General features: G+C 71.9%; 35 protein-coding genes and 2 pseudogenes (1 of these 37 running past the window's edge). 9 read left to right on the forward strand and 28 right to left on the reverse strand.

Annotated elements, in window-relative coordinates:
- The 15 genes and pseudogenes from KDK95_RS14130 to KDK95_RS14200 all read right to left on the reverse strand — a co-directional run.
- Positions 1 to 1844, reverse strand: a 1844-nt coding sequence (locus KDK95_RS14130) for an IucA/IucC family protein (RefSeq protein WP_212518628.1), incomplete at its 3' end; no start/stop codon positions are given.
- The gene (locus tag KDK95_RS14135) at positions 1810 to 3426 is read right to left on the reverse strand and encodes a lysine N(6)-hydroxylase/L-ornithine N(5)-oxygenase family protein (RefSeq protein ID WP_212518601.1); all 1617 of its coding nucleotides are present in this window, start codon (positions 3424 to 3426) and stop codon (positions 1810 to 1812) included. The genes KDK95_RS14130 and KDK95_RS14135, both read right to left, overlap by 35 nt.
- Positions 3423 to 3959, reverse strand: coding sequence for a GNAT family N-acetyltransferase (locus KDK95_RS14140; protein ID WP_212518602.1), 537 nt, complete (start codon positions 3957 to 3959; stop codon positions 3423 to 3425). The genes KDK95_RS14135 and KDK95_RS14140 overlap by 4 nt, the downstream gene beginning before the upstream one ends.
- The gene (locus KDK95_RS14145) at positions 3959 to 5665 is read right to left on the reverse strand and encodes an IucA/IucC family protein (protein WP_212518603.1); all 1707 of its coding nucleotides are present in this window, start codon (positions 5663 to 5665) and stop codon (positions 3959 to 3961) included. Before KDK95_RS14145 ends, KDK95_RS14140 begins: the two co-directional genes overlap by 1 nt.
- A gap of 34 nt (positions 5666 to 5699) precedes the next feature.
- Positions 5700 to 7085: a pyridoxal phosphate-dependent decarboxylase family protein gene (locus tag KDK95_RS14150; RefSeq protein ID WP_212518604.1), complete on the reverse strand. Its 1386-nt coding sequence runs from the start codon at positions 7083 to 7085 to the stop codon at positions 5700 to 5702.
- A complete protein-coding gene (locus KDK95_RS14155; RefSeq protein ID WP_212518605.1) occupies positions 7082 to 8440 on the reverse strand; it encodes a diaminobutyrate--2-oxoglutarate transaminase family protein in 1359 nt (452 codons plus the stop codon). Before KDK95_RS14155 ends, KDK95_RS14150 begins: the two co-directional genes overlap by 4 nt.
- A 157-nt stretch (positions 8441 to 8597) precedes the next feature.
- The gene (gene hflX / locus KDK95_RS14160) at positions 8598 to 10034 is read right to left on the reverse strand and encodes a GTPase HflX (RefSeq protein WP_212518606.1); all 1437 of its coding nucleotides are present in this window, start codon (positions 10032 to 10034) and stop codon (positions 8598 to 8600) included.
- 463 nt (positions 10035 to 10497) lie between these two features.
- A pseudogene (locus tag KDK95_RS38215) lies at positions 10498 to 10824 on the reverse strand (helix-turn-helix domain-containing protein); the annotation flags it as partial.
- A 413-nt stretch (positions 10825 to 11237) separates the two neighbouring features.
- Positions 11238 to 11786 (reverse strand): CinA family protein, encoded by a 549-nt coding sequence (locus tag KDK95_RS14170; RefSeq protein WP_212518608.1) that lies wholly within the window; start codon positions 11784 to 11786, stop codon positions 11238 to 11240.
- Positions 11787 to 11799: 13 nt separating this feature from the next.
- A complete protein-coding gene (gene pgsA, locus KDK95_RS14175) occupies positions 11800 to 12414 on the reverse strand; it encodes a CDP-diacylglycerol--glycerol-3-phosphate 3-phosphatidyltransferase (protein WP_307844354.1) in 615 nt (204 codons plus the stop codon).
- A complete protein-coding gene (rimO, locus tag KDK95_RS14180) occupies positions 12411 to 13928 on the reverse strand; it encodes a 30S ribosomal protein S12 methylthiotransferase RimO (RefSeq protein WP_249161218.1) in 1518 nt (505 codons plus the stop codon). Before rimO ends, pgsA begins: the two co-directional genes overlap by 4 nt.
- 50 nt (positions 13929 to 13978) lie before the next feature.
- Positions 13979 to 15238 carry a helix-turn-helix domain-containing protein gene (locus KDK95_RS14185; protein WP_212518609.1) on the reverse strand — a complete coding sequence of 420 codons (1260 nt, stop codon included), beginning with the start codon at positions 15236 to 15238 and terminating at the stop codon, positions 13979 to 13981.
- Between the two features lie 282 nt (positions 15239 to 15520).
- A complete protein-coding gene (locus KDK95_RS14190; RefSeq protein WP_212518610.1) occupies positions 15521 to 18106 on the reverse strand; it encodes an FtsK/SpoIIIE family DNA translocase in 2586 nt (861 codons plus the stop codon).
- Positions 18107 to 18316: 210 nt separating this feature from the next.
- The gene (locus KDK95_RS14195) at positions 18317 to 18979 is read right to left on the reverse strand and encodes a response regulator (protein ID WP_212518611.1); all 663 of its coding nucleotides are present in this window, start codon (positions 18977 to 18979) and stop codon (positions 18317 to 18319) included.
- A gap of 68 nt (positions 18980 to 19047) precedes the next feature.
- On the reverse strand, positions 19048 to 23553 hold the full coding sequence (locus KDK95_RS14200) for a HAMP domain-containing protein (RefSeq protein ID WP_249161220.1): 4506 nt from the start codon (positions 23551 to 23553) through the stop codon (positions 19048 to 19050).
- A gap of 175 nt (positions 23554 to 23728) precedes the next feature.
- Here KDK95_RS14200 and KDK95_RS14205 point away from each other — a divergent pair, with 175 nt between their 5' ends.
- Positions 23729 to 25927: a SpoIIE family protein phosphatase gene (locus tag KDK95_RS14205; protein WP_212518612.1), complete on the forward strand. Its 2199-nt coding sequence runs from the start codon at positions 23729 to 23731 to the stop codon at positions 25925 to 25927.
- A 17-nt stretch (positions 25928 to 25944) separates the two neighbouring features.
- A complete protein-coding gene (valS, locus tag KDK95_RS14210) occupies positions 25945 to 28437 on the forward strand; it encodes a valine--tRNA ligase (RefSeq protein WP_212518613.1) in 2493 nt (830 codons plus the stop codon).
- On the opposite strand, the gene KDK95_RS14215 is transcribed toward valS, so the two are convergent.
- The 5 genes and pseudogenes from KDK95_RS14215 to KDK95_RS14235 form a co-directional block, all read right to left on the reverse strand.
- Positions 28438 to 29850, reverse strand: a complete 1413-nt coding sequence (locus tag KDK95_RS14215) for a sugar porter family MFS transporter (protein ID WP_212518614.1) — start codon at positions 29848 to 29850, stop codon at positions 28438 to 28440.
- Positions 29851 to 29989: 139 nt separating this feature from the next.
- Complete coding sequence (locus KDK95_RS14220) at positions 29990 to 30592, reverse strand: GTP-binding protein (protein ID WP_212518615.1); 603 nt, start codon at positions 30590 to 30592, stop codon at positions 29990 to 29992.
- Positions 30573 to 30956: pseudogene (locus KDK95_RS14225) on the reverse strand (DUF742 domain-containing protein); the annotation flags it as partial. The gene KDK95_RS14220 and the pseudogene KDK95_RS14225, both read right to left, overlap by 20 nt.
- A 6-nt stretch (positions 30957 to 30962) precedes the next feature.
- Entirely contained in the window at positions 30963 to 31385 is a 423-nt protein-coding gene (locus tag KDK95_RS14230) for a roadblock/LC7 domain-containing protein (protein ID WP_349259512.1), read from the reverse strand.
- Between the two features lie 145 nt (positions 31386 to 31530).
- Positions 31531 to 35430 carry a nitrate- and nitrite sensing domain-containing protein gene (locus KDK95_RS14235; RefSeq protein ID WP_212518617.1) on the reverse strand — a complete coding sequence of 1300 codons (3900 nt, stop codon included), beginning with the start codon at positions 35428 to 35430 and terminating at the stop codon, positions 31531 to 31533.
- A 549-nt stretch (positions 35431 to 35979) separates the two neighbouring features.
- On the opposite strand from KDK95_RS14235, the gene KDK95_RS14240 reads away from it, so the two are divergent.
- From KDK95_RS14240 to KDK95_RS14255, 4 genes are all read left to right on the forward strand, one after another.
- The gene (locus KDK95_RS14240) at positions 35980 to 37041 is read left to right on the forward strand and encodes an ABC transporter substrate-binding protein (RefSeq protein ID WP_212518618.1); all 1062 of its coding nucleotides are present in this window, start codon (positions 35980 to 35982) and stop codon (positions 37039 to 37041) included.
- Between the two features lie 106 nt (positions 37042 to 37147).
- Positions 37148 to 37912 carry an FAD-dependent thymidylate synthase gene (gene thyX, locus KDK95_RS14245; RefSeq protein WP_372463323.1) on the forward strand — a complete coding sequence of 255 codons (765 nt, stop codon included), beginning with the start codon at positions 37148 to 37150 and terminating at the stop codon, positions 37910 to 37912.
- A 407-nt stretch (positions 37913 to 38319) separates the two neighbouring features.
- On the forward strand, positions 38320 to 39219 hold the full coding sequence (gene dapA / locus KDK95_RS14250; RefSeq protein ID WP_212518619.1) for a 4-hydroxy-tetrahydrodipicolinate synthase: 900 nt from the start codon (positions 38320 to 38322) through the stop codon (positions 39217 to 39219).
- Between the two features lie 182 nt (positions 39220 to 39401).
- Positions 39402 to 41087 (forward strand): ribonuclease J, encoded by a 1686-nt coding sequence (locus KDK95_RS14255; protein ID WP_212518620.1) that lies wholly within the window; start codon positions 39402 to 39404, stop codon positions 41085 to 41087.
- 122 nt (positions 41088 to 41209) lie between these two features.
- On the opposite strand, the gene KDK95_RS14260 is transcribed toward KDK95_RS14255, so the two are convergent.
- The 6 genes from KDK95_RS14260 to eccD all read right to left on the reverse strand — a co-directional run bounded on the left by KDK95_RS14260 (position 41210) and on the right by eccD (position 48274).
- Positions 41210 to 41695, reverse strand: coding sequence for a hypothetical protein (locus tag KDK95_RS14260; protein ID WP_212518621.1), 486 nt, complete (start codon positions 41693 to 41695; stop codon positions 41210 to 41212).
- Between the two features lie 41 nt (positions 41696 to 41736).
- A complete protein-coding gene (dapB, locus tag KDK95_RS14265) occupies positions 41737 to 42486 on the reverse strand; it encodes a 4-hydroxy-tetrahydrodipicolinate reductase (RefSeq protein WP_307844355.1) in 750 nt (249 codons plus the stop codon).
- A complete protein-coding gene (locus tag KDK95_RS14270; protein ID WP_307844356.1) occupies positions 42483 to 43883 on the reverse strand; it encodes a M16 family metallopeptidase in 1401 nt (466 codons plus the stop codon). The genes dapB and KDK95_RS14270 overlap by 4 nt, the downstream gene beginning before the upstream one ends.
- Before the next feature lie 37 nt (positions 43884 to 43920).
- The gene (locus tag KDK95_RS14275; RefSeq protein ID WP_212518622.1) at positions 43921 to 46143 is read right to left on the reverse strand and encodes a polyribonucleotide nucleotidyltransferase; all 2223 of its coding nucleotides are present in this window, start codon (positions 46141 to 46143) and stop codon (positions 43921 to 43923) included.
- A gap of 311 nt (positions 46144 to 46454) precedes the next feature.
- Entirely contained in the window at positions 46455 to 46724 is a 270-nt protein-coding gene (gene rpsO / locus KDK95_RS14280; RefSeq protein ID WP_307844357.1) for a 30S ribosomal protein S15, read from the reverse strand.
- A gap of 122 nt (positions 46725 to 46846) precedes the next feature.
- Positions 46847 to 48274 carry a type VII secretion integral membrane protein EccD gene (gene eccD, locus KDK95_RS14285; RefSeq protein WP_249161241.1) on the reverse strand — a complete coding sequence of 476 codons (1428 nt, stop codon included), beginning with the start codon at positions 48272 to 48274 and terminating at the stop codon, positions 46847 to 46849.
- 193 nt (positions 48275 to 48467) lie between these two features.
- On the opposite strand from eccD, the gene eccCa reads away from it, so the two are divergent.
- On the forward strand, positions 48468 to 52454 hold the full coding sequence (gene eccCa / locus KDK95_RS14290) for a type VII secretion protein EccCa (RefSeq protein ID WP_249161224.1): 3987 nt from the start codon (positions 48468 to 48470) through the stop codon (positions 52452 to 52454).
- Between the two features lie 421 nt (positions 52455 to 52875).
- On the opposite strand, the gene KDK95_RS14295 is transcribed toward eccCa, so the two are convergent.
- Both KDK95_RS14295 and KDK95_RS14300 read right to left on the reverse strand, forming a co-directional pair.
- Positions 52876 to 54246: a S8 family serine peptidase gene (locus tag KDK95_RS14295; protein WP_212518624.1), complete on the reverse strand. Its 1371-nt coding sequence runs from the start codon at positions 54244 to 54246 to the stop codon at positions 52876 to 52878.
- 23 nt (positions 54247 to 54269) lie between these two features.
- Entirely contained in the window at positions 54270 to 55850 is a 1581-nt protein-coding gene (locus KDK95_RS14300) for a type VII secretion protein EccB (RefSeq protein WP_212518625.1), read from the reverse strand.
- A gap of 296 nt (positions 55851 to 56146) precedes the next feature.
- On the opposite strand from KDK95_RS14300, the gene eccE reads away from it, so the two are divergent.
- Together eccE and KDK95_RS14310 are read left to right on the forward strand one after the other, a co-directional pair.
- Positions 56147 to 57331, forward strand: a complete 1185-nt coding sequence (gene eccE / locus KDK95_RS14305; RefSeq protein WP_212518626.1) for a type VII secretion protein EccE — start codon at positions 56147 to 56149, stop codon at positions 57329 to 57331.
- Positions 57332 to 57334: 3 nt separating this feature from the next.
- On the forward strand, positions 57335 to 57671 hold the start of the coding sequence (locus KDK95_RS14310; protein ID WP_212518627.1) for a hypothetical protein. The gene runs 467 nt beyond the window's last position; only the first 337 of its 804 coding nucleotides appear in the window; the start codon lies at positions 57335 to 57337; the stop codon falls past the right edge of the window.

The raw sequence follows: 57671 nt of genomic DNA on the forward strand, positions 1-57671 counted from the left end.
GGGTTGGGGACGGTGCCGTGCGGTTCCACGTGGGGGCGGGTGGCGCGGTCGCGGTAGCCGTCGAGCAGCAGGCGGTTGCGGTTGAGGCAGAGGCGGTCGATGCGGGGGGTGGCCAGGTCGAACAGCTCGAAGCGGTCGGCGAGGTCCGGGAAGCGGGCCTGGTAGGCGGCGATCTCGGCGCGCACCTGCTCCCAGAAGCGGTCCGCGGGCAGGTCGAGGCGCTGCTCCAGCAGGTCCGCGAGGTAGCGGAAGTGGCCGACGAACAGGGCGCCGTGCAGGAATTGGCACAGGTACTCCGGGTGCTCGCGCAGCAGCACCGCGGCGGCCTCCTCCGGCATCTCGGCGAGCGCGGGGATGTCGGCGTCGGCGACGTTGACGTCGTCGACGAAGTCCTTGACGGCCAGGCGGACGGGGACGTCGTGCTCGTCAAAGATCACTACCGCGTTCTCGCCATGCGGCGAGAAGGCGGTGCCGTAGGCGTAGAGGTAGTGCAGCAGCGGAGGCAGGACCGCCGCGAGCAGCTTGCCGAGCCATTCCTCCGGCCTCAGGCCGGAGCGCGCGATGAGTTCGGCGATCAGCGGCCTGTCGTCGGCGCCGAGGGAGAGCAGCGCCGCGAGGGTGCGGGCGCGTTCGCCTGGCTCTAGCGCCGCGGGCAGGGATTCGCGCCAGATCGCGCCGAGCAGTTCGCGGTACTGGTACGGGATGCGCGGCATGCGGTCCAGCACGTCGTGCCGCACGGTCACGGAGGCGATCTCGCCGAGCAGCACGACGCGGCACTCCCCCGTCAGGAACGCGTCGGCGCCCGTGATGCCCTTCAGCCAGCTGGTGACGGCCGGAGCCGCGACGGTCCGGTCGGTCGGCAGGCCGCGCCAGACCATCGTGTTCAGGATGGACAGCGGCAGTTTCACGTGCCGCCGCTCCGGGTGGTCCACGTTACTGAAGGTGCGGATCGATTGCTGCGGCAGGTATGTGTCGTCGCACTCGCCGAGGTAGACCATCCGCGCGTCGGCGATCTCCGCGCCGTACAGCGTCTGGATCATCTCGTCCCACTGCCACGGGTGCACCGGCAGCCACCAGTAGCGCGCGGGGTTGCAGCCGCGGCGGATCAGCTCGGCGCCGAAGCGGACGCGCTCAGCGGGCGAGAGCTCCTCGGTGTACAGCCGACGGGCCGTCAGCCCGGCCACGGCGCGGTACTCGGCGAGGTCGTCGCGCACGGCGATCCAGGCCAGGCGGCCGGGCTCGCGGCTCTCCGGGGCGTAGCGCGCGGTGTCCGAGACCGAGAAGCCCAGCCGTCCCTTGTTGAACGCGATCCACGGGTGGCCGGTCTGGTGCCCCTCGAGCTCCGCGTATCCGAGGTCCGCCAGCTCGGCGGCGGTGGCCTGGGCCCGGGTGGCGATGCGCACGTCGGCGGCGAGGGTGGCGGCGAACTCGCGCACGAGGTGGCCGGCGGTGTCCCCGGCCAGGCCGAGGGTGCCCTGCGCGTCGGCCAGGAAGACGAGCGGGTCCGCGGCCTGGTGCCCGTCGCGGCGGATGGAGCCGGGCTCGACGAACCAGCAGTCGTACGCGCCGCGCCGCGCCCGGAACGCGTACTCCGTCTCGCCGCCGTCGGGCTTGCGCGCGGCCGGGCCGTACATGCTCTCGATGACGGGCGCGGGCGTGTCCGGCGCCGCGGCGCGCACCGTCAGCCGGTACCAGCCGTCCTGCTCGTGCACCGGCTGCGGCTCCAGCAGCTCCTCGTACGCGAACTCGCCGATCGTCTTCGCCAGCAGCCGCCGTCCGGCCGCGCGCCAGAGCAGCGCGGGGTCCGCCTCAGTCGAGGCCCTCGGGCGCGGCGGCGGGGTCATCGACTCCCGCGGGCGGGGGCTCTGGGTCTCCGCCTGCGACGGCGGCTGCGGGGCCGGCGAGGCGATCGGGATCTCCACCTGCTGCGGCAGCTGATCCGGCGCGGAAATGGGCTGAGCTGGGGCGTCGGTCACGGCGTTCCTCCGGCTGGCTCGGGATCTGGCGTTGCTCGTCGACGGTTCGCTGGGCGTGCCTGGCCCGTCCGATCTGGGCGGGCAGCGCGGTCACCCGGGTGATCGCCGGGTCGGCGGTGGCGGCGGCGGCCGGCGAGAAACTGGTGTGCGCGGTGCGCTCGGGCAGCCGGTAGACCTCGCGGCCGGCGACGGCGTTGATGATCGACGCCGCGCGGTACGCGGCGAGGCCCAGGTCGGGCGTGCCGACGCCGTGCGTGTGCAGTTCGGCGTTCTGGACGTAGAGCCCGGCGTCCGTTCCGTCCAGCACGACGCGGTGGTCGCGCCGGATCAGCGGCCTGCCGCGCGCATCGCGCCGGACCTGCGCGTCGATCGGGCCGAGCAGCCTGGGCTGACGCTGCGCGTAACCGGTCGCGAGCACAAGGCGCTGGGTGCGGACGACGCACGCGGTGCTCGTGCGGGCGTGCACGAATTCGAGCTCGACCTCCTCGCCGTCCGGCACTTCGACCAGGCGGCCGCCGACCGCCTCCATGCCGGGCAGCAGCGTGACGCCGGTGGACGCGGGTCCGTGCGGGAAGGCGCGTCGGTCCAGCTCGGTGCGGATCTCGGCGAGGGTGTCGCAGGACACGGCCTTGTAGAGCCTGCCCTGCGTCGCGAGCAGCTGGTCGCGGACGGCCTCAGGCAGCGCGTGGAAGTAGTCCGCGTAGTCGGGCGTGAAGTGCTCGAGCCCGATCTTCGAGTACTCCATCGGCTCGAACGCGGCCGACCTGGTGAGCCAGCGCAGCCGGCGGCCCGGCTGGTGCCAGCCGCGCAGCAGGTCGAGGACGATCTCGGCGCCGGACTGGCCGGAGCCGAGCACGGTCACGTCGTCGGCCGCGCGGATCCAGTCGGTGCGGTTCAGGTAGTGCGCGCTGTGCGAGACCAGCGCGCCGCCCGCCTCGCACACCGCGCGCAGCGAGCCGGGAACGACCGGCTCGGTGCCGATGCCGAGGACGACGTTCGCCGCGAGCGCGGTGCGCAGGCCGTCCGGCGAGTCGTAGCAGACGGCGAATCCGTCGCGGCCGTCGGCGAGGGCGGTGCGGCGGACCGCGGTGACCCGGCAGCCGAAGCGGCAGGACGCGAGCCGCTCGGCGACCGACCGGCAGTAGGCCTCGTATTCGGCGCGCGGGACGTGCCAGGCCTCGCCGAAGTAGAACCCGAACAGCCGGTCCTGGTCGCGCAGCCAGGCCAGATAGCTGTTCCGGCTGGTCGGGTCGACGAGGCTGACGAGGTCGGCGAGGAACGGGACCTGGAGCGTGGCGCCGTCGACCATCATGCCGGGATGCCAGCTGAATTCCACGTTCTCGTCGAGGAAGAGGCAGGTCAGCGGCTCGTACGGTTCGGCGAGCGCGGCGAGTGCCAGGTTGAACGGCCCCAGCCCGATGCCGACGAGTTCGTAGGCTTCCCGGCTCAACTCGTCTCCCTGATCATCAGGGTCGCGCGCTTGTCCGGCAGGTCCAGCGTGGCCGCGGGCGCGAATCCGGCGGCGGTGAACGCGCGGACGGAGGCGATGTTGCGCTCATCGGGTTCCGCGACGACCCGGCGGGCCTTCTCCTGCTGCACGGCGTCGGCGAGCGCGCGCAGCAGCACGCCGCCGAGGCCGATCCCGCGGCAGTCGCTCTCCCCGATCAGCAGGTGCACGCCCAGGTCGTCGGGCTGCGCGGCGTAGTACTCGGCCAGCGGGTCGTCGGCCGCCCGGTACAGCTCCCAGTAGCCGATCGCGCGGCCGGCGAGCCGGGCCAGCAGCGGCTGCGTGTGCGGCAGGTCGATCTGCGCGAGCACGTGCTCGGTGGTGCGCTCGAGCGGGCCGTCGAGCTCCCAGTAGCGCGCGACGTCCGGGTCGTTCATCCAGCTCTGGATGAGCGGCAGGTCGCGCTCGACCTTCACCGGGGACAGCGTGAGACGCCCGGCCGACGTGCGCAGATCGAACCACAGCAGGGCGGTCATCAGGATCCTCCGGTTCCGAGGCAGGGATTGGGGATCTCGACGTACACCGACTGCGTCGCCAGCTCGCCCACCAGCTCGTCCAGGCCCGCCGCGCGGGTGAGCAGGTTCGCCTTGCAGCGCAGGGTGCCCGCGTTCAGCAGCATGTCGGTCGGCTGGTGTCCGCGCAGGCCGGAGAGCTGTTCGCGGGCGACCGCGAGCAGGTCGCGCTCCTCGGCGAGCCCCGCGCAGCCGAGCGCGCCGACCACGCCGAACAGGTTGTTGATGCCGACGTAGTAGACGAGCCGCTCGGTCACGACGTCGTCCGGCACGATCGTCGAGCTGGCCTTGCCGAGCTCCGGATCGCCGGCCGTCTTCGCCAGCTGCGCGATCCGCGACTCGCGGTAGTAGAAGCCCTGGTTGTCCCGGTACCAGCCGGCGCCGGGATAGCCCTGCTCGTCGAGCTGGATGAGCGTGTTCTGCTGGTGGCCTTCGAGCGTGACGCCGAGTTCGGCGTCCAGCCACAGCATCGGCAGGATCAGGTGGGTCACGTAGCGGCCGAACCAGTCGGTGGCGACGGCGCGGGCCGGGCGCCCGGTCGCGGCGGCCAGTCCCTTGATGTGCGCGGCCAGCTCGTTCGCGGCGCCGTCCGAGGAGATCGCGCCGCGGCCGAGGTCGGTGAGCGCGGCGACGCAGTAGACGTAGTCGATCGGCCGGAACGGCGAGTGGCGCAGCGAGACGTCGAGGCCCTGCACGCCGTCGACGGCCAGGTAGCCAGCGTCCGTGAGCATGCGGAAGTTCGGGTGCGCGGCGAGCAGCCTGTTTCCGGCCTCGCCCGCGAACAGCCGGTGCGCCTCGACGCCCCGCTGCAGCTCCGTGCGCAGGTTCTCGCGCTTGGAGTTGGTGATGTTCAGACCGAGCGAGAGCTTGAGCATCACGGGCACGTCGGGCCGGTAGACCGTGCGCAGCGACGACGTGGCGAACCAGCGTGCCCCGGATCCGCCGCGGTGCCGCAGCTTCCCGGCGTCGATCAGATCGCGCACGGCCGGGCGGCGCAGCAGCTCCGCGGCCTGCCAGGGGTGCGCGGGGACGAGCATGCCGTCGTCCGGGAGCATCCCGCTGAGGAAGGTGCACAGGTCGTGAGCGGTCGGGCCGAGTTCGCTCTCCTCGGCGATCAGCGACTCGTCGACGCTGAACCAGTCGAGCTGGAAGCCGCCGCGCAGCTCGGGACTGTACGCGGTCTCGGTCAGGCCGTCCCGGCTCTTCGGGGTCGGGTGCAGCGGGTGCCCGGCGAGCAGCGCCTGCTCGGCGGCGAGGAACGGCGTGGTCAAGATCCCGGTGGACTCCGGGTCGGGGAACGCCGGGTTGGCGGCGCGATCCGCGAGGTGCACGGCGATCCGCTCGGCCGACTCGCCGGCCCGGCCGGCCAGCTCCTCGGCGGCCGGCCGTTCGCCCGTCGCCTCGCCCATCATCATGGCCAGCTCGCCGGGGGTGATCGGCCCCTCGTCGGACAGCGCCTGGCCGAAGCGGTGCCAGCCGGTCGCGGACCAGTAGCGGACGGGCACGGTGACGGTGGCCGGGCCGATCTCCAGGACCAGGTCGGCGGCGGCCGGGCGCGGCACCCGGTGCTCGCGGACCCAGCACCGCAGCAGGCTCTCGACGGCGAGTCGGGCGGCGGCGTCCGAGATCTCGGCGGCGGGCGTCGGCTGCGGCTGCACGGCTGTGGTCACGGGCGGTTCCTCGGGCTGGATTCGGACGGAGGGTTCAGCTGCTCGGCACGTCGCAGGCGTGCGCGGCCGCGGCGACGAGGTCGAGCAGGGCGTCGAGTTCGGCATTGGTCGTCTCGGGCCGCAGCAGCGTGAACTTCAGCCGCAGCGAACCGGGGCCGCCGCCGGGCAGCGCGGTGCGGCCGACGACGGCGCTGCCGGCGGCCAGCAGCGCGCGTCTGGCCTCGGCGTTCACCCGGTCCGGGTCGCCGTTGCGGGCGCGGTAGCGGAAGAGCACGGTGGTCAGCGCGGGCCGCAGCGCGAGCTCGAACTCGGGCCGGGCCTCGATCGCGGCGGCGACGTGCGCGGTCTGGGCGAAGCAGCTCTCGATCATCTGCGTGAAGCCGTCGAGGCCGTGGTGCCGGCCCGCGGCGAGGATCTTCACGGCGTCGGGGCGGCGCGTGGTGCGCAGCGAGCGGCCGAGCAGGTTCGGGTAGCCGGCGGCCTCGTCGTCGAGGTCGGAGAGGTAGGCGACGCGGCGTGAGATCGGCGCCAGCGCCTGCGGATCGCGGGTGAGCAGCAGGCCGGCCGGGATGGGCTGCCAGCCGAATTTGTGCAGGTCGACGGTTGCGGAGTCGGCGAGCTCGATGCCCGCGAGCATCGATCGGCGGACGTTCGAGAGCAGCAGCCCGCCGCCGTAAGCGGCGTCCACGTGGAACCAGGCATCGTGCTTGCGGGCCACGGATGCGCACTCGGTGAGCGGGTCGATGGCGCCCGCGTCGGTGGTTCCGGCCGTGGCCACGACGGCGACGAGCGTGTCCCCGTCGGCGGCGATGCGCTTCGCCGCCTGCGACAATGCGGCGGCATCGAGCCGGTGATCCTCCTGCACCGGAACCGGGATGACGGCGCGTTCGCCGAGGCCGAGCTGCGCGGCGGCCCGGGCGACGGAGAAGTGCGCGACCTCCGAGGTCAGGATGCGCAGACGCCCGGCGGCGGCCGCCGGGATTCCCGTCTCGGCCGGATCGACCGCGTACGCCCGGGCCAGCGCGGCATCGCGGGCCAGCAGCAACGCGAAATGGTTGGACTCGGTGCCGCCCGAGGTGATCGAACCGGAGCCCGGCGCCCCGAACGCGAGCGCGCTGTACTCCTCGATGACGCAGGCCTCGATGACGGAAGCGGCCGCGCTCTGATCCCACGAGTCCTGCGAGGGATTGAGCGCGGCGACGAGTTGGTCCGCCTCGACGGCGACGGGATCCGGTGGACAGTGCAGGTGGGCGGCGGCGTACGGATGCGCCGGGCGGACCGTGTGCGTGGGCAGATACCCGATCAGGACGTCGAGCGACCACGCGCCGAGGCCCATCGGCGGCAGGACCGGCGTGAACGCGGCCCGCACCTCGGCTTCGAGCGCTGCGGGGCCCCCTGCCGGAAGGGGCCCACCGCTCATGACCGCCAACCGGCGCTCGCGGCCGCGATCGAGTCGAGCACCAGGTCGCGCACCTGCTCGGCTTCGAGCTCTGTCATGGTCAGGGGCGGCAGCAGGCGAAGCACCGCGCCGTGCCGGCCGCCGAGCTCCACGATCAGGCCGCGCCGCAGCGCCTCCGCGCGCACGCGCCGGGCCAGGCCGGGCGCGGCGGGCCGGGCGCCGAGGACGTCGGCGGCCGAGCCTGCGTCGACCAGGTCGAGGCCGATCATCAGCCCGCGGCCGCGCACATCGCCGATGGCGGGCAGCTCGGCCATCGCCTCTTCGAACTCGGAGCGCAGCTTGTCCCCGAGCTTGCGGGACTGCTCGGCGAGGCTGTGCTCGGCGACGAACCGCATGGTCGCGGTGCCTGCGGCCATCGCGAGCTGGTGCCCGCGGAAGGTGCCGGTGTGCGCGCCCTCCTGCCAGACGTCGTACTTCGCGCGGTAGACGATCACGGCCAGCGGCAGGCCGCCGCCGATCGCCTTCGAGAGCACCATCATGTCCGGCACGACTCCGGCGTGGTCCACGCCCCAGAGCTCGCCGGTGCGCCCGAGGCCGGTCTGCACCTCGTCGGCGATCATCGGCATGTCGTACGCGGCCGCCAGTGCGGACAGCGACCGCAGCCAGCCGTCCGGCGCCGGGATCACGCCGCCCTCGCCCTGGACGGGTTCGACGATCACGGCGGCGGGCGGGGTCATGCCGCTGCCGGGATCGTCGAACAGCCTGCGCACGTGCTCGACGGCGATCCGCTCCCCCGCGATGCCGCCGATGCCGTAGGGGCAGCGGTAGTCCTGCGGGAAGGGCAGCCGGGTCACGCCCGCGTCCGGCACCCGGGCCGGAGTGCGCGCGGACACGTTGCCGGTCGCCGCCAGCGCCGCCGCCGTCATGCCGTGGTATGCGCCGGTGAACGCGACGAGGCCCGAGCGGCCGGTGGCGATGCGGGCCAGCTTGATCGCGGCCTCGACGGCGTCGGCGCCGGACGGGCCGCAGAAGTGCATGCGCGCGTCCCGGGCCAGCTCGCCGGGCAGCAGGCCGAGCAGGGTCTCGGTGAACTCGTCCTTGATCGGGGTCGCGAGGTCGAGCACGTGCATCGGAGCGCCCGCGTCGAGGACCTTGCGCACGGCCTCGACGACGACGGGGTGGTTGTGGCCCAGCGCGAGTGAGCCGGCGCCGGAGAGGCAGTCCAGGTACGTGCGGCCGTCCGCGCCGTGGACGAGCATCCCCTCGGCCCGGACGGGGACGACCGGCAGGTGCCGGGCATAGCTGCGCGCCGACGATTCCCGGGCGGCCTGCCTCGCGAGCAGGCCCTCCGGGTCGTGAAGCTCGTCGACGCCCACGTTCCGCCCTCACTGACGCATCATCAGAAGATCGTTGTGAGGCAAGCCTTACCCAGGCTCGGTGACCGCGTCAAACCGTTTCACTACTGTGAGTGACATGTAGGATAAGCGAACCGCCGGGCCCTGGAACCAGGACCCGGCGGTTGGCCGTACGGCGTCAGCTCAGGAATTCGCCGAGCGCGGCGTGCAGCGGGGCGTCCACCCGGGCCAGCACGCGGGTGCCGGTCTCCAGGTGCGTCTCGCTGAGCAGCTCGCCGTGCTCGTGGATCCGCGAGATCAGGTCGCCGCGGCCGTACGGGATCACCGCGTCCACCTCGAAGGCGGGGCGCGGCAGGTCCTCCTCGATCGCCGCGAGCAGCTTGTCGATGCCCGCGCCGGTGCGCGCCGAGACGACCACGGAGTGCGGCTCGCGGCGCAGCAGCCGGGCGATCACGTCCGGATCGGCGGCGTCGGCCTTGTTGAAGACCACGATCTCCGGGACCTTGGCCGCGCCGATCTCGTGCAGCACCTCGCGCACCGCGGCGAGCTGGCCCTCGGGGTCGGGGTCCGAGGCGTCGACCACGTGCAGGATCAGGTCCGCGTCCACGACCTCTTCGAGCGTGGACCGGAAGGCCTCGACGAGCAGGTGCGGCAGGTGCCGGACGAAGCCGACGGTGTCCGCGACGGTGTAGCCGCGGCCGCCCGCGGTCTCGGTGCGCCGCACGGTCGGGTCCAGGGTGGCGAACAGCGCGTCCTCCACCAGCACTCCGGCGCCGGTGACCCGGTTGAGCAGCGAGGACTTGCCGGCGTTGGTGTAGCCGGCGATCGCCACGGACGGGACGGCGTTGCGCCGCCGCTCGTGCCGCTTGGCGTCGCGGCCCTTGCCGAGCTCCGCGATCTCCCGGCGCATCTTCGCCATCTTCTCGCGGATCCGCCGCCGGTCCAGCTCGATCTTCGTCTCACCGGGACCGCGGGTGGCGATGCCGCCGCCCCCGGCCGTGCCGCCGCCGCCCATCTGGCGGGAGAGCGACTGGCCCCAGCCGCGCAGCCTCGGCAGCATGTACTGCATCTGCGCGAGCGCGACCTGCGCCTTGCCCTCGCGGGACTTGGCGTGCTGGGCGAAGATGTCCAGGATCAGCGCGGTGCGGTCGACCACCTTGACCTTGACCACGTCCTCCAGGTGGATCAGCTGGGCCGGGGTCAGCTCCCCGTCGCAGATCACCGTGTCGGCGCCGGTCTCGGCGACGATGTCGCGCAGCTCCTTGGCCTTGCCGGAGCCGATGTAGGTGGCGGCGTCTGGCTGGTCGCGGCGCTGGGTCACGCCCTCGAGCACCTGGGAGCCGGCCGTCTCGGCCAGCGCCGCGAGCTCGCGCAGCGAGGCCTCCGCGTCCGCGGCGGTGCCGGAGGTCCAGACGCCCACCAGGACGACGCGTTCCAGGCGCAACTGCCGGTATTCGACCTCGGTGACGTCCTGGAGCTCGGTCGAGAGCCCTGCCACGCGGCGGAGCGAGGCCCGATCGGCTCGGTCGAACTGCTCGCCGTCGTAGTCGTTCCCCAGCTCCAGATCGTCCCGGGCCTCGTACTCGGAATCGACTTCATAACGGGAGTTGGTCATCTGTGCCTTTCGCGATCGGTGGTGATGATTCGATGGTCGCACGGGTCGGCGGAGATCGGCATGCGGATTTTCCGCCGGCCTTCCCCGCCCCATGCCGAAAGCCCCGCCCCGCGGTCGCGGGACGGGGGCTGCTCGGGGTTTCTCAGAGTCTGCGTCGTGGTCTTCTTCGCCCTTATCGGAGCGCCAGCTGCGGCACCGAGCCCGCGCCGGGCAGGATGACCGGGTAGGCGAGCAGGTTCGGCGAGCCCATCGCGAGGTGCGGGGCGCCGATGCCGTGGCCGCCCACCTGGCCCGGCGTGCCGGACGGGGCGAGCGCGGCGGCGGTCACCGCGGGGGCCGGTCCGACCGCGAGGTTCTGGCCGCCGTTGACGGCGCCGACCGCGGCCGGGGTGCGCCGGGTGACCGGACGCGCCGCGGGACGGGCCCCGGGACGCACCGCGCCGCGCGCCACCGGCTTGGCCAGCGGCATGCTCTTGACGGGGGTCTTGTCCCCGGAACCCACGCGGGCCGGGGGTACCGGCGCGGAGATGCGCTCGGACTCGAGCTGGGCGGCGAGTTCGGCCGCGGCGAGCTCGATGGACACTTCGCGGAGCACGTCGGACAACCGGGCGTCGAGAGCGTCGCAGATGGCGGCGAGCAGCTCCGAACTCGGCTCTTTCTGGCCGCGCTCGATCTCGGAGAGGTACCCGGGCGAGATTCTCGCCGCTGCGGCGAGCTGCCGCAGGGTACGCCCTTCGTCCTGGCGCTTGCGCCGCAGCACATCGCCGAGCAGGCGACGGATCAGGATCATGGCGTCGCTCCCTCCCTCTCGTGAACTCGTAGTCGGTCTTCGGCCGCGGGTTCCGACCTCGGCCGCGCTCGGCTGGGAGCCGAGCGCCCGGGCGGCGCCCGTTCGCGCTGCGCCGCCCCACCTTCGGGGAGCGGCTTCCGGCCACCGTACCCGCTCCGGGTCCGGTATTCACCGGGTCGGCCGGAATTTTCTTCCCGTCCGGACCGGCGATGGCGCCTGGCGCCGGCGGCGCCTTCCCTTCGCCGGGAGGGGCCACCGTACCGTGCAACGGCCGTGCGTCGAACTAAATTCCCTCGTCCGCACCGTGCTTTCCACGGAGCGTTCAACTGCGGCGTCTGCGACACCACTCACTCTAAGACGTGCCACCGACAGTGCCGGTTCATGCTTCCGACCGGGAAACTTTTATCGGACGCTTACCCCGCGGCCCACGATGTGAGATGTGCCACCGCGCTGGCCAGCGCCAGCCGGGTCGCCGCGCGCTGGATCTCGCCGCGGTCCCCGGCGAAGCGCTCGTACGCCACCTCGGCGTCCTCCGGGTCCGGCCCGACCACCGCGACGTACACGGTGCCGACCGCCTTGCCGTCCTGCTCGCTCGGGCCCGCGACGCCGGTGGTGGCGATGCCCACATCGGCCCCGCACAGCTTGCGCACACCCTCGGCCATCTGCCGGGCCACCTCGCCGTCCACGGCGCCGACCCGGTCCAGCAGCCCCGCGTCCACGCCGAGCACCCGGGCCTTGAGGTCCGTGGCATAGGCGGTCACCGAGCCGCGCAGCACCGCCGAGGCGCCCGGCACGGCCGTCACCGCCGCGGCCACCCGGCCGCCGGTCAGCGACTCGGCCACGGCCACCGTGAGCCGGGAGCGCAGCGCCAGCGTGAACAGCCGCAGCGCCGGGTCTACCTCCTCGGCCGCTCCCGCGTCCCGCGCCGCCCCGTCCCGGCCTGCCTGCGGGTTCGAGCTCATGTCAGCCATCGTCTCACCGCCCGGCGCGCAGCCGCACGGCGCGCACGATGTAGTCCGCTCCGGTCGCCACGGTCAGCACCAGCGCCGCGGCCATCACCACGGTCGCGGTCCACTCCAGCCAGGCCACGCTCTGCAGCGGCAGCACGTAGAGGAAGATCGCCAGGGACTGGAGCACGGTCTTGAGCTTGCCGCCCGGGCTCGCCGCGATCACGCCGTACCTGATCACCCAGAACCGCATCAGCGTGATGCCGATCTCGCGGACCAGGATGACGACGGTCACCCACCACCACAGCTCGTGCTGCAGGCTCAGGCAGATCAGCGCGGCGCCGATCAGCGCCTTGTCCGCGATCGGGTCGGCGATCTTGCCGAAGTCGGTGATCAGGTGCCTGCGGCGGGCCAGCTCCCCGTCGAGGCGGTCGGTCGCCGAGGCCAGGAAGAACACGGCCGCCGCGGCCAGCCGCCACCGCGTGTCCTGGCCGCCGTCGTGCACGAAGAGCGCCACGAACAGCGGGACCAGCAGGATCCGGAGCATCGTGAGCATGTTCGCGATGTTCCAGTTGGAGACGGGCTCCCGGGACGCCGACGGGTCCGGCGCCACGTCTATCCGCCCGTCGGCCGGGGTGCTCACCCGAGCTCCGCGGCTTGCGCGGCCACGGGCTCCGCGACCAGGTCCACACCCTCGCTGTCCAGCACGACCGCGTCGACCAGGTCGCCGACCCGGATCCCGGCGAGGGCGCCGGTCAGCCGGACCGAGCCGTCCACCTCGGGACCCTGGTGCGCTGCGCGGCCCTCGGCGTAATCCTCGGAGACCTCCTCGACCAGCACCCGGACCTTCTCGCCGATCCGCTCGGCGGCCCGCTGGGCCACCAGGTCCTCGGCCAGGTCGGCGAGAGCGGCGGCGCGTTCGTCGATCAGGTCCTGGTCCAGCTTGTCGGCGAAGCCCGCGGCCTCGGTGCCGTCCTCGTCCGAGTAGCCGAACACGCCGATGGCGTCCAGCCGGGCCTCGGTCAGGAAGCGCTCCAGCTCGGCGTAGTCCTCGTCGGTCTCGCCGGGGAACCCGACGATGAAGTTGGACCGGGCGCCGGCCTGCGGCACCAGCTCGCGGATCGAGGCCAGCAGCTCCAGGAAGCGGTCCGTGTCGCCGAAGCGCCGCATCCGGCGCAGCACGCCGGGCGCGCTGTGCTGGAAGGAGAGGTCGAAGTACGGCACCACCTTGGGCGTGGTGGCCAGCGCGGTCACCAGGCTGGGCCGCAGCTCGGCGGGCTGCAGGTAGGACACCCGGATCCAGTCGAGGCCGTCGATCGCGGACAGCTCGGGCAGCAGCGTCTCGAGCAGCCGCAGGTCGCCCAGGTCCTTGCCGTAGGACGTGGAGTTCTCGCTGACCAGGACGACCTCGCGAACGCCCTGCTCGGCCAGCCAGCGGGCCTCGGCGAGGATGTCCGAGGGGCGGCGGGAGAGGAACGCTCCGCGGAAGGACGGGATCGCGCAGAAGGAGCAGCGCCGGTCGCAGCCGGAGGCCAGCTTCAGCGGGGCCGAGGGCCCGTCGCCGAGGCGGCGGCGCAGCGTGCGCGGTCCCGAGGCGGGGGCGAGCCCGTCCGGCAGGTCGGAGATCTTCGGGGCGGCGTCCCGGCCGTGCCCATGGCCGGGGACGGACGAGCCACCCGCCTGGCGCTCGACCGGGGTCAGCGGGAGCAGCAGGCGGCGGTCCGAGGGGGTGTGCGCCTCGACGTGCCCGCCGCCGAGGATGGTGCGCAGCCGGTCGCCGATGTCCTGGTAGGAGTCGAAGCCGAGGACGGCGTCCGCCTCGGGCAGCTCGTCCGCCAGCTGCTTGCCGTAGCGCTCGGCCAGGCACCCGACCGCGACCACGGCCTTGGTCCGGCCCTGGCCCTTGAGGTCGGAGGCGGCCAGCAGGGTGTCGATCGAGTCCTTCTTCGCCGCGTCCACGAAGCCGCAGGTGTTGACCACCGCGATCTCCGCGTCCTCGGCCTCGTCGACGAGCTCGAAGCCGTCGGCGGCGAGGCGCCCGGCGAGCTCCTCGGAGTCCACGTCGTTGCGGGCGCAGCCGAGGGTGATCAGCGCGACCTTGTGGGTCGCGCGTGCGTCTTCGGGCAGCGTGGATTCGGGCATGGCGGAGCTCGGCATGCAACCAGGGTATCCGGCCCGTACGCTCGGCCTGGCATTCCCGGTTGCGCCTACAGCTGACCCTGCGGGCCGAAGCTGGTGCTGACGACCTGTCCGTCGGTGCCCTCGCTGGCCACGACCTTGCCGTTGAGCTGCAGCGCCACCCCCGCCGCGTTGCCCAGCGTCACGTCCAGCCTTGCCGTGTCGGTGAACTCCTTGGTCGTGCCGGGAGCCAGGATGTTCCAGAACAGCTGCTGCCCGGCCGAGTTGACCACGCCGATCCAGACCGGCTCGGTCTTCGTGCTGATCTTGAGGTCGACCGGCGCCTTCGGCGCGGCGACGGCCGGGGACGGCGTCGGCTTGGGGCTCGAGGCCTTGGGGGCGGGCGTGGCGTGCTTCTTGGAGACGGCCGCGCCGGCGGCCCCGGTCGGGGCGGTCGCGGCGGGCGAGCCGTGCGGCCAGAGCTGGACCGCGGCGACGAGCCCGACCGCGCCGATCGCCCCGAGCAGCGCGAGCGACCAGTTCGGCCCCGGCCGCGGCGCCGCGCCCTTCGCGCCCCCGAGGAACGCCGCCGGCGCCTCGTTGACCGCGGCCCCGTCCGAGACGAGCGGATCGACCAGCCGCGCGGCCGAGCCGGAGTCGGCGTCGGTGAAGTCGTCCCGGCGCGGCTGCTTGAGCGCGGGCAGATCCGGCGGCGGGGCCGCGCCGACCATCGGCACCAGAGAGGGGACGGCGCCCGGAACGATCGTCGGCAGCACCGCGCGGGCCCGGTTCGTCGCCGCCTGCCGCGCGTCCTTGCGGGCGGAGCCCAGCGGCTTGTCCGACCGCGGCACGCTGGACGGATGGGCGGTGCGCGGCTTGCGCAGGTCCCGCTTCGTCAGCGGCGGCAGATGGACCGCGCCGTACATCAGCAGCAGCGGCTCCGGGTCCATCCCGACCGCCTGCGCGTACGCGCGGATGTGCCCGCGCGCGTACACGTCGCCTCCGCAGTGCTCGAACTGCCCGGCCTCCACCCGCCGCAGCGTCTCCGGCGTGATCCGGGTCAGCTCACTGACCTCGCGCGCGGTCAGGCCCCGGTCGATCCGCGCCTGCAGCAGCAGTTCGCCGATCTCCCGGTGCCCGGATCCGGGCCCGGAGCCGGCTCCCTGGCCTGAGCCCGAGGCCGAGGCCGCGGGGCCACCCGGGCCGGTGCGGGAGCCTGAGCCGGCGCGGGAGCCCGAGCCGGTTCCGGAGCGTGGCCCGGATCCCGCGGCCCTGCCGTCCGCCGCCGCACCCCGGTCGCCGTGCTGCTGGGCCCTGCGGACCCGGTCCTCCCCGTCCTGCTGTGCCATTTCCCGCCTCCGGTGCTGTGCTCTACGCGCGACCCGTTTATCTGCTTGCCTTACCGGATGCACCTGCCCGGTTCCGGGGCGCCCGTCCCCTCCCGAGCCGTGGATTCCCCCGATTGGCGGGCGCGCGTCCGACCGGCTAACGCACCGTCAGCTGGAAAGGTCACGGTCAGCGACGTGCCGAAATCCGCACCGCCGAAGGCGGCGGGGAACCCGGATGTCGGAAGCGGAGCGCATGGCGCGGGTGAGGCGTCGCCATCAGCGACAGCGCCGCCGACGCCGTCCCTACCCCTCCGCGTTCAGGCCGTCCACGACCTGCTGCAGGTCGTCGGGGCGGACGAGGACTTCGCGGGCCTTGGCGCCTTCGCTGGGGCCGACCACGCCGCGCTGTTCGAGGAGGTCCATGAGGCGGCCGGCCTTGGCGAAGCCCACGCGCAGCTTGCGCTGGAGCATGGAGGTGGAGCCGAACTGGCTGGAGACGATGAGCTCGGCCGCTTGGACCAGCAGTTCGAGGTCCTCGCCGATCTCCTCTTCGGGCTTCCTGGCGGCGGCCTGGCCCTCGGTGACGTCGCTGCGGTACTCGGCCTGCAGCTGGGACTTGCAGTGCTCGACGATGGCGGCGATCTCTTCGTCGGAGAGATAGGCGCCCTGGAGGCGGACGGGCTTGGAGGCGCCCATGGGCAGGAAGAGGGCGTCGCCCCTGCCGACGAGCTTCTCGGCGCCGGGCTGGTCGAGGATGACGCGGGAGTCGGCGAGGGAGGAGGTGCCGAACGCCAGCCTTGACGGGACGTTGGCCTTGATCAGGCCGGTGACGACGTCGACGCTGGGGCGCTGGGTGGCGAGGACCAGGTGGATGCCGGCCGCGCGCGCCAGCTGGGTGATGCGGACGATGGAGTCCTCGACGTCCCTCGGCGCGACCATCATGAGGTCGGCCAGCTCGTCGACGATGACCAGCAGGTACGGGTACCTGCGGTACTCGTAGTCGGCGCCGAGCGGGGGCTTGACCTTGCCGGCCTCGAACGCCTTGTTGTAGTCGTCGAGGTGGCGGAAGCCGGTCTCCGCGAGCACGTCGTAGCGCTGCTCCATCTCGCGCACGACCCATTGCAGCGCCTCGGCCGCCTTCTTCGGCGACGTGATGATCTTCGTGACCAGGTGCGGCACGCCGTCGTAGGCCGTCAGCTCGACGCGCTTGGGATCGACGAGGATCAGCTGCACCTGCTCGGGCGTGGCGCGCATCAGGATCGAGGTAATCAGCGTGTTGATGCAGGTGCTCTTACCGGCGCCGGTGGCCCCGGCGACGAGGATGTGCGGCATCTTCGTCAGGTTCGCGGAGACGTTCTGGCCCTCGACGTCCTTGCCCAGGCCGACGAGCATGGGGTGGCTGTCGGCCACCGCCTCGTCCGCGCGCAGGATGTCGCCGAGTGAGACCATCTCGCGGTCGGTGTTCGGGATCTCGATGCCGATCGCGCTCTTGCCGGGGATCGGCGAGAGGATGCGCACGTCCGCCGAGGCCACCGCGTAGGCGATGTTCTTCGACAGGGCCGTGATGCGCTCCACCTTGACCGCCTGGCCGAGTTCGACCTCGTAGCGGGTCACCGTCGGGCCCCGGGTGAAGCCGGTGACCTTGGCGTCCACAGAGAACTGCGCGAAGACCCCGGTCAGCGACTCGACGACCGCGTCGTTCACCTTGGAGCGGGCCTTGAGCGGCGCGCCCTGGGCGAGCAGGTCCATCGACGGGAGCTGGTAGTCCTGGCCGCTGAGCAGGGTGACCTGCTCGACGCGCGGGGACGAGGACGGGGCGGCCGCCGCCTTCTTGCGGGCCCTGGCCGCCTTCCGCTCCTGGATCTCCTGCTCCTTCTGCTGCTGGATCGGCAGCGGGAGCAGGACGGTGGGCTCGGCGAGGTCCGGGTCCTCGGGCAGGTCGGGGTCGACGTCGGGGACGGCAGGCGCGAGCTGGAGGCCGCGGACGGCCTGCAGGTCGCTCGGCTCCTGCTCGCCGTCGATGCGCGGGTCGTCCTCGGGCAGCCGGCCGTGGAAGGTGCCCTCGAGCAGGCGGTCGGCCGTCACGCGGGCGCGGCGCAGCCGGTCGGGGATGCGGTAGACCGGCGTCGCGGTCGTCACCAGCAGGCCGAAGAAGGTCAGCAGCACCAGCAGCGGGACGGTCACCCACTGGCTGAAGACGGCGGACAGCGGCGCGGAGGCGAACCAGCCGAGCCAGCCGGTGCCGTGCCGCATCGCCTCGGCGCCCATCGAGGGGCGCGGTGCGCCGCGGGCGATGTGCACGATGCCGAGCACGCCGAGGCTCAGGCAGGTCAGGCCGATGACGATGCGGCCGAGGTCGTCGGCGGTGTCCTTGGGGTGCCGCATCACGCGCACCGCGAGGCCGAGCAGCAGCAGCGGGACGGCCCAGGCCAGGCAGCCGACGGCGCCGACCACGACGGTGTAGACGCCGCTGCCGAGCCAGCCGGGCATCTTGTGGAATATGGCCGCGCCCACGACCAGCGCGAGGCCGATCAGCAGCAGGCCCCAGCCGTCGCGCCGGTGGTCCGGGTGCAGGCCGCGCGGTTCGGCGACGGCCTGCTGCGCGTCGTCGGAGGTGCGGGCCCCGGGCAGATCGCTGGCCATCCCGGCCCGCCCGACGGCCTGCCGCCGCCGTCCGGTGCGCGCGACCGCGCCGACCGACCGGCTGGCGCCGAGCCAGAGCACGGAGAAGAACAGCTCGACCGCGCGCACCAGCAGTTCTATCGGGCCGGGGATCGTCGGCGTCCTCGCGGCCTGGGCTCTGCCCTTCGCGGACGCGCCGGGCCTCGCGGCGGCCTTCTTGGCCGGACGCTTGGCCTGGGTGCGCTTGGCCGGGGCACGGGACGGCATGGTTCGAGAGTACTCGAAGATCCCGGCCGGATGCCGGTTCTGATCCCGCCGGACACGGCGTCAGAACGGTGAGCGGTCGCCAACAGGCGGCTGTACGGCCGTTGGCCGACGGGGCGGCTCAGGTCAGAGCGTCAAGGGCCGAACGCAGCCGGCCGAGCCTCGTGTTGAGCGTGTCGAGCGCGGCGGTCAGCTCGGCGCGGCGCGGGCGGCTCAGGTCAGAGCGTCAAGGGCCGAACGCAGCCGGCCGAGCCTCGTGTTGAGCGTGTCGAGCGCGGCGGTCAGCTCGGCGCGCGGGATCGCGCCGTCGGCGGCGGGCGACGAGCCCGCGGAGGTGCCTGCCGCCAGCCGCTCCAGGCCGTGCACGTTCTCCTCCACCGCCGCGAGCCGCGCCGCGAGCTCGGCGACCAGCCACGCGCCGTCCCGGCCGGCCTCGTCGCGCGCGGCGAGCCGGTCGGTGAGCAGCTGGGCCTGCTCCTTGAGCAGCAGGTTCTTCCGGTGCAGCTCGACGAAGACGGAGACCTTCGCGCGCAGGATCCACGGGTCGAAGGGCTTGGCCAGGTAGTCCACCGCGCCCGCCGCGTAGCCGCGGAAGGTGTGGTGCGGGCCGTTGGAGACCGCGGTCAGGAAGATGATCGGGATGTCCTTGGTCCGCTCCCGCCGCTTGATGTGCGCGGCGGTCTCGAAGCCGTCCAGGCCCGGCATCTGCACGTCCAGCAGGATCACCGCGAAGTCCTCGGTGAGCAGCGCCTTGAGCGCCTCCTCGCCCGAGGTCGCCCGCACCAGGGTCTGGTCCAGGGCGCCGAGCACGGCCTCGAGGGCGACCAGGTTCTCCGGGCGGTCGTCCACGAGCAGGATCTTCGCCCTTTCGGCCATGGGTGCTTCGCCTTCCAGCTCCGGCTGCGGGTGGTGGTGGTGACGGTGGCGGCTGTGGGTGCCGCGCTCTACCGTACCCGGCCGGGGCCGTCACTCGCAGTGAGCCACAGTCTGATCAGCTCGAGCAGCTGCCCGGTGACGACCGGCTTCGTCACATACTCGGAGGCGCCGGCCTCGATGGCCTTCTCGCGGTCGCCCTGCATCGCCTTCGCCGTGAGCGCGATGATCGGCAGGTCGACGAAGCGCTCCATCCGGCGTACGGCGCGCATCGTCGTGTACCCGTCCATCTCGGGCATCATGATGTCCATCAGCACGAGGTCGATCCGGTCGGCGCGCTCGAGCATGTCGATCGCCTCAAGGCCGTTCTCCGCGTAACGGACCGTCAGCCCGTGCTGCTCCAGGACGCTGGTGAGCGCGAAGACGTTGCGCACGTCGTCGTCCACGACGAGCACCACCTCGCCGTCGAAGCGGCCGGAGTAGCGCGGTGCGCTGTCAGTACCCTGCTGCGGGCGCCGCGCGTCGGCGCTGCCCGGGCGCCGCGACGCCGACCCCTGCGCGGAGGCCTCCACGGCGGCGCCGTGCGAGTCCGGGTCGCCGGCCAGCACGCGCTGCTCCGGCATCCGCACCCGCGGCACCGAGATCGCCTGGATCGGCGGCTCCATCGGCAGGTAGAGCGTGAACACCGAGCCGCGGCCGAGCGTGGACTGCACGGTGATCGCGCCGCCGAGCAGGTGGGCGATCTCCCGGCTGATGGACAGTCCGAGGCCGGTGCCGCCGTGCTTGCGGCTGATCGTGCCGTCCGCCTGCTGGAAGGCCTCGAAGATGATCCGCAGCTTCTCCTCGGCGATGCCGATGCCGGTGTCGGCGACCTCGAAGGCCACCGCCTTGGGCAGCGTGACCATCTCCTCGCCGTCGCCGACGTGGATCTGCTCGGCCACCGAGATGCGCAGCTCGACGGTGCCCTCCGCGGTGAACTTGGCCGCGTTGGACAGCAGGTTGCGCAGCACCTGCTGCAGCCGCTGCTCGTCGGTGTGCAGCTCGGCGGGGGCGCGCGGGTCGAGCCGGACGGCGAAGTCCAGGCCCTTCTCCGCGGTCAGCGGCCGGAAGGTCGCCTCCACGTACTCGACCAGCGAGGAGAGCGCTATCGGCGAGGCCTGCACGTCCATCCGGCCCGCCTCGATCTTGGACAGGTCGAGGATGTCGCTGATCAGGCCGAGCAGGTCGGATCCCGCGCCGTGGATGGTCTCGGCGAACTCGATCTGCTTGACCGTCAGGTTGCCCTCGTTGTTGTCGGAGAGCAGCCGGGCGAGGATCAGCAGGCTGTTGAGCGGGGTGCGCAGCTCGTGCGACATGTTGGCGAGGAACTCGCTCTTGTACTTGCTGGCCAGGGCGAGCTGGTCGGCGCGCTCCTGCAGCACCCGGCGGGCCTGCTCGATCTCCGAGTTCTTGACCTCGATGTCCTTGTTCTGCCTGGCCAGCAGCGCGGCCTTCTCGGCGAGCTCGGCGTTCGAGCGGCGCAGCTCCTCCTGCTGCGACTGCAGCTCCTCGGAGCGCTCCTCGAGCTGGGCGGTGAGCTGCCGGGACTTGCCGAGCAGGTCCTCGGTCACCGAGTTGGCGATGATCGTGTTCACCGTGACGCCGACGGACTCCATGATCTGGTTCAGGAAGGCCAGCTGGATCTCGGTGAACTGCTGGAAGGAGGCGATCTCGATGACCGCGAGCACCTGGTTCTCGAACAGCACCGGGAGCACGATCAGGGAGGCCGGGTCCGCGGAGCCGAGGCCGCTGCCGATCCGCAGGTAGCCGGCGGGCACCTTGCTGAGCAGGATCTGCTTGCGCTGCGCGGCGACCTGGCCGACCAGGCCCTCGCCGAGCCGGAAGGACTCGCTCTCGCCGTCCGGGGTCAGCGCGGCCCGGCCGTAGCCGGCCAGCATCCGCAGCCGGTCGCCCTCGAGCAGGTAGAACGCGCCGTGCTGGGCGTTGACCACCGGGGTGAGCTCGGCCATGATCAGCTGGGCCACGGCCAGCGGGTCGCGCTGGCCCTGCATCAGGCTGCTGATGCGGGCCAGGTTGCCCTTGAGCCAGTCCTGGTCCTGGTTGCGCCGGGTGGTCTCGCGCAGGTTGGCGATCATCTTGTTGATGTTGTCCTTGAGCGCGTCCACCTCCCCGGACGCGTCGACGTCGATCTGCTGGGTCAGATCGCCCTTGGTCACCGCGGTGGCCACCTCGGCGATCGCGCGCACCTGGGTGGTCAGGTTCCCGGCGAGCTGGTTGACCGACTCGGTCAGCCGCTGCCAGGTGCCGGCCACGCCGGGCACGGTCGCCTGGCCGCCGAGCTGGCCCTTCGTGCCGACCTCGTGCGCGACCCGGGTGACCTCGGAGGCGAACGCGGAGAGCTGGTCGACCATCGTGTTGATGGTGTTCTTCAGCTCCAGGATCTCGCCGCGCACGTCCACGTCGATCTTCTTGGACAGGTCGCCGCGGGCCACGGCCGTGGTCACCATCGCGATGTTGCGGACCTGGCCGGTCAGGTTGTTCGCCATGACGTTGACGGTGTCGGTCAGGTCCTTCCAGGTGCCGGCCACGCCGGGGACCTTGGCCTGGCCGCCCAGCTGGCCCTCGGTGCCCACCTCGCGCGCGACCCGGGTCACCTCGTCCGCGAAGGCGGAGAGCTGGTCCACCATCGCGTTGATCGTGTTCTTCAGCTCCAGGACCTCGCCGCGCGCGTCGACGTCGATCTTCTCGGACAGGTCGCCGCGCGCGACGGCGATGGCGACCTGCGCGATGCCCCGCACCTGGGTCGTCAGGTTCGAGGCCATGACGTTGACCGTGTCGGTCAGGTCCTTCCAGATGCCGGCGACGCCGCGCACGTGCGCCTGGCCGCCCAGCTGGCCGTCGGTACCGACCTCGCGCGCGACCCGGGTGACCTCGTCGGCGAACGCGGAGAGCTGGTCCACCATCGTGTTGACGGTGTCCTTCAGCTGGAGGATCTCGCCGCGCGCGTCGACGGTGATCTTCTGCGACAGGTCGCCCTGCGCCACCGCGGTCGTGACCAGCGCGATGTTACGCACCTGGCTGGTCAGGTTCGACGCCATCGAGTTCACCGAGATGGTGAGCTCCTCCCACACGCCCGCGACGCCCGGCACGGTCGCCTGGCCGCCGAGCTGCCCTTCCGTGCCCACCTCCCGGGCGACCCGGGTGACCTCGTCGGCGAACGCGGAGAGCTGGTCCACCATCGCGTTGACGGTCTTCTTCAGCTCGAGGACCTCGCCGCTCGCGTCGACGTCGATCTTCTTGGACAGGTCGCCCTGCGCCACCGCGGTCGTGACCAGCGCGATGTTCCGCACCTGGCTGGTCAGGTTCGACGCCATGCTGTTGACGGAGTTCGTCAGGTCCTTCCACGTGCCGCCCACGCCGGGGACCCAGGCCTGGCCGCCGAGGCGGCCCTCGGTGCCGACCTCGCGCGCGACCCGGGTGACCTCGTCGGCGAAGGTGGAGAGCTGGTCGACCATCGAGTTGATGGTCTCCTTGAGGTCCAGCATCTCGCCGGCGACCTCGACGGTGATCTTCTGCGACAGGTCGCCCTCGGCGACGGCGGTGGTGACGCCGGCTATGTCGCGCACCTGGGCGGTCAGGTTCAGCGCCATCGAGTTGACCGAGTTCGTCAGGTCCTTCCACGTGCCGTCGGCGCCGGGCACCTCGGCCTGGCCGCCGAGGCGGCCCTCGGTGCCGAGCTCGCGGGTGACCCGGATGACCTCGGACGCGAAGCCGGAGAGCTGGTCGACCATCGAGTTGATGGTGGTCTTGAGCTCCTCCATGACGCCCGCGGCCGGCCCCTCGACCTTGCGCGACAGGTCGCCGCCGGCGACCGCCGTGGTGACCCGCAGCAGCTCGTGCACCTGCGCGCCGAGCCGGGCCCAGGTCTGCTCCATCGAGCCGATCAGGGTGGACCACTCGCCGGGGAACTGGCCGGCCCGCGGCCCCTCGGAGGCGGGGGCGTCCGGGCGCCCGGCGAACTGGCCGGGCCCGGTCTGCTCCCCCGCGACCTGCCGGGTCATCCACTCGATCGCCTCGTGCAGCCGCAGCTGCTGGGCTGTGAGCCTGTTCACACCGCGCACGTGCCGCAGCACGTCCCCGCGCAGCGTGCGGCCGTCGACCTGGTGGTCCACCGGGACGGCCGCGGCCTCGCGCAGCTTGCCCTCGGCGAGCATCTCGACGACCTGGCTGGTCTCCTGGATCGGCAGCACCAGGTTGTCCAGCATCCCGTTCACCGATTCGACGGTGCGCTGCCAGGAGCCGCCGCCGGGCCCGGGCGCGACGCGCGCGCCGAGCCTGCCGTCGCGGCCGACCGCCTTGGAGACCCGGCCGAGCTCGGCGTGCAGGGCCTGCTCGCGGTCCACGATCTCGTTGACCACGGCCGCGATCTGCGCGATCGGCGAGCCGGGCCGCACGTCGAGGCGCCGGCGCAGGTCGCCGTCCCGGACGGAACGCAGGGTGCGCAGCGCCTCGGCCAGTTCGGCCGCGGTCGCCTCGTCCACCGCCGCATCTGCCATGGTCGTCGGGCGCTGCGTCATCGGCACTCCTTATCGCCCCGGGTGGTGGTCGGGCGAAGTCGTCGTTCCCCGCTCAGACCGCGGCGGCGCGTGGCCGCGGTAAAGCGTCCGTCCTCGTATCGTATGCCGTTCGGCTGCGCCGTTGTCCGGATTGGATCCGAAATACAGCGGGCGCATTCGTTCTAGACTGCACGTCGTGAGCCAGTCCCGCGCCGCCCAGTTCGCCGCCGCGCCCGACGCGGCCAACCGGGCGCGCCGTTTCGTCCGGGAAACCCTGACGGAATGGGGCAAGTCCGCCGATTACGGCCTCGAGACGGTGCTGGACGACGCCCTGCTGCTCACCAGCGAGCTGGTGACCAACGCCGTCGTGCACGCGGGCACGTCGGCCTCGGTGCACTGCGAGCTTCGGCCCGGCGCCGACGGAGCCCCCGCCGGGATCCGGGTCGAGGTGGCCGACCGGCATCCGAGCAAGCCCCTGCCCGCGCCCGGAGCGCCGGAAACCACGCCCCCGGGGGCCGAGACAGGTGAAGCGGAGCACGGTTACGGCCTGTATCTGACCACCTACCTCGCGGACTCGTGGGGTGTGCAGTACTCGCGCGGCGCGAAGCAGGTCTGGTTCGAGCTCCGGCTGCCCGGCGGACCCGCGGGCGCGCCCGACGTGCTGCCCCCGGTCCCGGCCGCCGAGGCCGCGGACGACCTGCCGCAGTGGGACCCGCACAGCATCGAGGAGCTCGACGAGCACCTGCGCGGCGTGGCCGAGCACATCAGGAACCTGTTCGAGATGGAGTCCGCGGTGATCCTGCTGGCCCAGGAGGACGCGCCGGGCACGCTGCGGCTGCGCGCCACCGCCGGGCTGCGCGCGGGCTCGCTGCCCTCGGTGACCCAGTCGCCGAGCGCGGCGAGCCGGATCGACCTGTCCGCGTTCCCGGCCGTCTACCCGGACCTGATCGGCCCCGGCGACCACTCCAGCGCGCTGCTCGCGGCGCTGGCCGACCTCGGCCTGCGCTCGCTGGCCACGGCGCCGCTGACGGTCGGCGGGCGCACCACGGGGCTGATCGCCGTCGCCGACCACGCGCCGGGCCGCTTCGGCGAGCCGGACGCGCTGCGGCTGGCCGCGGAGGCCGAGCGGATCGCGCTGACCGTGGAGACCGCGCGGCTGGCCGAGGCCGGGCAGAGCCGGCGCGCCGCGCTCTCCTTCCTGGCCGAGGCGGGCGAGCTGCTCGCCGGCTCCCTGGACCCGGAGCGCACGCTCGCGCTGGCCGCGCAGCTGCTGGTGCCCTCGCTGGCCCGCTGGTGCGCGATCTACCGGCGGGAGGAGACCGGCCGGCCGAAGCCGCCGCTGGTCTGGCACGCCGATGAGGAGCTGCACGACGCGCTGGCCGAGGCGGTCAGCGCATCCGGCGAGCCGGCGCCGGGCGTCGACGGCGCGCTGTGGCCGGCGACCGAGGCCGCCGACCTGCGGCCCGGCGAGCTGCTGGTGCTGCCGTTGGAGGCGCGCGGCCGTCCGCTGGGCACGATCGCGCTGGCCACGGCGCCCGCGGTCGGCTTCGCGCGCGACGCGGCCGACCTGGCGTGGGACCTGGCCCGGCGGATCTCGGTGACCTACGACGCCGCGCTGTCCTACGCCGAACTGCGACGGACCGCGAACCTGCTGCAGTCCTCGCTGCTGCCGCCGGAGATCCCGCGCGTCGCGGGCGCCGACATCGCCGTCTTCTACCACCCGGCCGGCCAGGACGGGGCGATCGCGGACCGCTCCTACGAGACGCTGGTCGGCGGCGACTTCTACGACGTGTTCGAGATCCGGCAGGGCTGCTGGGGCCTGGCGATCGGCGACGTGTGCGGCACCGGCCCGCAGGCGGCCGCCGTCACCGGCCTGGCCAGGCACGCGCTGCGGCTGCTGGCCCGCGAGGGGTTGCGGCCCTCGACCGTGCTGCACCGGCTGAACCAGGCGATCCTGGACGAGGGCGAGCGCGGCCGCTTCCTGACCCTGGCCTACGCCGAGGCCGAGCCGCAGCCGGACGGCTCGCTCAGCCTCGCGCTGATCTGCGCCGGGCATCCGCCGCCGCTGATCCTGCGCGCGGACGGCCTGGTCGAGACCTCGGCGTCCTCGCAGCCGCTGCTCGGGGTAATCGATGGCGATCCGGGCTTCCACATAGATACCGTCGTGCTGCGGCCCGGTGACGCGCTGCTCGGGTACACCGACGGCGCCTCGGAACGGCGGCACGGCGGGCACATGCTCGGCGACGAGGGCCTGGCCCGGATGTTCGCCGACTGCAAGGCGCTCTCGGCGGCCGGGATCACCGCGCGCATCCAGCGCGGCGTCGAGCGGTTCGGCGACGGGCCGCTCAGCGACGACATGGCGCTGCTGGCCCTGAAGGCGGCGCCGGCCAGGTAGCCGAAGGGAGCTCGACGGTGGCGATTCCGGAGCGTCCGTCCGTGGACGGACTGGACGAGAAGTGGTCGAAGGCCTGGGCGCACGCCGGGATCTACCGCTTCGTGGCGCCGGACTCGCGCGGGCAGGTCTACTCGATCGACACCCCGCCGCCGACGGTCTCCGGCTCGCTGCACGTCGGGCACGTGTTCTCGTACACGCACACGGATCTGATCGCGCGCTACCAGCGGATGCGCGGCAGGCGCGTGTTCTACCCGATGGGCTGGGACGACAACGGCCTGCCCACCGAGCGCCGCGTGCAGAACCACTTCGGCGTTCGCTGCGACCCCTCGCTGCCGTACGACCCGGACTTCGCCGCCGGCCCCGGGACGCAGTCCGTCTCCCGGCGCAACTTCATCGAGCTCTGCGAAGCGCTGACCGTGGAGGACGAGCGCGCCTTCGAGCACCTGTGGCGGCGGCTCGGGCTGTCCGTGGACTGGTCGCGCACGTACACGACGATCGGCGCGCGGGCGCGGAAGGTCGCGCAGACCGGCTTCCTGCGGTTGCTGGCCAAGGGCGAGGCGTACCAGGCCGAGGCACCGACGATGTGGGACGTGGACTTCCAGACCGCGGTCTCGAACGCGGAGATGGAGGACCGCGAGCGGCCCTCGGCGTATCACCGGCTGCGGTTCACCGTCGACGGCGCGCCGGTGCTCATCGAGACGACTCGCCCGGAACTGCTACCCGCCTGCGTCGCGCTCGTGGCGCATCCGGACGACGAGCGGTACCGGGGCCTGTTCGGCAAGGAGGCGACGACGCCGGTGTTCGGCGTGCGCGTGCCGGTGCTCGCGCATCCGCTTGCCCAGCCCGACAAGGGCTCCGGCATCGCGATGGTCTGCACGTTCGGCGACCAGACCGACATCCAGTGGTGGCGCGAGCTGGGCTTGGCGACGCGGACGATCGTGGGCCGCGACGGCAGGCTGCGGCCGCTCGAATTCGACTCGCCGACCGCGCAGCAGGCCTACGACCCGCTGGTCGGGATGACGACCAACCAGGCGCGCAAGGCGATCCTCGAGCTGCTGGGGGACACGCAGCCGCGGCCGATCACGCATCCGGTGAAGTACTACGAGAAGGGCGACCGGCCGCTGGAGATCGTCTCCTCGCGGCAGTGGTTCTTCCGCACGATGGCGCACCGGGACGAACTGCTGGCCCGCGGTGCGCAGATCACGTGGCACCCGGCGTTCATGAGGGCGCGTTACGACGACTGGGTGTCCGGCCTGTCCGCGGACTGGCTGATCTCCCGCCAGCGCTACTTCGGCGTGCCGTTCCCCCTGTGGTATCCGCTGACCGCCGACGGCGTGCCGGACTACGCGCGGCCGATCCTGCCGGACGAGGCCGACCTGCCGGTGGACCCGCAGAGCGCCGTGCCCGCCGGCTACACCGAGGCGCAGCGCGACGTGCCGGGCGGCTTCACCGGCGAGCCCGACGTCATGGACACCTGGGCCACCTCCTCGCTCACCCCGCAGCTCGCGACCGGCTGGCTCGACGACCCCGCGCTGCACGCGGTGACGTATCCGATGGATCTGCGACCCCAGGCGCACGAGATCATCCGCACCTGGCTGTTCTCGACCGTCGTGCGTTCGATGCTCGAGGAGGACGCGACGCCGTGGAGGCACGCGGCGATCGCCGGCTGGATCCTGGACCCGGACCGCAAGAAGATGTCGAAGTCGGTGGGCAATGCCATCACCCCCGAGCACCTGATCGATGAGTTCGGCGCGGACGGCGTGCGCTACTGGGCCGCCCTCGGCAGGCCCGGCACCGACACCGCATTCGAGCCGCGGCAGATGAAGGTCGGCAGGCGGCTGGCGACCAAGGTGCTGAACGCGGCGAAGTTCGTCTACGCCTTCGACGAGGCGGCGCCGGGCGCGACGGTCACCGACCCGCTGGACGCGGCCGTCATCGACGCGCTCGGGGCTACGGTCGCGGAGGCAACCAGGTCGTTCGACGCGTACGAGTACACGGCGGCGTTGACCGCGGCCGAGCGGCTGTTCTGGACCTTCTGCGACGACTACGTGGAATTGGTCAAGGAGCGCGCGTACGCCGGCTCCGACTCGGCCCGCCTGACGCTGCGGCTCGTGCTCGGCGGCCTGCTGCGGCTGCTCGCGCCCTTCCTGCCGTACGCGACCGAGGAGGTGTGGTCCTGGACCCACGAGGGCTCGATCCACACTGCTGGGTGGCCGACGGCGGACGAGTGGGCCCACGTGGCGGGCACGGATGACGTGGCAGGAGCGGCGGGCGACCGGCGGCTGCTGGACGCGGCGTCGGCCGCGATCGGCGCCGTGCGCAAGGCGAAGACCGAGGCGAAGCTCTCGATGCGCACCGAGGTCGGCTCGGCCGTGCTCGCCGCTCCCGCCGGGTTCGCCGAGCGGGTCCGCCGCTTCGAGTCCGACCTGCGGGCAGCGGGCCTCCTCGGCGCGATCGAGTACGCCGAGGCGGAGGACCTGCTCGTGCGGCTGACGACCGAGACGGGCTGATCAGCCCATCTCCTCCAGCGCCTTGCCCTTCGTCTCCTTCACGAACTTGAGGATGAACGGGATCGACAGGAACGCGAAGCACGCGTAGATGACGTACGACCCGGACAGCGACCAGCGGCTCATGGTCGGGAAGGACTGGGAGATCGCGAAGTTGGCCACCCACTGGAAGGACGCGGCGACCGAGAGCGCCAGGGCCCTGATCTTGTTCGGGAACATCTCGCCGAGCAGCACCCAGACCACGACGCCCCAGGACATGGCGAAGAAGAACACGTAGACGTGCGCGCCGACGATGGCGGTGGTGCCGTAGGTCTTGGGGATCGAGCCGACGCCGGAGGCGGTGCTCACGTGCGAGAAGGCGAAGGCGACGACGGCGAGCGAGATGGTCATGCCCACCGAGCCGATCAGGGCGAGCGGCTTGCGGCCGATCCGGTCGATGACCGCGATCGCGACGACGGTGCCGACCACGTTGACGATGGACGTGGAGACGGACAGCAGCAGCGAGTTCGAGACGTTGTAGCCGACCGACTGCCACAGCAGCGACGAGTAGTAGAAGATCACGTTGATGCCGACGAACTGCTGGAAGACCGACAGGCCGATGCCGATCAGCACGATCGGCAGCACGAAGCCGTTCGGGCCGAGCAGGTCGCGGAAGACGGGCTTGCGCTCGGAGGCGAGCACCTGGTGGATCTCGGCGATCCGGCCCTCCACGTCGATGTTCTGGCCCTCGACCTTGGTGAGCACCTCGACGGCCTGGTCGTGCTTGTTGTTCGCGATCAGGTAGCGCGGGCTCTCCGGCACGAGCAGCGCGAGCAGTCCGTAGAGAAGCGCCGGGAACGCCTCGATGATCAGCATCCAGCGCCAGGCCTGCAGACCCCACAGGGTGTTGGTGGTCTGGCCGTTGGCCGCCTCGCCGAGGCCGTAGTTGATCAGCTGCGAGATGAAGATGCCCAGCACGATCGCCATCTGCTGGAGCGAGCCGAGCCGGCCGCGGTACTGCGGCGGGGCCACCTCGGCGATGTAGGCGGGGGCGATGACGGAGGCGATGCCGATGCCGACGCCGCCGACGATGCGCCAGATCGACAGGTCGACGATGCTGAAGGCGAGGCCGGAGAAGACGCCGGAGACGATGAACAGGACCGAGGCGATCAGCATGACCTTCACCCGGCCGATCCGGTCGGCCATCGGGCCGGCGAACCAGGCGCCCACGGCCGAGCCGAGCAGCGCGGACGCGACGGCGAAGCCGGTCGCGTTGGAGCCCACGTTGAAGTGCTTCTGGATGCCGGTGACCGCCCCGTTGATGACGGAGCTGTCGTAGCCGAACAGGAAGCCGCCCATCGCCGCCGCGGCCGCGATGAACACCACATAGCCGAAGTGTTCCTCGCCCCTTTGGACGTTCGTCGTCATCGTCGCCATGGTCGCAAGGTAACCCGGTTGCACCGTGGCTAACCTGTCGCCGCGTCCGATCGAGTGAGGCCGCGTATAAGCCGGGGCAGGCCTCGGCCCCGGCCGCGCTCCGGACGGTTGGAGAGCGGGCCGGGGCCGGTCGGGCGGGTCAGCGCATCGCGGCGAACCGCGACATGGAGTGCTCGACCAGCCGGATCAGCGTGAGCTTCGTCGACTCGCGCGAGCGCGCGTCGCACGTGACGATCGGCACGTCGGTCGGGACCGACAGGGCCTCGCGCACGTCGTCCATCTCGTGGCTGAGCAGGCCGTCGAAGCAGTTGACCGCGATGATGTACGGCAGCCCCGCGTCCTCGAAGTAGTCGATCGCGGCGAAGCAGTCGGCAAGGCGGCGGGTGTCGACCAGCACGACGGCGCCGATGGCGCCGCGGGTCAGGTCGTCCCACATGAACCAGAACCGGTTCTGTCCGGGCGTGCCGAACAGGTACAGGATCAGATCCCGGTCGAGCGAGACACGGCCGAAGTCCATGGCCACCGTGGTGGTGGTCTTGTCCGGGACCTTCGTCAGGTCGTCGATCCCGTCGCTCGCCGCCGTCATGACCGCCTCGGTGGTCAGCGGGTTGATCTCGGAGACGGCGCCGACGAAGGTGGTCTTGCCGACTCCGAACCCGCCCGCCACGACGATCTTGACCGAGGTGGTCGGCCCCGAAGGCGCGGGCGCGGCGTAGCCCGGGCTAGAGGTTGCGAAGTCCAAGGAGCACCCTTTCCAGAAGCGCGAGGTCGGGCTTGCCCTCTGCGGCGCCCGGCTGCTGAACGGCGATGAGACCCGACTCGGCCATGTCGCCGACCATCACCCGGGCTACGCCCAGGGGCATCCGCATCAGTGCCGCGATTTCGGCCAGCGACTTGATCTCGACGCAGAGTTCGCAGATGCGCTGGTGTTCCGGCATCAGTCCGTAGCCGGGGTTGCGTCCCTGCGGCGTGGTCGAGACCAGCGCCTCCAGGGCCAGTTGATAGCGCGCCCGCGTCCGGCCGCCTGTCATGGCGTACGGGCGGACAAGCGGTGAGGAGTCTTGTCCTGAACTCAATGAAACCGTCCTTCGCGTCGGGGAGAGCGGCAGCGACTACCGGGGCAGCGAGTTCTGCAGCTCCGCGCGCAGCGCGGGAGTCAGGACGTCGCCGGCCCGTTCCACCAGCAGGGCCATCTCGTAGCCGATGAGGCCCATGTCGCAGTCGGAGGAGGCGAGGACGGCCAGCACCGAGCCGTCGCTGATCGCCATGACGAACAGGAAGCCGCGGACCATCTCGACGACGGTCTGCGTGACCGAGCCGCCCTCGAAGATCCGGGCCGCCCCGGTGGTCAGGCTGGACAGACCGGAGGCGACCGCGGCGAGCTGGTCGGCCCGGTCCCGCGGAAAGCCGTTGGAGACCGCGAGCAGCAGGCCGTCGGAGGAGACCACGACGGTGTGCGCCACCCCCGGCACGCGGTCCACGAAGTTGGTGATCAGCCAGTTGAGGTTCTGGGCCGCCTGGCTCAGCTCGCTCACGGTTGTGCCCTTTCCAAATCAGTGCCTGAAATACGGTTCGGCAAAGCTGCGTCCGGCTCCATCGTGCCCCGCACCGCGGTGGCGGGTCGAGGCTCGCGGGCCCCCGGCGCGTGGGAGACGCCGGGCAGGGACGGGGACACGTACATCATTGCTCGCCCTCGGTCTGCTCGCCGCCGGTGCCGGTCGCCGCGTCGCGGCCCTGGCGCAGTCCGCGGTGGAAGCTGGAGAGCTTGCCGCGCACCTCCTCGGCCGAACGGGCGGGCATCGGCGGGGGCGTGGCCTTCGCCGCGCCGGTACCGCCGGCCGAACCGGGCACCAGGTTGGACTTGGGCACCCGCTTGGGCAGGCCCTTCTGGGTCAGGCCCGCGGCCACCGGCTTCACGGCGGCCTGGGCGGCGCGCCAGCCCTCGTCGCCCGGGGAGGACCAGGCGGCGGAACCCGCGCCGACGGGCTGCTGGCCAACCGGCGCCTCCGGCGCGGGCTGCCGGGCGGGCAGGGGGGACTCCATAGGCGTTTCTCCTGCGGAGGTCGGTGCTGCCGTCGCCTGGGCCGACGGCGTGGGCTGGATGGTGCGCGGCGCCTCCGGGGTGGTGGTCCCGGAGAGCGACAGCGGCGGGAGCTGCTCCGCGACCGGCGCCGGCGCCGGGGCGGGTGCCGGGGCGGCCGGCTCGACCCGCGGGGCCACGGCCGGGGCCGGGGCCTCGGCACGCGACTGCAGGTTCTGCGCCGCCTGGGCCCGCGCCTCGTCGCGGCGGCGGAACCACTCGGACTCCATCGCCTCGAAGATCGGCAGCCGCTCGTCGGTGGCCGGGGCCGGCGGCAGCGGGTCGGCCGCGAACAGCCGCTCCGCCACGCTGAACTCGCCGGAGCCGCCGAGCTCGTCCTGCGGGGCCGCGCCTCGGCGGCCGAGGCCGCCGAGCCGGAACTCGCTGGTGTCGTCCGAGGTGCGCGGCTGCTGCTGGGGCTGCTGCGGCGCCGGGGCGACGGCCGGGGGCTGCTGCTGCGCCGCCGGGGCGGGCGCGGCCTGCGGGGGCACCGCCGGGATCTGGCCGGTGTTGCCGGAGTTGCGCACGGCCGGGAACTGGCCCGTGTTGCCCACGTCGCGGATCCGCGGCAGCTGGCCGGTCGCCTCCGCGGCCCGGGCCGGCGGCGCGGCCGGGGGCTCCGGCTGCGGCTGCGGCGCGCGCTGCGGGGCCGGCGGCATCTGCTGCTGGCCGGAGCGCTCGAAGGAGTCGGGCTGCTGCGGCGCGTTCGGCTGTCCCTGCAGCGGCAGCTGCTGGAACTGCTGCGGCGTGCCGCCGAGGTTCAGCTCGTTGCGCGGGGCGGCCCGGAACGGGTTGTTCGGGGCGGCCGGCGGCTGCGGGGCGGCCGGCGCCTGCGGCTCCGGTACGAACGGGCCGGCGTGGCCGCGCGGCTCGCCCGCGAACGGGTTCTCGGCGCGCTGCTGCTGCGGCAGCCCGGGCAGGCCCTCGGCCCCGAAGGACGAGGCCGGCTCCGGCTGCTGCTCCGGCCGGCCGAAGGGCGCGGCGGGCAGGTCGTGCGGTTCCGGGCTGCTGAACGGCAGGCCGATCGAGCCCTCGTCGCGCGGCGAGCCGGCGAAGGGGTTGACCGGCGGGCCGACCGGCGGGGCCGGCAGCGTCGCGTCGGGCTGCTCGTCCAGCGGCGTGCGCGCGCTCGGTATCGACTGCCCGAGCGAGCGCTCCGGGGCGGGCGGGAAGTCCTGCGGGCCGCCGCCGAGGCCGCCGAGCGAGCCGAGGCCGGAGGACTGCTGCGGGCCGCCGATCTCCGGCTGCTGCGCGAAGTCCGGGAAGCCCTCGGAGCCGATGGCGCCGCGCCGCGGCAGCACGCCGCCGAGGTTGCGCACGCCGGTGGCGGACAGCTCCGTGACCGGGGCCTGCTCGTTCTCGACGCCGGCCAGCAGCGAGCTCGGCACCAGCACCAGCGCGGTGATACCGCCGCCGGCGGAGCGGCGCAGCCGCACCTGGATGCCGTGCCGGGTGGCCAGCCGGCCGACCACGTACAGGCCCATGCGGCGGGAGATGGCGACGTCGATGACCGGCGGGTTGGCCAGCCGCTCGTTCGCGTCGTCGAGCTCCTCCGGGGTCATGCCGATGCCGGAGTCCTCGATCTCCAGCATCACGCCGCCGGTGTTGAGCGTGTTCGCGGTGACCGTGACGCGGGTCTCCGGCGCGGAGAACGAGGTCGCGTTCTCCAGCAGCTCGGCGACCAGGTGCACGAGGTCGTTGACGACGCGGCCGACGACGTTGGTGTCCGGCAGGCCCTGCAGCTGGACGCGCTCGTACTGCTCCACCTCGGACGCGCCGGCGCGCAGCACGTCGAGCAGGCGGACCGCCTGGCTCCACTTGCGGCCGGGCTCCTCGCCCGCGAGGACCAGCAGGTTCTCACCGTTGCGGCGCATACGGGTGGCGAGGTGGTCCAGCTTGAAGAGGTTCGCCAGCTGGTCCGGGTCCTGCTCGGAGTTCTCCAGCTCGTCGATCAGCCGCAGCTGGCGCTGGACCAGCGACTGGGAACGGCGGGAGAGGTTGACGAACATCGAGTTGACGTTCGCCCGGAGCATCGCCTGCTCGGAGGCCAGCCGGACGGCCTGCTGGTGGACCTCGTCGAAGGACCGCGCCACCTCGCCGATCTCGTCGGAGGAGGTGATCGGGATCGGCTCGACCCGGCTGTTCGCGTCGGCCGTGGCGGCGTCCGCGTCGCGCAGCCGGCGGACCATCTCGGGCAGTCGCGTCGAGGCGATGTCCAGGGCCGCGGCGCGCAGCAGGCTCAGCGGACCGGTCAGCGACCGGGCCACCAGGATGGTGCCGACGAAGGAGAGCAGCAGCGCGACGATGATGACGCCGATGTTCAGGTACAGGTCGTTGTCGGCGTTGTCCAGCAGGTTCTGGGCGTCGTTCTGCATCTGGGCGATCGTCGCGGCCTGGACGGCGCGCAGGTTGCCCAGCGTGGTCGCGAGGTCGTCGTCGGCGACCGAGGCGGCCAGGTTGGTCGCGTTGGCCGCGTAGGTGTTGCTGCCCGAGGTCGAGGACTGCAGCACGGACAGCGCCGCGGCGTTACCGGCGGAGGCGCCGGCCACCTCGGGTCCGGAGACCGTCGCGTTGAAGGACTGCACCAGCGACGAGGCGGCGACCGACTGGAAGCCCTGCTCGTCGGACTGGTAGGCAGCGAGGGCGTCCTGCAGCGTCGTGGCCTGGGCCTGCTGGATGATCGCCGGGCCGAGCGGGGCCTGCGCGTGGATCACCTGGCCGGTGATCACCGCGGCCTCGGACTCCGCCTCGACCATCTGGGTGATCGAGGTCAGTGCTTCCTGGTCCTGCGTCAGGGAGACGTCGGAGGCGCCGGAGGCGGCGTTGGTGACGACCTGGAGGACGTCGTCGATCACGCCGCTGTACGCGTTGTAGGTGACCGTGTACGGCGCCGAGGAGCCGGTGACGACCTTCTCGATGCTGGGCAGGTCGTTCGTGCGGCCGACCGCCTCGACCGTGGCCGCGCGCAGCGCGGCCGCGTAGGAGCTGCCGTTGGCCACGGCCTGCGCGGAGGCGGTCAGGTTGGCCAGGGTGGACTGGGTGTTCTTGACCGCGTACTCGAAGTCCGAGTAGTAGGTCGCGGTGTTCGTGCCGGAGGCGCTGCACGTGCCGCCGTCGGCGGCCGCGACGCAGTAGGCGGCGGCCTGGCGCTCGTTCTGCAGAGCGAGGACGAGCGTCTCGACGGTGGCGACCGTGTTCGCCTGGAACTTGACGTTCGCGTAGTGGGTGCGGTCCTGGTACAGGGTGCTGACTCGGGTGGCCGCCACGCCGATCGCGATGACCAGCGGGAAGCACACGAGGAGGAAGAGCCGGTTGCGCACGCGCCAGCTGCGGATCGAGAAGCGTCCGGGGCGCTCGGCGCCGGGAGCGGCGCCTGGGGCGGGCGGCTGACTCGGCGGGCGTATGCCGCGTCGCCGCTCGGACCCGGCCGTGTTGACACCGGAGCTCCGAGCGCCGCCTTGGGCGGACTCGCGGCGCGGGGTCACGGGTCGTGTCTGCACTTGCCCTCACCAGATTCTGGGCCGTGTCCTACGACACCCGGGCGGCCCGTGCTCGGCTCGCTCTATGGGCGTCGTGGTGCGGCGGGTGACTCGACCGTTCGAGCGCAGCGCTCGCCGGTCCGTTCAGGAAACGAATTCCAGCACAGTCCCGGTGCCTGAGCCAAGACGGGGGTGACACAATTCAGAATCAACGCGGGAACGGACCGCCCAAAACCGGACATAACGGACGACTTTGCCGAGTTTTCACCGACACGCCTAGCGAATTGCCGACACTCGGTGGAAGACTTCGGCTAGCCCGGACCGCGGGCGCGGACCAGGAACGATCGCGCAATCACGGAACGTCGCCGAATCACGACTATACGTGAGTAGCCCTCGATGAGGTATTGCCTCGGGGCCATTTCTCCTCGGCTGAATCTTGTGTACCGCGCGATGGCTGTTTCGAAACCGCGACACCGCTGATTCCCCGGTGCGTATTCATGGTCACCCGGAAGTGGATTAGCATTGCGCCGCCAGACCGACCGACCCGTGTCAGAACCCGAGAGGCCCCGCATGTCCCAGACCCGAGCGCCGCGGTCCACCGGCCGACCTGCGCGGCAGCGCTCCTGGCGCCGCAGGCTCGGCGCCTACAGCGGCGCGCTCGCCCTGGTGGGCGGGCTTGCCGGCGCGTGCAGCTCCGGCAGCGGTTCCGTGGAGAAGCCGAACCTCAACGTGGGCGTCGTCACCGGCATCGGTGCCGCGACCTTCGAGCTCGGCGTCAGCCAGAAGCTCTTCGACCAGAGCGGCCTGAGCCTGAACGTCACGGACTACTCGACGGACGCCGCCGCGGAGGCCGCCCTGCAGAAGGGCCAGATCGACATCGCCTTCGGCGACTACTCGGAGTTCCTCTCCTCCAGCGGCGCGACCAGCCTGCAGGTGGTGGGCGAGGGCTACGACGCCGGCGAGAACACCATCGGCCTCGTCGCCTCGACGAGCTCCTCGCTCAAGAGCACCTCGCTCAGCGGCACCAACGGCGTCTCCTCGCAGATCGCCAACGGCGGCGTCACGGTGGACGTGCCCGACCTGGCCAGCCCCGAGTACCTGGCGCTGGCCAACTGGGCGATCTCCGAGCAGACCCCGCTCAATGTGACCGCGCAGAAGGTCAACTCGGCCGGCACCAACTCCGACGGCCCGTCCACCGCGACCACGGAGATCAACGCCGTGGTCTCCGGCTCGGCGGGCGCCGCGGTGCTGGAGGAGCCGTTCCTGACCGAGGCGATCGAGACCGGCAAGGTCGTCGAGATCGCCAACCTCGACTCCGGCAACGCCGAGAACATGCCGATCTCCGGCTACTTCGCGCTGCGCACCACGGCCCAGAAGGACCCGAACACGATCGCCGCGTTCCAGTCCGCCCTGGCCCAGGCGCAGGCGCTCGGCAGCAGCCGGGTCGACGTGGAGGCCGCGCTGACGGCCGCCAAGGTCTCCGGCGAGGTCGCCGCCACCACCTCCATCGGCAACTACCCGACGGGTATCGTCGCGGCGAACCTGACCAACGTGCTCTCGCTGATGAGCTCGGCCGACCTGACGACCTCGAGCCTCGACGCGGCGACGCTGACCGGAACCAGCACCAGCTGACGCGCCGTAAACCCAGGCCGCACGTACGCCGCACCGACTGCTGTCGGTGCGGCGTATTAGTCTCATGACCGTCAAGGTGACCATGACCGAGGAGAAGCGGATGCTGATGACGAGCGACGGGACGGCCGAGGCCGCGCAGCGCGGGGCCGCGGAGGCCTCGGAGATCCGGTTCCGCTCGGACGTGACCGTGGAGCTGGTCAAGTCCAGCGCGAGCGACGCCGACGTGCTGTTCGCCGCCCGCGTCTCGACCGCCGGCGAGAAGTCCCTCGAGGAGGTCGGCGCGGACGCCGAGCGCTCCGCCGGACTGATCAACTACCTGATGCGGGACCGGCACGGCTCCCCCTTCGAGCACAACCAGTTCACCTTCTACGTCTCCGCGCCGATCTTCGTCTTCCGCGAGTTCATGCGGCACCGCACGTTCAGCTACAACGAGGAGTCCGGCCGCTACCGCCGGCTCGAGCCGGTCTTCTACGTGCCGGGCGCCGGGCGCAAGCTGGTGCAGGAGGGCAAGCCGGGCCGCTACGTGTTCGTGGACGGCAGCCCGGAGCAGCACGCACTGGTGGAGCAGACGACGCGGCGGGTCTGCGGCGAGGCGTACCGCGGCTACCTGGAGATGCTGGAGGCCGGGGTGGCGCGCGAGGTGGCGCGCGGCGTGCTGCCGGTGTCGATCTACTCCACGATGTACGCCACCTGCAACGCCAGGGCGCTGATGAACTTCCTCTCGCTGCGCACCAAGCGGGAGGACTCGACCTTCCCGTCGTTCCCGCAGCGCGAGATCGAGATGGTCGCCGAGCGGATGGAGGAGCACTTCGCCGCCGCGATGCCCCTCACCCACGCCGCCTGGAACCGCAACGGACGCGTCGCACCGTAACGCGCGGTGGCGCGATCAGCCGATTGTCCGACATCCACGCGATCGGATGAACCCCGCGCGGCGGCCGTGACCGCACGCCGCGCCGATCGGTAATGACGGCAGGACCCCGCCGCGTCGTGACCCCCCGAACTCGGCGCGGCGGGCGTCTGCCCATCACCGGCACCGACCCCGCCGCGTCGTGACACCGAGACCACCTGAACTCGGCGCGGCGGGCGTCTGCCCAATCACCGCCACCGACCCCGCCGCGTCGTGACACCGAGACCACCTGAACTCGGCGCGGCGGGCGTCTGCCCAATACGGGGAACATCCACTGCGGACCGTCAGACGCTCGGAGACTTCGAACCACCGGACGCTCGCAGACTGCGGATCGGTGTCGCGTGCCCGCGCCGGTCCGGTAGCTTTATCCCATGGCCTCCACTTATTCCAGCTCCGTGCCCTTCGGCCGCGTCGTCACCGCGATGGTCACCCCGTTCAGCGCCGATGGCGCGCTGGACCTGGACGGTGCGCGCGAGCTGGCCCGGCAGCTGGTGGAGTCCGGCAGTTCCGCCCTGGTCGTCAACGGCACCACCGGCGAGTCCCCGACGACCTCGGCCGCGGAGAAGACCGCGGTGCTCAAGGCCGTGATCGAGGCGGTCGGCGATCGGGCGCGGGTGATCGGCGGCATCGGCGGCAACAACACCGCGCACGTGCTCGAGGAGGCGAGGGCGGTGGCCGAGGCCGGTGCGCACGCGATCCTCGCCGTCACGCCGTACTACAACAAGCCGCCGCAGGAGGGCGTCTACCGGCACTTCACCGCCGTGGCCGACGCCACCGAACTGCCGGTGATGCTCTACGACATCCCGGGCCGCACGGCCACGCCGATCGCCACCGAGACGCTGCTGCGGCTCGCCGAGCACCCGCGGATCACCGCGGTGAAGGACGCGAAGGGCGACCTCGCCGCGTCCAGCCGGGTGATGGCGGAGACCGACCTGGCCTACTACTGCGGCGACGACGCGCTGAACCTGCCGTTCGCCGCGGTCGGCGCCGTCGGCACCGTCTCCGTGGTCTCCCACCTGGTCGGACCCGAGTTGAACGCGATGTACGAGGCCTTTTTCGCCGGCGACGTCGCGAAGGCCAGGGACATCCACCGGATGCTGCTCCCGGTGTTCACGGGTGTTTTCCGCACCCAGGGGGTAATCACTGTCAAGGCGGCCCTGCGCGCCCTCGGCCGGCCGGGCGGCCCGGTGCGGCTGCCGCAGATCGACCTGGACGAGGCCGGGCTGGCCACGCTGCGCGCGGACCTCGCCGCCGCCGGCATCGCCATCTGACCCGCCGCCCCCCGCCGCACGCACACGCTTACGGCCCTCGCGCCGGACAACCGAAGAACAACCGAATAAGGACGGCGATACGCCGCGGGACCCGCGGCCCCGCCGCACCCCGTCGCACGACCGGACTCCGGACATACGGCAACCAACCCACACCAACAACCCGCAACACAAGGAGCCGCCAGATGAGCCATCCGCACCCCGAGCTGGGGACCCCGCCGCCGCTGGCCGAAGGCGCGCTGCGCGTCACCCCGCTCGGCGGGCTCGGCGAGATCGGCCGCAACATGACCGTCTTCGAATACGGCGGCAAGCTGCTGATCGTGGACTGCGGGGTGCTCTTCCCCGAGCCCGAGCAGCCCGGCGTCGACCTGATCCTGCCCGACTTCACCTCGATCAGGGACCGCTACGACGACGTCGTCGCCGTGGTGCTCACGCACGGCCACGAGGACCACATCGGCGCTGTGCCCTACCTGCTCAAGGAGCGCGCCGACATCCCGCTGATCGGCTCGCAGCTGACCCTCGCGCTGATCGAGGCCAAGCTCGCCGAGCACCGGATCCGGCCGTACACGCTGGAGGTCAAGGAGGGGCAGACCGAGCGGATCGGCCCCTTCGACTGCTCCTTCCTGGCCGTGAACCACTCGATCCCGGACGCGCTGGCCGTGGTGATCAAGACCGGCGCCGGCACCGTGCTGCACACCGGCGACTTCAAGATGGACCAGCTGCCGCTGGACGGCCGGCTCACCGACCTCGCGGGCGTCTCCAAGCTCGGCGAGGCCGGCCTCGACCTGGTGCTGGTGGACTCCACCAACGCCGAGGTGCCCGGCTTCGTGGCGAGCGAGCGGGAGATCATGCCCGCCCTCGAGCGCGCCTTCGCGAGCGCCGAGCGGCGGCTGATCGTCGCCTCCTTCGCCAGCCACGTGCACCGCATCCAGCAGGTCCTGGACTGCGCGGTCAAGTACAAGCGGAAGGTGGCCTTCATCGGCCGCTCGATGGTCCGCAACATGGGCGTGGCCCGCGACCTGGGCTACCTCAAGGTGCCGGACGGCCTGGTGATCGACGCCAAGGTGATCGAGGAGCTGCCGCCGGAGCAGGTCGTGCTGGTGTGCACCGGTTCGCAGGGCGAGCCGATGGCCGCGCTCTCCCGGATGGCCAGCCGCGACCACCAGATCCGGATCGTGGAGAACGACACGGTCGTGCTGGCCTCGTCGCTGATCCCGGGCAACGAGTCGGCCGTCTACCGGGTCATCAACGGGCTCAGCCGCTGGGGCGCCAACGTGGTGCACAAGGGCAACGCCAAGGTGCACGTCTCCGGCCACGCCTCGGCCGGCGAGCTGCTGTACTTCTACAACCTCGCCAAGCCGAGGAACGTCATGCCGGTGCACGGCGAGTGGCGCCACCTGCGCGCGAACGCCGACCTGGCCGTGCTCACGGGGGTTCCGCGCGAGCGGACCGTGCTGGCCGAGGACGGCGTCGCGGTGGACCTGGCCGACGGCGTCGCCAGGATCGCGGGCAAGGTCCCGTGCGGCTACGTGTACGTGGACGGCGCCTCGGTCGGCGACATCACCGAGGCCTCGCTCAAGGACCGCCGAATCCTCGGCGACGAGGGCTTCATCTCCGTCTTCGCGGTCGTCGACGCGGACACCGGCAAGGTCACCGGCACCCTGCAGGTCCAGTCCCGCGGCGCCGGCATCGACGACGAGCAGCTCACCGCCGTCGTGCCGAAGATCGAGGAGGCGCTGGCCGACGCGGCCGCCGAGGGGGTCGGCGACGCCTACCAGCTGCAGCAGATCATCCGCAGGGTGGTCGGCAAGTGGGTCAACGACTCCTTCCGCCGCCGCCCGATGATCCTGCCGGTCATCATCGAGGTCTGAGCCGCGAAACGGGGCAAAGACAGACGTCTGGCGCGCCATCGGCGCGCCAGACGTCGTTTCGCTTCATGCCCGGTGAACCGTGCGTCAGCTGTGTGCCAACATACCTGAACCGGTGTCTGTATTCAGACCTTCGCGTCCTTCGGACCTGCCAGCTTGACCGCATGGCGCATAGCCGCGCGCGCCCGCGACGAGTCCTTGGCGGCGTAGTACGCGGCGGCGAGCCGGTACCAGCAGCGCCAGTCCTCGGGCGACGCCTCGGTCTCGGCCTTGCGCTTGGCGAACAGCTCGTCCGCCGCGCTCTTGTCCACCCGGCCGCCGGGGGAACGCGGCAGCGCGTCGATCTCGTCGTAGCGCAGGCCGCCGCCCGGGGACTCGTCGTCGTCCAGGGCGATGGCCAGCCGCTCGGTGGCCAGGCCGAACTGGATCTCACGCCAGAGGAACCAGGCGCCGATCACGCCGAAGGCCAGGACGGCGACGCCGAGCAGGCCCGCCGTCAGGCTGTGGTCGGTGAACGCCGTCTGCAGCGCGAGGATGCCGCGCCAGATGCACCCGACGAGGTAGAAGACGAGCACGGCGCCGAGCAGGTACGCGGTGGTGCGGGCACGCATGGTGATCAGATCCAGACTTCGGTGACGCGAACACGCCCAGGCTACAGGCTCAGGAAGTGCTCAAGACCGACGGTCAGGCCCGGATGCCCTGCGACTTCGCGCACACCCAGCACCACGCCGGGCATGAAGGAGGCCCGGTCAAGCGAGTCGTGCCGGATCGTGAGCGTCTCGCCGACACCGCCGAGCAGCACCTCCTGGTGCGCGATGAGCCCGCGCAGCCGCACGGAGTGGATGGTCACGTCCTCGACCTTGCCGCCGCGGTGGTGGTCGCCGTCCTCGGCGGTCGCGTCCGGGGACGGGCCGACACCCGCCGCCGCGCGCGACTCGGCGATCAGCTGCGCGGTGCGCAGGGCCGTGCCGCTGGGCGCGTCCAGCTTGTTCGGGTGGTGCAGCTCGATGATCTCGACCGACTCGAAGTACGCGGAGGCCTGCGCGGCGAACTTCATCATCAGCACGGCGCCGAGCGAGAAGTTCGGGGCGATCAGCACGCCGACCCCGGCCGAGGCGGCGAGCGCCCGCTCGACCCGCGCGATCTTGTCCGGGCCGAACCCGCTGGTGCCGACCACGGCGTGGATGCCGTTGCCGACGCAGAACTCGATGTTGCCGAGCGCCGAGTCGGGAGTGGTGAAGTCCACCGCGACCTGGGCTCCGGCCTCGACGGCCGCCTTGGGATCGTCCCCGACGTCGATCCGCGCGACGACCTCCATGCCGTCGGCGGCCTCGACCGCGTCGCACACCTGCCGGCCCATCCGGCCCGCGGCTCCGAACACGGCGACCTTCAGTTCGCTCACGCGAAGTCCTCGACATTCTTGTACGGACCGACGACGGCCGCCGCCGGGCTGGTGGCGAGCAGGTCCGTCGCCACGTTCTTGACCTCGTCCAGGGTGACCGAGCCGATCCGGTCGAGTACGGAGTCCACCGACAGGTGCTGGCCGTAGACCAGCTCGCTCTTGCCGATGCGGCTCATCCGCGAGCCGGTGTCCTCCAGGCCGAGCACGGTCCCGCCGCGCAGCTGGCCGATGCCCAGCGCCAGCTCCTGCTCGCTGATGCCCTCGGCGGCCGCGCGCTCGATCTCGGCGCGGCACAGGCTCAGCACCTCGCGCAGCTTCTTCGGCTGGCAGCCCGCGTAGACGCCGAACGCGCCGGAGTCGGTGAACTGGGTCGCGAAGCTGTAGACGGAGTAGGCCAGGCCGCGCTTCTCGCGCACCTCCTGGAACAGCCGGGAGGACATCCCGCCGCCGAGTACCGCCGCGAGCACGCCGAGCGCCCAGCGCCGGTCGTCGAGCCGCCGCACGCCCGGGGTGCCGAGCACCAGGTGCGCCTGCTCGGTCTTCTTGCCCAGCAGCCGGACGGCGGGCTCCAGGATCAGCGGGGTCGGGTTGACGGCGTCCTGCTCGGCCCGCGAGGTGCGCGCGGCGAGCGTGGCGTCCAGCGAGATGTGCGAGGAGTCCCGGGCGGCCCGCTCGAAGCCCTGCCGGACGAGCTCGACGACCTGCTCGTGCTCGAGGTTGCCGGCCGCCGCGACGACCAGGTTGGGGCCGACGTAGTGCCGGCGGTAGTGCTCGGCGATCTGATCGCGGGTCAGCCCGCGCACCGACTCCACCGAGCCCGCGATGGGCCGGCCGAGCGGGGTGTCGCCCCACATCGCGAGCGAGAACTCCTCGTGCACCAGGTCGCCCGGGTCGTCCTCGGTCATCGCGATCTCTTCGAGGATGACCTCGCGCTCCGACTCGACGTCCTCGGCGCGCAGCAGCGCCGAGGAGACGACGTCGGTGAGCACGTCCGCGGCCAGCGGCAGGTCGGCGTCGAGCACCCGTGCGTAGTAGCACGTGTACTCCTTGGTCGTGAAGGCGTTGATGTCGCCGCCCACGGCCTCGATCGCCGCCGAGATGTCCAGCGCGCTGCGCCGCGGCGTGCCCTTGAACAGCAGGTGCTCGAGGTAGTGGCTGGCGCCGGCCAGCTCCACCGACTCGTCGCGCGAGCCGACGCCCACCCAGACGCCGAGCGAGACCGAGCGCACCAGCGGCATCGACTCGGTCACCACCCGGATCCCGCCGGGCAGCAGGGTCCGGCGCACCACGCCGGACCCGTCGGCGCCCTCGAGGAGCAACTCCGTCCCCGGCACACCCCGCTCCGGTTCACCCGGCTGCGCGTAGGCGGACGCGGAGGTCGTGACGGAGTCGCTCACTTCGGGCCTTTCCCTTGAGACTGCGGACGCTGCGGTACTACGCCTGCGGTGCCGCGTCCGACGCCTCGGCTGCGGCCTCCTCGGCGACCACGGGGGTCAGCGAGAGCTTGCCGCGCTGGTCGATCTCGGAGATCTCGACCTGGATCTTGTCGCCGACCTTGACCACGTCGTCGACGTTCTCCACGCGCTTGCCGCCGGCGATCTTGCGCAGCTGCGAGATGTGCAGCAGGCCGTCCTTGCCGGGCAGCAGCGAGACGAACGCGCCGAAGGCGGTGGTCTTGACGACCGTGCCCAGGAAGCGCTCGCCGACCTCGGGCATCGTCGGGTTGGCGATCTGGTTGATCGTCGCCCGCGCCTGCTCCGCCGCCGCACCCGTCGTGGCACCGATGTAGATGGTGCCGTCGTCCTCGATGGTGATGTCGGCGCCGGTGTCCTCCTGGATCTGGTTGATCATCTTGCCCTTCGGGCCGATGACCTCACCGATCTTGTCCACCGGGATCTTGATGGTGATGATGCGCGGCGCGAGCTCGGACATCTCGTCCGGCACGTCGATCGCCTCGAGCATCACGTCGAGCACGTGGAAGCGCGCGTCGCGGGCCTGCTTGAGCGCCTGGGCCAGCACGTTGGCGGGGATGCCGTCGAGCTTGGTGTCCAGCTGCAGGGCGGTGACGAACTCCTTGGTGCCGGCGACCTTGAAGTCCATGTCGCCGAAGGCGTCCTCGGCGCCGAGGATGTCGGTCAGCGCGACGTACTCGGTCTTGCCGTCGATCTCCGCGGAGACCAGGCCCATCGCGATGCCCGCGACCGGCGCCTTGAGCGGCACGCCCGCGTTCAGCAGGGACATGGTCGAGGCGCAGACCGAGCCCATCGAGGTGGAGCCGTTCGAGCCGAGGGCCTCGGAGACCTGCCGGATCGCGTACGGGAACTCCTCGCGCGTCGGCAGCACCGGGATCAGCGCCCGCTCGGCCAGCGCGCCGTGGCCGATCTCGCGGCGCTTGGGCGAGCCGACCCGGCCGGTCTCACCGGTGGAGTACGGCGGGAAGTTGTAGTTGTGCATGTACCGCTTGCGGTTCTCCGGGTTCAGCGTGTCGATCTGCTGTTCCATCCGGAGCATGTTCAGCGTGGTGATGCCCAGGATCTGGGTCTCGCCGCGCTCGAACAGGGCCGAGCCGTGCACCCGCGGGACGACGTCGACCTCGGCCGACAGGGCGCGGATGTCGGTCACGCCGCGGCCGTCGATGCGGACGCGGTCGCGGATGATCCGCTCGCGCACCAGCTTCTTGGTGAGCGCGCGGTAGGCGCCGGAGATCTCCTTCTCGCGGCCCTCGAACTGGCCGGCGAGCTTCTCCACCGTGACGGCCTTGAGCCGGTCCTGCTCGGTCTCGCGCTCCTGCTTGCCGGCGATGGTCATCGCGGCGGCGAGCTCGGAGGACACCGACGCGGCCACGGCCTCGTACACGTCCTCCTGGTAGTCCAGGTATCGCGGGAACTCCGCGGTGGGCTTGGCGGCCAGCTTGGCCAGCTCGGCCTGCGCCCGGCACAGCTCCTTGATGAAGGGCTTGGCGGCCTCGAGGCCCTCGGCCACGATCTCCTCGGTCGGCGCGCCGGCGCCGTCCTTGACCAGGGTGATCGTCTTGGCGGTGGCCTCGGCCTCGACCATCATGATCGCCACGTCGCCGTCGGCCAGCACGCGGCCGGCCACGACCATGTCGAAGACGGCGCTCTCCAGCTCCTCGTGGGTCGGGAAGGCGACCCACTGGCCCTCGATCAGGCCGACGCGCACGCCGCCGATCGGGCCGGAGAAGGGCAGGCCGGCGAGCTGGGTGGAGGCGGAGGCCGCGTTGATCGCGATCACGTCGTAGAGGTGCTGCGGGTGCAGCGCCATCACGGTGCAGACGATCTGGATCTCGTTGCGCAGGCCCTTGGCGAAGGACGGGCGCAGCGGGCGGTCGATCAGACGGCAGGTCAGGATCGCGTCCTCGGACGGCCGTCCCTCGCGCCGGAAGAACGAGCCGGGGATGCGCCCGGCCGCGTACATGCGCTCCTCGACGTCGACGGTCAGCGGGAAGAAGTCCAGCTGGTCCTTCGGAGTCTTGGAATACGTGGTGGCCGACAGGACCATGGTCTCGTCGTCCAGGTAGGCCACGGCCGAGCCGGCGGCCTGACGGGCCAGCCGGCCCGTCTCGAAGGTGACCTTGCGGGTGCCGAAGCGCCCGTTGTCGATGATCGCTTCGGTCGTCGCGATCTCGGAACCCTCCATGGGTTCACTCCTTATCGTGATCTGGAACGCGACGTGACCCGCCTCGTCGGCGGCCCAGGACCGGTCTCCGATCGAAGCCGCCGGATCCGCCGCGCGGCGGTGCCGCGCGCTCGTGGATCCCGACGGCCACTACCGAAGATCGGTACACCGGGGTCGTTCGTTCCGCTCGTTTCCTCTTCGTTTTATCCACAGCCACGCTAACCCATGCGACTGTGTGTTCGCTCCATGACGCACCCGGACCGACTAGCACCGAGTACGCCTAGGAGCGGCACCCGAACGCCCGGGTACCGCTCCCATGTCCTGCAAGCGCGTTATCGGCGCAGGCCGAGCCGCTCGATCAGCGAGCGGTAACGCGCGATGTCCTTGTCGGCGAGGTACTTCAGCAGCCGGCGGCGCTTGCCGACGAGCTGCAGCAGGCCACGCCGCGAGTGGTGGTCGTGCTTGTGCGTCTTGACGTGCTCGGTCAGGTCGTTGATGCGCTTGGTGAGCAGCGCGACCTGGACCTCCGGGGAGCCAGTGTCACCCTCGACCGTCGCGTACTCGGTCATGATCTGCTTCTTCGTGGCGATGTCCAGGGACACGCGCGACTCCTCTATCGTTCGGGGGCTGTCCTGGTCTCTATCACAGGACGATCGATACCCCACGTGTGGCGCCCAGTCTACCAGCGCGAAGGCCCTCACCCGACCGACCGCGCCGCCCGGTGCTAGTGCCCGACCGACTGGACCGTGTTGTAGATGTCCAGCACGCCGAGCAGCACCGGGATGACCGAGGCGAGCAGCAGCCCGTCGAGCAGGTCGACGGTGCGGGCCCAGCGCGGCGAGAGGGTGCGGTCCGGCAGGGCGAAGCCGACCAGCAGCAGGATCAGGCCGACGGCCAGCACGATCGCGAAGTACCAGGTCTGCTGCGCGGTGGTGGACACGTGCCGGGCGGCGCCGACCAGCACGAAGGCCTCGGCGATCACGCCGCCGCCGATCAGCGCGGTGACCTCGGTGGTGCGGCGCAGCAGCCGGGCGCGGGAGATCAGCACCAGGCCGAGGATGCCGGCCATGGACAGCTCCCAGGCGCCGTTGGGCTCGTACGGCGCGCTGAACGCGAGTACCATCGCGCCGATCGCGCCGACCAGCGAGCACGCGGCGACCAGGCCGGTGAGCAGCTCGTGGCCGCGGCGGGTGCGGCGGCCGATCGCCTCGGTGTCCACCGGGTCGTCGTTGCCGGCGGGCAACTGGGCCCGGCTCGAGCGCTGCTGGCCGCCGGCGCCGATCTGCGGCGCGCCGTCGATCAGCGCGGGCATCGGGAACCGGGTGAGCCGCATGGCCAGGCCGGGCATGAAGCCGATCGCGGCGATCGCCACGGTGCCCGCGCCGGCCGCGAGCTTGACCGGGCCGGCGTGGCAGGCGAGTCCGACGGCGGCGGCCACGGCGCCGAGGGTCGCGGCGATCCCGGCCGCGACGTACACCTCGTCGTGCTCCTCCTGGACCACGCCGCCGATGACCGCGACGACGAGCACCGCGGCGCAGGCCACGATGAAGTGGCTGCGGCCGAGGCCCGCCGTCGCCGAGATCGGCAGCACGCCGAGGCCGGCCAGGAACGCGTAGGGCACCGCGCAGCCGCCGAGCACCGCGCCGCCGACGTGGTCCTTGTAGGAGCGCGACGCGACGCCGCCCGCGATGGTCAGCAGCACCGCGAGGATGCCGGCCACCGCGGCGGGCATGCCGTGCGGGTCGGCCGAGCTCCACAGCACCCAGGCGCCGATCGCCAGCACCAGCGCGCCGCCGGCCAGGCCGAGCCGGCGGAAGTGGACGCTCCCCCACATCCGGTTGTCCTCGGCGACCGACTGCACGATCGCGTCGACCACGTCGTCGTACACCGGCGGCGGCAGCGTCTCGGTCGCAGCACGCAGATACAGCAGGTCCCCGTTGCGCACGCCCTGCGCGGCGAGCGAGAGGCCGGTGTCGAGTTCATTGCCGTCGAGGCGCGCGAGCGCGAATCCGGAATGGGCCCCCTCGTTCTGCCACTGATCCGCCATCCGCAGAACGTCCGGCAGCAATTCCGCCAGCGGCACGTCCTCCGGAAGCGCCACGTCCACCCGTACGTCGGGCGCCACCACCGTAATGCGGCAGAACCCTGTCATCACATTGGCAGCCACTGCATGCCCCTCCCGATTTCCCCTGCCACGGTCGACGCGGCCCTTGTGTACGGCCTCTGGCAAGCGTCTCCGTGCTGTCTACGCGCGCGAGAGTCTACTAGACTCCCCGGGGACTGCCAGTGAGTGCGACAGCTATGTCTAGCTGGGTAAAGAGTAGGTCAACGGGAGGGGCAGGGCTTTGAGTACCGTCGTCGTCAAACGGCCGCCGCGGGTGCACCCGCCGCAAGTGCCGACCGGGGAGGTGTTCCTGGAGCCGCCGCCGGAACTGGCCAGGGCGGCGAAGAACGGCAGTGCCGTGATGCAGGCGCTTCCGATGCTGGGGATGCTGGGTTCCGTGGGGTTCTTCTTCATGCCCGGAACCAACATGATGATGAAGATGATGGGGGGAATGACCGTCATCGGCTCGCTCGGCATGCTGAGCCAGCAGATGGGCGGAAACAAGAAGAACGGTAAGGGCAAGACGGCCGACGCGCGCCGGGATTACCTCCGTTACCTGAGCCAGATGCGCCAGCAGGTGCGCAAGACCCAGCAGCAGCAGTACACCGCGCAGATGTGGTCGCACCCCGATCCGGCGCACCTGTGGGCGATCGTCACCAGCGGCCAGCGGCTGTGGGAGCGGCGCCCGACCGACCCGGACTTCGTGCAGATCCGCCTCGGCACCGGTTCGCAGCGCCTTGCGACGCCGCTGGTGGCGCCGGAGACCGCGCCGGTGGACGAGCTCGAGCCGATCTGCGCGGACGCGCTGCGCCGGTTCATCACCGTGCAGGGCATGCTGGACAAGCTGCCGATGGCGGTGCCGCTGCGCTCCTTCTGGCACGTGCTGGTCAGCTCGGCCGGCGACGGCACCCCGGACGACGCCCGCGGCCACGCCCGCGCGCTGCTCGCCCAGCTCGCCTCCTTCCACGCGCCCGACGAGGTGCGGATCTGCGTGCTGGCCGCGGAGAACCGCCGGCAGCACTGGGAGTGGGTCAAGTGGCTGCCGCACGCGCAGCACCCCAAGGAGAACGACGCGGCCGGCTCGGTGCGGCTGATCTACTCGGACGCGAACGAGCTCGAGGAGGCCCTCGGCAGCGAGCTGATGGACCGCCCGCGCTTCTCCCGCGAGGCCCCGCCGATGCTGGACCAGCCGCACCTGATCGTGCTGGTCGACGGGGCGCGCGCGAGCGGCGACTCGGTGCTGCTGCACGGCGAGGGCGTGCACGGCGTGACCATCATCGAGATCGACGCCGAGGGCCACGCCGGCCTGGTGCGCGGCGGCGTGCACATGTCGCTGGACGGGGACAAGCTGAAGGTCGAGACGTCCTCGGGCGCCTCGTTCTCCGGCGTCGGCGACCGGCTCTCCATTCCGCAAGCCGAGGCGCTCGCCCGGCAGCTGGCGCCGCTGCGCGTCGGCAGCGGCGGCGACGGGGACGAGCCGCTGACCAGCGCGCTGGACTTCACCGACCTGATGGGCATCGGCGACCCCGGCTCCTTCGACACCCGCAAGGGCTGGAAGCGGCTGAGCCCGCAGGACCGGCTGCGGGTGCCGATCGGCATCGGCGAGAACGGCGAGCCGGTCATCCTCGACATCAAGGAAGCCGCGATGGGCGGCATGGGCCCGCACGGCCTGTGCATCGGCGCCACCGGCTCCGGCAAGTCGGAGGTGCTGCGCACCCTGGTCCTCGCGCTCGCGGTGACGCACTCGTCCGAGGGCCTGAACTTCGTGCTCTCCGACTTCAAGGGCGGCGCGACCTTCGCGGGCATGGCGACGATGCCGCACACCGCGGCCGTCATCACCAACATGGCCGACGACCTGACGATGGTCGACCGCATGCGCGACGCCATCGTCGGCGAGATGAACCGGCGCCAGGAGATGCTGCGCGACGGCGGCAACTTCAAGAACATCCACGACTACGAGAAGGCGCGCGCCGCCGGGGCCCAGCTGACCCCGATGCCGAACCTGCTGATCGTGCTCGACGAGTTCTCCGAGATGCTGACGGCGAAGCCGGACTTCCTGGACCTGTTCATCCAGATCGGCCGGATCGGCCGATCGCTCGGCGTGCACCTGCTGCTCGCCTCGCAGCGCCTGGAGGAGGGCAAGCTGCGCGGCCTGGACACCTACCTGTCCTACCGGCTGGGCCTCAAGACGTTCTCCGCGGCCGAGTCGCGGGTCGTGCTCGGCGTGCCGGACGCGTTCAATCTGCCCTCGATCCCCGGCTCCGGCTACCTCAAGACGGTGGGCGCCGAGTCGGGCGCCGGACCGGGCCAGCGCTTCAAGGCCGCGTACGTGTCGGGGCCCTACAAGCCGCAGACCCGGACCACCGTGGAGCGCAAGCTGGACCACCGCCGGCCGACGCTGTTCACCTCGGCGTTCGTCGCCCCCGAGCGGATCCAGGAGCCGGCGGCCCCCGTCGCCGCCGCCAGGGAGGACGACGACGCGCTCGTCGACACCGTGCTCGACGTGCTGGTGCGGCAGATGGAGGGCGAGGGCCTTCCGGCGCACCAGGTGTGGCTGCCGCCGCTGGTCGAGCCGCCCACGCTGGACGCGCTGCTGCCGGGGCTGCAGGCCACGGCCGACCGCGGCCTGATCGCGACGGGCTACTCCGGTTCCGGCCGGCTGTCCGTGCCGGTCGCCATCGCGGACAAGCCGATCGAGCAGAAGCGCGAGGTCTACCAGCTGGACCTGTCCGGCGCCGCGGGCCACGCCGTCATCGTCGGCGGTCCGCGCTCCGGCAAGTCCACGCTGGTGCGCACGATGATCTCCGGCCTCGCGCTCGGCCACACACCGCTCGAGACGCAGTTCTTCTGCCTCGACTTCGGCGGCGGCTCGCTGATGAGCCTGCAGGGCCTGCCGCACATGTCGGGGCTCGGCGGACGGCTCGACGTGGATGTGGTCCGGCGGATCGTCAGCGAGGTCGTCGGGATCCTCGACAAGCGCGAGGAGACCTTCCGCACCAACCAGATCGACTCCATCGGCACCTTCCGCGCCAAGCGCGCGCGAGGCGAGCTGCCCAACGAGCCGTTCGGCGACGTGTTCCTGATCGTGGACGGCTGGCAGACGCTGCGCGGCGAGTTCGAGGCCCTCGAACAGGACATCCTCGACATCGCGCAGCGCGGCCTCGGCTTCGGCGTGCACGTGGTCATCACCGCCGCGCGCTGGGCGGAACTGCGCCCGCAGCTCAAGGACGCCATCAACACCCGCATCGAGCTGCGGCTCGGTGACCCGATGGAGTCCGACGTGGACCGCAAGGTCGCGCAGAACGTGCCGGCCGGCACCCCGGGCCGCGGCCTGACCCGGGACAAGCTGCACTTCCTCGGAGCGCTGCCGCGCATCGACGGCGTGGAGGACGCGACGGATCTCGCGGACGGCGTGGCCAAGATGGTCGCGGCCATCGCCGAGGCCTGGCAGGGTCCCGCGGCCCCCAAGCTGCGGATGCTGCCGCTCATGGTCCCGTACACGGACCTGCCAGAGCCGGCGGCCCGTCCCGCGTTCGCCATCCCGCTCGGCGTCGACGAGAACAAGCTGGAGCCGGTGTACCTGGACTTCAACCAGGACCCGCACTTCCTCATGTTCGGCGAGAGCGAGTCCGGCAAGACCGCGGTGCTGCGCACGATCATCAAGGGCATCACCGAGGCCTACACCGGCAACCAGGCCCGCATCCTGGTGGTCGACTACCGCCGCTCCCTGCTCGGCGCGTGCCCCGAGAGCCACGCCCTCGGCTACTGCGCCGCGGCGGGTGCCGTGCAGTCGACCGTCTCCGAGATCCGGCCCTTCCTGGACAAGCGCCAGCCGGGCCCCGAGGTGACGGCCGAGCAGCTGCGCAACCGCTCCTGGTGGACCGGCCCGGAGATCTTCGTGATCGTCGACGACTACGACCTGGTCGCGACGCAGGGCGGCAACCCGCTGATGCCCTTCGCGGAGTACCTGCCGATGGCACGGGACCTGGGCTTCCACCTGATCCTGGGCCGCGCCTCCGGCGGCGCCAGCCGCGCCCTGTTCGAGCCGCTGATCCAGCGCATGCGCGAGAGCCGCCAGCCCGGCCTGCTGCTCTCCGCGGACCGCGAGGAGGGCCAGCTCCTCGGCACCGTCCGCGGCAGCCAGCAGCCGGCCGGCCGAGGCACCCTCGTCTCGCGGCGGCACGGCACGATGCTGGTCCAGACGGCGTTCATTCCGCCGGAGATCTAGGTCGGCACTCTGCATCGGCGGTGGGCCCGACCGGAGTCATCCGGTCGGGCCCACCGCTTCTTTCGGGCAGGCGGGTCGGCGATTGGGGATAATCGCACTGCAAGCCGTCGCATAAAGCCGACTAATGCGGCGGAAATCCGCAATCGGCGAGAGATCACCCTAAAGAGCTTCGCGCTTTGTGAATCTCAGCCTGATGGGTGTGCGCCGCGGTCCTCGACCGCGCGGCGGCGAGAACATCCCGGCCCTGGTCCGGGAGACCAGGCTCACCCGGGAGCCCGGACGTAGGAACCGGCACAGGGGCGAGGAACGAGCGTTGTGCCGGTGACGTAGGTAGGGCTGGTCGTTAGTCGTAAACCGAAGGCCGCAGGCCGTCAGTCGTAAGCCGCCGAAGCCGACGCCGCCGACCGCCCGTGCCACGCCCCTACAGCTGCGAAGCCCCCCGCCTCCGTGCCGCGTCCCGTGCCACCGCTGCTCCCGCGAGGGCGACGATGGCGGTGAGGAGGCCTACGGCCAGGGCGATGTAGGCCCAGCGCTCCTGGTTGTCGGCTTCGCGGTTGCCGGCGGTGGCGACGTAGGGCTTGACGACGGTGCGGTCGCCGGCGGTGGTGGTGCTGGCGGCGGCACCGTCGGCGTTGGGGCCGTTGCCGAGCATCTTGGTCAGGCCGCTGATGCTGCCGCCTTCGGAGACGAGGGAGTTGCTGCCGCCGTTGATCGTGGTGGTCAGAGCCTGCTGGATGTCGGCCTCGCCCCAGCCCGCGGAGGCGCTGTAGGCGCCGTCGCCGTCCGCGGTGGCCTCGATGATCTTGATGACGTCGTAGGCGCGGGCGGAGGTGCGGTCGCTGCTGCGGGTCCAGTGGTGCTCTTCGATGATGAGCGCCGCCTCGGCCGCGACGTAGGGGGCCGCGAAGCTGGTGCCGTCGTCGGTGGCGATCTTGCCGTTGGGGAGCAGGCCGCCCACGGCGACGCCGGGGGCGGTCACGCCGACGAAGTACGTGTTCTTCTGCGAGCCGGTCTCGGAGAACGTCGCGACGGTGCCGTACTGGTCCACCGCGCCCACGGCGAGGACGTGCTGGTACGAGGCGGGGTACGTGCGCGGGTTCACGCCGTAGTCGGTGCCGTTGTTGTCGGTCGTGTCGCGGTCGCCCTGGTTGCCCGCCGAGGTGACGATGACGACGCCCTGGTCGTACGCGTTCTGCACGGCGGCAGCGAGCTTGGAGTCCGCGTCGTAGCCGTCCTGCGAGATGTTGATGACCTCGGCGCCCTCGCTCACGGCGTCGTTGACGGCGTCGGCCATCGCGTCCTCGGTGTTGCCCGCGGTGGCGTTGCAGCCGGCCTCGCGGATCGAGAGCAGTTGCACGCCGGGGGCGATGCCCTGCATGCCGTTGACGCCCGCCGCCTTCTGGGCGCCGATGATGGAGGCGACCATCGTGCCGTGGCCGTCGGTGTCGGCGGCGTCGCCGCCGGACTCGCCGCTCAGCACCTTGCCGCCGGCGACGCTCAGCTGGCTCTGGGACGCGATACCGGTGTCGATGACGGCCACCTTGACGCCGCCGCCGTCGAGCTGATTGCCGTCCGCGTCCGTCAGATGCCCGGCGTTCGCCGCCGTGATCTCCCAGGGGGTCGCGGCCTGGTTCGAGGCCGTCGTCACGTTCGCGGAGGTGCAGTTGCTCGAGCCCTGCGACGCGGCGAGGGAGGTGCCGCCTGCGGCGTCGGCGGCCGGCAGCCCGAGGGCGCTGCCGCAGGTCAGCGCGGCGGCCGCGACGGCGAAGCGGGTTCTGCGGAAGGCGCTCATGGTGCGGTGGGTCCTTCCGTCTCTCAGCTGCCTGATTGCGGCGACTCGCCCGCCGCGGCCGGGTTGAGCTCCGCGCCGCCCTGCAGCAGGCTGACCCACGCCGGCGGCACCTTCTCCACGCTCACCGACGTGTAACCGAGCTGGTCGATGGCGGAGACCGACGTGTTGGTCGAGCTCGAACCCGTCGCGCTCGCGCTGGGCGTCGCCCCGGCCACGGCGACCACGCCGCTGCCGAGCGGGTAGCGGAAGCCGGAGTCCTCGATCAGGAACTCGGTGGAGCTGCCGCTCGACTGCTTGGCGATCAGCCCGTAGCCCGGCTTGACCAGCACCACGCCGGCCTCGAGGTTGCCGCCCGACTGGGTCACGCCGAAGGAGCCGCCGTCGCTGCCGTAGGGAAGCGTCGCGCTGGTCCACGTCGTCAGCTGCGCCTCGCCGTTCACGATCTGGCCGTCGTAGGCCACGCAGATGTTCGCGGTCGTCGCCGAGCCGATGTCGTTGTTCAGGCTCGGGTCGAGCGTCGGCCAGTTGCTGCCGTAGGTGCCGGACTCGAAGACGCTGGAGGCGGTCGGCTGGCCGCTGCTGTTCGCCTCGTTGATCGCGGCCGGGGTCAGCTGGCTCGACTGCAGCTGGCTGATGTTCGAAACCTGCGAGTTCGCCGCGTAGAGGTAGTAGGCGAAGGGGCTCAGTTCGAGCACGCCGTTCGCGGTCTGCACCGCTCCGTAGGCCGTCGTGGAGCTCTGGATCTGACCGTACTCGCCGACCTTGGTGCCCGGCTGCTGGGTCGAGGCGTGGACCGTGGCGCCGAGGTTCGAGAGCTTCGGGAAGGTGATCGGGGAGCCGCTGGCGTAGACGTTGAGCCAGGCGTCGGAGACCCAGTAGCCGACCGTGTCCGGGTTTATCAGCGTGCGGCCCTGGTTGATCGCGGTGAGGATCTGCTGCACGTACGTGTGGTCGGTCTGGTCGTTGCCGATCATGTACTTGTAGTCGCCGTCGATCAGGTACACGTCGTCGGCGGTGTTGTGCACGATCAGCGCCTGCCCGCTGTTGCTCGTCCACAGGCCGTTGGTGCTGCCGGCGGCCGGCGCGTAGCCGATCTCCAGGTAGTTCTGCCCGCTGGAGGTGGCCGCCCCGTTCGCATACTGCTCGTTCTGGCAGTACGACCACTGGGTCAGGTTCATGTTCGAGGCGGCCGGCACGTCCTCCGGGGCGCCCAGGATGCCGACCGGCGAGCCGATGGTCACGCCCGAGCTGTTCAGCGTCGAGTCGGGCACGTCGTACTTCGTGAAGTTCTTTCCGAGGATCAGCCGCGCCGACGTTATGTTGTAGACGGCGTGCAGCTGGTTGTTCTGCGTGACGTACGCGGCGCCGGTGCTCGAGTCGACGGCCAGCCCGCTCTGCCAGCCGCTCGGCGCGGAGGGCTTGAACACGCCGAGCACCATCACGGCGACCACGGCGAGCGCGCTGAGGATGATCGAGGAGGCGAAGGTCTTGACCGGTCGGGGCGCGCCCTCGTCGCTTCCGGTCGCGGTGGGCACGACCAGATTCGCGACCATCCGCCGCCGCGCGAAATTGAACGCGTCAAGTTGGTCCTTGCGTGTCGCCACTGTCCCCATACTCCCCTCGAGCCCCCGCGCCCCTATGGCGAGAGCACGCGTGCGAAACAGAGTACAGTAACGGCGGCACGGGCGAACCGGGCACTTCGGGGGGCCGAAGGGCTGTCTCCGACACCGCGTGAGCCCGTACCATACGGCTGCGGAGTAAGGCTTTTTCGCGCTCATCACGAGGGGGCAGGCGCACACAGATGGCGACAGCACGCACTCAACCGCGCGCGGCGGCACCCGCGCCCGCGGCGGCGGGGGCTCGCCGTTCCAACGGGGCTCAGGGTTCGAACGGGGTTCAGGTGAGTCCGGGCTTTCATCCGCGTCCCGGGCGCATAGGCTCGGTCGCGCTGATCCGGCTGATCCTGCTCGAGGCGGCCGCGGCGCTCGCGGCAACCCCGTTCCTGGTGCACAAGCCGGTGGTGATCGCCGGCACGGGGCCGGTGGCGCTGCTGTGCGTGATCGGGGCGATCGGCGGCAGCCGCGGACGCTGGCTCGGCGCCTCGCAGCTGGTGCACTCCGACTTCAAGGAGCGCCAGGAGCAGCGGCGGCCGGCCACCGGCGAGTCCGCCCTGGCGCCGCTGCGCGAGACCTTCCCCGCGCTCAGGACCGCGACCGTCTCGACCCGGGGCGGCGAGCCGGTCGGCGTGATCGGCGACGGCACCTTCCTCACCGCGGTCATCCAGCTGGACTCGCGCGGCGAGCCGCTGCGCGAGCCGCGCGCGGCGCACCCGCTGCCGGTCGGCGCGGTGGCCGCTGCCCTCTCGGACACCCAGGTCCCCGTCTCGAGCGTGCAGCTGATCTCGCACTCCCGTCCGGCGCCGGCCCCGCACCTGCCGCGGCAGTCGCTCTCGGCGCGGTCCTACCAGGGCATCGGCGCCGACGTCCCGGCGCAGCGCACGACGTGGGCCGCGGTACGGCTCGACCCGGAGGCGGCCCAGGGCGCGGTCGAGGCGCGCGGCGGCGGCCAGATCGGAGCGCAGCGCGCGCTGCTGACGGCGGTTCAGCGGGTGGCGAGCCAGATCGAGGGCGCCGGCTTCGAGGCGACGATCCTGAGCGAGCCCGAGCTGATCACGGCGCTGGGCACGGCGTGCATGGTGAGCCAGGTCGCGCAGAACCCCTCGGCGGCCGCGCACCGACGCACCGAGGAGACCAAGCGCTACTGGCGCTGCGACGGCAGCTGGCACACGACGTACTGGCTGGACAAGCCGCCGACGCTCTCGGCGCGCACCAGCCCTGACTTCTTCGCCGCGGTGGGCTCGCTGCCCGCGCTGGCCACGAGCGTCTCGGTGAACCTGAGCAAGGGCACCGGGGACGCGGTCGCGTTCAGCTGCTTCGTGCGGATCGCGGCGGGCTCGGAGAACCAGCTGAACGAGTCGAGCAAGCAGCTCGAGGCGCGGGCCGGCCAGGCCGGCGCCGGGCTCACCCGGCTCGACGGCGAGCAGCTGCCCGGACTGGTCGCCACCGTCCCGCTGGGAGGGGAGTAGCAGATGTCGAACTCCGCACCGTCCGCCTACGCGCCGCGCCGGGCCGCCTCGCGCGGTCCCGCGCCGGAGCCGCGCGTGGTGGTCGCCGGCCGTCCGGACCGCGGCAACGAGCTGCGGCACATCCCGGCCTGCGGCCCGCAGCTGGAGAAGCACATCCTGGAGCCCGAGGAGTTCGGCGCGCTGGCCCTGCCGGTCGGCGACGACGGCGTGGTGATCGGCACCGACCAGGGCAGCCGTCCCGCGGTGCTGGGCATGTTCAAGCCGAAGGCGGTCGACATCGCGCTGATCGGCGGCGCGTACCTGGCGCAGCTGCTCGCGCTGCGGGCGACGGCGACCGGCG

It is taken from the genome of Actinospica acidithermotolerans (genome assembly GCF_018139625.1).
Lineage (GTDB): Bacteria > Actinomycetota > Actinomycetes > Streptomycetales > Catenulisporaceae > Actinospica > Actinospica acidithermotolerans.

Bases quoted from the DNA above. Each gene is read 5' to 3' on its own strand.
- KDK95_RS14140 (WP_212518602.1), bottom strand. From the start codon at position 3,959: ATGACCGCCCTGCTGTGGTTCGATCTGCGCACGTCGGCCGGGCGTCTC.
- KDK95_RS14150 (WP_212518604.1), bottom strand. From the start codon at position 7,085: ATGAGCGGTGGGCCCCTTCCGGCAGGGGGCCCCGCAGCGCTCGAAGCC.
- hflX (WP_212518606.1), bottom strand. From the start codon at position 10,034: ATGACCAACTCCCGTTATGAAGTCGATTCCGAGTACGAGGCCCGGGAC.
- KDK95_RS14170 (WP_212518608.1), bottom strand. From the start codon at position 11,786: ATGAGCTCGAACCCGCAGGCAGGCCGGGACGGGGCGGCGCGGGACGCG.
- rimO (WP_249161218.1), bottom strand. From the start codon at position 13,928: ATGCCGAGCTCCGCCATGCCCGAATCCACGCTGCCCGAAGACGCACGC.
- KDK95_RS14185 (WP_212518609.1), bottom strand. From the start codon at position 15,238: ATGGCACAGCAGGACGGGGAGGACCGGGTCCGCAGGGCCCAGCAGCAC.
- KDK95_RS14190 (WP_212518610.1), bottom strand. From the start codon at position 18,106: ATGCCGTCCCGTGCCCCGGCCAAGCGCACCCAGGCCAAGCGTCCGGCC.
- KDK95_RS14195 (WP_212518611.1), bottom strand. From the start codon at position 18,979: ATGGCCGAAAGGGCGAAGATCCTGCTCGTGGACGACCGCCCGGAGAAC.
- KDK95_RS14200 (WP_249161220.1), bottom strand. From the start codon at position 23,553: ATGACGCAGCGCCCGACGACCATGGCAGATGCGGCGGTGGACGAGGCG.
- KDK95_RS14215 (WP_212518614.1), bottom strand. From the start codon at position 29,850: ATGGCGACGATGACGACGAACGTCCAAAGGGGCGAGGAACACTTCGGC.
- KDK95_RS14240 (WP_212518618.1), top strand. From the start codon at position 35,980: ATGTCCCAGACCCGAGCGCCGCGGTCCACCGGCCGACCTGCGCGGCAG.
- thyX (WP_372463323.1), top strand. From the start codon at position 37,148: ATGACGAGCGACGGGACGGCCGAGGCCGCGCAGCGCGGGGCCGCGGAG.
- dapA (WP_212518619.1), top strand. From the start codon at position 38,320: ATGGCCTCCACTTATTCCAGCTCCGTGCCCTTCGGCCGCGTCGTCACC.
- KDK95_RS14255 (WP_212518620.1), top strand. From the start codon at position 39,402: ATGAGCCATCCGCACCCCGAGCTGGGGACCCCGCCGCCGCTGGCCGAA.
- KDK95_RS14260 (WP_212518621.1), bottom strand. From the start codon at position 41,695: ATGCGTGCCCGCACCACCGCGTACCTGCTCGGCGCCGTGCTCGTCTTC.
- KDK95_RS14275 (WP_212518622.1), bottom strand. From the start codon at position 46,143: ATGGAGGGTTCCGAGATCGCGACGACCGAAGCGATCATCGACAACGGG.
- eccD (WP_249161241.1), bottom strand. From the start codon at position 48,274: ATGACAGGGTTCTGCCGCATTACGGTGGTGGCGCCCGACGTACGGGTG.
- KDK95_RS14295 (WP_212518624.1), bottom strand. From the start codon at position 54,246: ATGAGCGCCTTCCGCAGAACCCGCTTCGCCGTCGCGGCCGCCGCGCTG.